Raw genomic sequence first — 57053 nt, forward strand, 5'->3', positions numbered from 1 at the left:
CATGTAGAGGCCGATCGCGACCGGCAGGGCGGCGAGCACCCACGCCGAGAGGCGTCCCTCTGCCGTCAGCACCCGGATCTGGCGGCGCATCATCGCGCGGTCCCGGAGCGTGTCGGCGACGTTGTCGAGGATCTCGGCCAGGTTGCCGCCGACCTCACGCTGGATGTTCACGGCGAGCACGGCCCACTTGAAGTCGGCGCTGCCAACCCGCATCGCCAGCGCCTCGAGCGCGTCGTCGGTCGCACGGCCGAGCCGGATCTCCGAGACGACCCGCTGGAACTCCGTGGCAGCCGGCTGCGGGATCTCGCGGGCGACCGCGTCCAGCGCCTGCATGAAGCTGTGGCCGGCTCGCAGGGAGCTGGCCATGATCGTCAGCACGTCGGGCAGCTGCTCACGCATCTTCTCGGTGCGCTTGCCGAGCGCCATGCGCAGGGCCACCGTCGGACCTGTGCCGCACGCGAGACCCGCGATCAGGGCCAGCAGCCCGGCGCGGAGCACCGCGGCGCCGACGACCGCCCCGACCACGAACGCGACCACCGAGAGCACGACGAACTCGCCCGAACGGACGCTGACGCCAGCAGATTCCAGCTCAGCATCGAGCCGGTCGCTGAAGCCTCGCGACTCCGCGAACCGCTTGCCGAACCTCGTCACCCGCTGCGGGATCCACCCCTGCGACGACTCGGTCGCGACGCCCACGGGCTGCGAGAGGTTCCCTGCGCCGCTGACGACCGCCATACGGGCCGCGATCTGCCGATCCTTCTTGGCCCGCGCAGCCGTGCCGAGCAGCAGCCAGCCGACGACGAACACGGTCGCGCCGACCAACCCGGCCAGCACCATCTGCGCTACCGGAGAGCTCCAGAACGAGGCAGCGATCAGGGCGCTCACGCGTCCCCCCTCGGCTCCAGGGCGAACGTCTCGGCGTCGAGGTACACACCGCGCTCGGCGAGCTTGTCGAGGAACTTCGGCCGCAGGCCGGTCGACTTCAGCCGCCCCTTGAACTTGCCGTCTTCGTCCATGCCGGCCGAGAAGTCGAACACGAAGATGTCCTGCAACGTGATCACGTCGCTCTCCATGCCCGCGACCTCGGTCACGTGCGTGATTCGGCGCGAACCGTCCTTCAGGCGGGACTGGTGCACGATCAGCTGGATCGCCGAGGAGATCTGCTCGCGCACCGAGCGCGAGCCGAGCTCCATGCCGGCCATCATCGTGATCGTCTCGAGCCGTGAGAGCGAGTCGCGGGGCGAGTTCGAGTGGATCGTCGAGATCGACCCGTCGTGGCCGGTGTTCATGGCCTGCAGCATGTCCAAGGCCTCCGGGCCGCGGACCTCCCCCACCACGATGCGGTCGGGACGCATACGCAAGGAGTTGCGCACGAGATCGCGGATCACGACGGCGCCCTTGCCCTCGATGTTCGGCGGGCGCGACTCGAGACGCACCACGTGCGGCTGCTGCAGCTTCAGCTCGGCCGCGTCCTCGATCGTGATGATGCGCTCGTCGTCGGGGATGAACGACGACAGCACGTTCAGGGTCGTCGTCTTCCCGGCCCCGGTCCCACCGGAGACCATGATGTTGGTGCGGCCCCGCACGCACGCCTCGAGGAACTTGGCGACGGCCGAGCTCATCGTGCCGAACTCCACGAGGTCGTCGGCCTGGTACGGGTCGGCGGCGAACTTCCTGATCGTGAGCGCCGGGCCGTCGAGGGCCAGCGGCGGGATCACGGCGTTCACACGCGAACCGTCGGGCAGGCGGGCGTCGACGTAGGGCGACGCCTCGTCCACGCGGCGGCCGACCTTGCCGACGATCTTGTCGATCGTGCGCCGCAGCTGCTGCTCGTCGTGGAACTTCGTGCCCGTCCAGAAGAGCTTGCCGGCGCGTTCCACGTAGATCGTGTCCCAGTTGTTCACCATGACCTCCGTGACCTCGGGGTCACGGATGTACGGCTCGAGCGGGCCCAGACCGAGCACGCTGTCGCCGATCTGGCGAACGACCAGCAGCTTCTCTTGGGCGGAGAGGCTGTTCTCTTCCTCGTCGAGCAGCTCGCGCAGGCGCTGGTGCACCAGGCCTTCCAGCTCGGTGTCGGACAGCGTCGAGTCGTAGAGCCGTGGGCCGAGGACCTCGACCAGGCGCTCTTGCACCCTGGTCCGGACCTCGGCGATCCGGTCCTTCTGCTGGGACTTGGCCAGCCTGTCTGCCAGCGACATCTGGGGTGCTCCTCTCCTCGTTCCCTGCCTAGGTTCGGGCGAAGCGCCGCTTCTTCTTGCGGCCTTCCCCGTTCGACGGTGCGACACTGTCGGTCGCGCCCACTCCGTCCACGAACTTGCCGGCCAGCTGCCTGACCGCAACGGCCACCTCGGACGATGGTTCGTCCAGCACGACCGGACGGCCCTTGTTCAGTGACGTCGGCACCAGCCGGCTCGAAGGGATCATCGCGTCCACCCGCACCTTCATGACCCGCTCGACATCGCTCGCGTCCAACCCCACCTTCGAGTCGGCCCGGTTCAGCACGACCCGGAACCGGTCGCGCGGGAGGCCGATCTGGAGCAGGGTGTCGAGCGCCTTGCCGAGGTGCTTCACACCCACGACGTCGAGGCTCGTGATCAAGCAGATCAGCTCCGACAGGTCGAAGCACACCAGCGCCGAGTCGGAGTAGTCCACCGAGGCGTCGACGATCACGTACGGGAAGTCGTTGCGCATCGCGCGCAGGAACTTCCCGATCGCCTCACCCGCCGGCGCCTCGGCCGTGGGATCCGCCGGGGCGCCGTACGCCCACAGGTGTTCGGTGAGCTGCAGGCCCACGGTGCGGATGCGCTCATGATCGGCACCCTCACCCAGGGCCATCAGGTCGGGGATGTTCGATGGCGGCTCGCTTCCGAAGTAGGTGAACACGTCGCCCATGTCGAAGTCGAGATCGACCACGGCGGTGTCCTGGCCCGTCACCTCGGCGATCGCACACGCGAGGTTGCTCGTCAGGAACGTCTTCCCCGCCCCGCCCTTCGACGAGAAGATCGAGACGATCTTGCCCCGCTGGCCGCCGTGGCTCTCCGACTGGACGACGGCGACCGAGCGGAGGTTCGAGGCCCACACCACGGCACGCTCGACGGCGTCCCGCAGCTCCTCGGTCCCCTGGGTCATGTCGACCACGTCGCGGATGCCGGCCCGCATCGCGGCGGGGAGCAGGCCGTTCCACGTGTGATCGCGGACCATGACGATCGCGGTGCCCGGGGCCTGGCGCCCGACGAACTCGGCGAGACCGAGCGCGTCGGGCTCCTTGACCTCCGGCGACAGCACCAGCACGTCGATCGGACCGAACGCGTGGATCAGGAGTTCCTCTGCCGCGGTCGCGGACTGGACCCAGCCCACCTCCTCCGGCTCGACCTCGATGGCCCGGGCCAGCTGCTGGCGGAAGGACTGCGGCGTCCCGACGGCGACGACGCTGGCCTCGGTCATGCCCCCTTCGCCCCCACGACGTCTTCGTAGGATGCGCCCAGGCTGGCCTCGACCCTGTAGCCGTCCTCGTTCTCCGGCGGCAGCAGACCGAGGTTCACCAGGTCGGCGTTGACGAGGGCGTAGGAGACCGCCTCCGCGTCCTCGGGCGACAGGTCCAAGGTGACCGGGATGTCGGTCTCACTGAAGTTGGTGCCCTCGACGGCGACGGGGTTCTGGATGTTCAGCACCCGGGCCGACGGCACCACCGCGACCGTGAACTGGAACGGGATCTGCACGATCGGACCGGCACTCCCCACGCTCTGGAGCACCCTCGCGAGCTGCGCCGGCGACAGGATCTGCCGCAGGGCGCCCTTCTGCACGAACTCGCCCTCCTTGAAGGTCGCGTACACGACGACGTTGTCGCCGCGCTGGATGTTGCCGTAGCCGGCGGGACCGCCCTCCAGCACCATCGGGAGTCCGACGTTGCCTTCGGAGATGCCGAGCGAGCCACCCTTGGGAGCCTCGCCGCTGGACAGACGCGCGATCGCGATCTGTTCGTTCGCCAGCACCGGGGCGGTCGTCGTCTGGCCGCGCAGCTCGGTGACGCTCGTGACGGCGCCACCGACGACCGCGTCGGTCGGCACCTTCAGCTCGCTGAACACGCCCTCGTCGATCAAGGGGTTGAGGTTCGTGTTCGCGGGGATGTCCTGCTTGGACACGACGACGACGGAGAGCGCGCCTCCGGTCACGGCGTCGCTCTTGACCCCGTTGGTGTAGAGGATGACCGCTGCCGCCGCCACGATGGCGAGGACCACGGCGATGGCGACCACCAGACCGCGTGACCTCATCTTCCTGCTCCTTTCATGGACATCTGCGATGTCTATCCATCGGCCGGAGATCTCCGGCCTTTACGGGTGATCTCCCGCGGATCCGAACCCGTGGATCTCTCGACCCACACGACTCCGCCGGTCCCTCGCTCGTTCGGGCTCGCCATCGCGGCTCCGGACGAGCGAGCGACCGGCGAACCGGTCACTCGTTCTTGTTGGGGGTCACGCGCCCTGGACCGCGCTGCCCACCTTGTCGAACTGCGAGTCGGCCGACGTGCCGATGAAGGTCACGGCCGCGATGATCACGACCGCGATCAACGCCACCATGAGGGCGTACTCGACCGCCGTTGCACCACCCTCCTCGGCGGCACGACCCTTGAGGTCGGCCCACCAGGTGGTGACTCCCGTGTAGAGACGAAGCATGTATTGCACCCCCTTCCTCCGGAACTCGAATCCCGTCCTGTCGAAGGGGTTTTCGACCCTTCGGCGCGAAAGCTTGAGCGCAACAACAAGGTAGGGCGACCCCTCTGACCAGGGAATTCCATGTTTCACTGACCTCGGTTACGTATTCCTACGTACGCTTCGCGATGGACTCCAGTTGAACGCGCAGGAAGTCGATGCATCCCACGGATGGCCACTTCGACCGAGACGACCGGGTACCCCCTGGGAAGGCAAGCGGACCTCGTCGATGATGGCCACAGGATCCATCGTCGACCGACGCTCGACGATGTCTGGACCACGCTGGCGGTGGTTGCCCCCGCCCTGCTCGCCTTGCTGGCGCGCCTGCCCACGATCGACCTTGCGTACCACCTGCGCATCGGTTCATTGATCCGAGCGCAACATGCGATCCCCAGGGTCGACGAGATGACGTTCGGCGCAGATGGGCGAGTGTGGGTCGATCAGCAATGGGGAGCGCAGGTGCTCCTGTCCGCCGTTCACGATGTCGGCGGATTCCCGGCACTCGTCGTGCTTCGGGGAGTCTGCGCTGCCGCTGTGGGACTCAGCATCTACGCGTCGTGCCGAAGCAAACGAGCATCAGCGCGGACGGCGTGTGCCGTCACTGTGATCGCGTACATCGTCGCCATGCCATACCTCGCGCTCCGTCCACAGATGCTCGGTGCGGTCTTGTTCGCCGCATGCGTCCTTGTTCTCGCCGTCCGGCAGAGGCATCCATGGGCGATGTGGGCCATCCCCTTCATCACTGCACTCTGGGTCAATCTGCATGGTTCATTCGTACTTGCCGTCGCCGTGGTCGCTTTCGCGATGCTCGAAGACGTCGTGCAACGACGCCCAACCTGGAAGACGACGATCGCGGTGGCGGGAGCGACGATCGCCGCGACCCTGCTCAGTCCGTTCGGTACGAACGTCTGGGCTTACGTCTCATCGCTCGCAACCGATCCGATCATCCGAAACGCCGTCGAGGAGTGGAGGCCCCCAACCATCGACACGCTTGGTGGGGCCCTCTTCATGAGTGCGATCGTTGCGCTTGGGGGGATCCTCGCTCGTCGTGGGCGGGTTCTGAGCTGGCTCGACCTTGCGTGGCTGGTCGGGTTCTCCTTACTCGCCCTCAGCGCGCAGCGAAATGTGCTGTGGTGGATCGTCGCGGTGATGCCGCTCGTGGCATCCATGATCCCCGGTCGTTCTTCGGCGTCAGAGACACCGCGCGGGGCACGGATAATGAACGGCGCCATCCTTTCGGTCCTTGGCGTGGCCCTAGTTGCGGCGCTCCCCTGGGTCGGGCCGAGACGCCCGATCGTGAGCGGCATGCCGCCTGCTCCGTTGGTCGCTGCCGCGGATCGCCAACTGCCGGCTGGCGCTAGGGTGTTCGTGTATCAACCCTGGGCCTCATGGGTGGAGTTCGCCTCACCCGACGTGCGCGTCTTCGTGGACTCTAGGATCGAGATCTTCCCTGAATCCGTTTGGCAGGAGTATCAGACTGCGGCCGCAGGAGGGCACGACTACCACAAGGTCCTCGACTCCTGGGGTGTGGACGCCGTCATGCTTCCCACCGACGGATCCTCGCTCGTCGGTGCCCTCGCCGAGGACCCGGCCTGGATCCTTGCCTACGAGGATGAGAGGGGCCTGCTCTTCATCCGCGATCTGGCGACTTCGACGAGCCCGGTGCCGGCGTAACCAGCGGGGGCTGGGACCGGACCTGCCGGACGAGTCCTACTCGGCCACTCCGACGGTGACGAGGCCGGCCCGAGCGGCGAGTCGGATCGCGGCGAGTCGGCTGCCGACGCCGAGCTTCCCGTAGATGCGCGCGAGGTGCGTCGTGACCGTTCGTTCTCGCACTCCGAGGCGGTCCGCGATCTCACGCGCGGTGAGCCCCTCGGCGGCGACGCTCAGCACCTGTCGCTCCCGCACGGTCAGCCGCACGTCGAGGTCACGCCGGCGCTCGATGCCTTCGGCGATCTGTCCGACCGCGACCGATCCCGGCCCGGCCAGCACCATCTCCCGGTCGGCGGCACGCCGCAGTGACTGCAGGAACTCGACGGGATCGATGTTCTTGTCGACGAACCCGTCGGCGCCCATGAAGAGCGCTCGCGAGATCGTCGTGGCATCGGCGTTGGCGCCGCACCCGAGGATCGCGTGCGCCGGGAAGCGCTCACGCAGCGTGCGGATCAGCCAGAACGCGTCATGGCCCCCCCCGAGGCCGAGCCCGACGAGGATGACGACGCGCGACCGTCGCACGCGGCTCACGATCTCCAAGCCCTCATCGGCCGTGCCTGTCTCGGCGATCACCTCCATGTCGGGGCGATCGTCGATCAGCATCGTGAGACCGGCTCGAACGACCGGCAACGGATCGACGACGACCACGCCGAGCCGGCGTGTGCGCGGTGGTGCGGTCGTGGTGGGGCGTGGACTCACGGTGCCTCCGGATGGACGCTGGGCCTTCGGCCCGTTCGAGGGCCGTCTCCCCTATCGGCAGCGATGAGTCAGCGGCTGAGCGTCAGGCGGACAGCCCGGCTACCTTCGCCGGGTCATCAAGGCTCGATCAGACCCAGCTCGACTGCCCGAGCGACCGCCTGCACGCGGGTGCGCACACCCAGCTTGCGATACAGCTTCGCCACGTGGGTCTCGACCGTGCGTGGCGAGATGCCGAGACGGCGAGCGACCTGCTGCGTCGTCATTCCCTGGCTCACCAGCATCAGGATCTCGTGCTCACGAGCCGTGAGCGTGGCCTGGACCTCGGACCCCTCCCGAGCCTGTCGCGCGAACCGCCCGAGGGCCATGACGGCCGCCTGTTCGAACTCCGGCTCGATCGCCCGACCGCCGTCGGCCACGGTCCGCACGGCGGTCCCGACCGCGGCGAGCCCGGCGGCCTTGCGCACGTACCCACGAGCGCCCAACCGGAGCGCGGACAGCACCGAGGCGCCGTCGGTGCGATCGGTCAGGACCACGGCGGCGACGGCCACGCCTTCCTCACGGAGCGAGCGGAGCGCAGGGAGCTCAGGGCCACCTCCGTCGAGGGCCTCGTCGAGCACGACGACATCGGGTCGAAGGGTGCGGCACGCCTCGAGCAGGGCCGCGCCGTCGCGGACCTCTCCCACGACGACCAGGCCCGGCTCGGCTGCGCACGCACGCCGCGCCACCTCGCCCACCACGCCGTGGCCGGCCGCGATCACGACCGAAACGGCCTGGGGATCCATGAGGAAGAACGCTACCCCGCACCCGTGACCGCGCCCGCGCGTGAGGGCGAGGTCGCGGCCAGGCCGTGCCGCCACGCGATGCGCACGGCCTCGACCTTCGAGTGGACACCGAGCTTGGCCAGGATGCTCTTCACGTGGCTCTGCACGGTGAGCGGACTGATGCCGAACGCCTCGGCCACGTCCGCGGTCGACGCACCGGCCGCGAGCGTCTGCAGGATCTCGCGCTCACGACGGGTGAGCCTCTCGAGGGCGTTGGCGCCACCCGGATCGTCGCGGACGGACGACGTGATCCGGTCGACCAGCAGGGACAGGTCCTCCGCCGGGAGGACCAGCTCTCCGGCGAGGGCACGCCGGAACAGCTCGACCAACGATCCGTCGCGGCCGGACGGCAGGACCCCGCATGCCCCGACGGACAGCGCATCGGCTGCGACCTCGGGGCCACCGCGTTCGCTCGCCGCGAGCACCCGCCCGACGCCGCCGGCACCGGCGATCGCCGCGATCACCTCGGTGCCGCGCCCGTCGGCGCGATCGAGATCCACGACCACGAGATCGGTCGAGCCGAGCGAGAGCGCGTCCACGGCGTCGACCGCGTCGGCGACGGGACCCGCCACCGACACCGGACCGCGTGTCGGGAGGTCCGTGACGAGTCGGCGCACCAGGCGGGGACCGGGGCCCACGACGAGGACGCGGATGCGGGCGTGCATACGCTTCCATCGGCATGAGCTCGGGACGCCTGAATCGAGCCCGCCGTGCTCATCGCTCCGGATGACACACTGGTCGGGCCATGACCGAGCGACCGCGTCCACGACCGAACCGCCTCGCGAGCGAGTCGAGTCCCTACCTGCTCCAGCACGCCCACAACCCCGTCGACTGGTACCCCTGGGGGGACGAAGCGCTCGAGAAGGCCGTCGCCGAAGGCAAGCCGATCTTCCTGTCCATCGGATACGCGGCTTGCCATTGGTGTCACGTGATGGAACGCGAGTCCTTCGAGGACGAGGCCACGGCGGCGCTCATGAACCAGCACTTCGTCTCGGTCAAGGTCGACCGCGAGGAGCGCCCCGACCTGGACGCGATCTACATGGACGCCGTCCAGGCCATGACGGGCCAGGGCGGCTGGCCGCTGTCCGCGTTCCTCACCCCCGAGGGCGAGCCGTTCTACGCGGGCACGTACTTCCCGCCCGAGCCTCGGCACGGCATGCCGGCGTTCCGGGACCTGCTGCGAGGCGTGGCGGAAGCGTGGCGCGAACGCCGTGCCGAGGTCGTCGGGCAGGGACAACGGGTCACACAGGCGATCGCGAAGGCGGCAGCGCCACCGGCGACCGGAGGGTCGCTCGACCGGACGCTGGCCGATGCGGCGGTCGCGGGCCTCCGACGCACCTTCGATGCGACGTGGGGTGGCTTCGGCGGCGCTCCCAAGTTCCCCCCACCGATGACGCTCGAATTCCTGCTGCGGCGGGCCGTGCGCGGCGTGGACGGCGTCCTCGACATGGTCACGACCACGCTCGACCGCATGGCCGGCGGTGGCATCTACGACCAACTCGGAGGCGGCTTCGCACGGTACTCGACCGACGAACGCTGGCACGTGCCCCACTTCGAGAAGATGCTCTACGATAACGCCCAGCTGCTGCAGCTCTACACGCGGGCCTGGCAGGTGACCGGCTCCTCGCGCTACCGAACGGTGGCGACCGAGACCGCTGAGTACTTGCTCCGGGAGATGCAGCACCCCGAGGGGGGCTTCTACTCCTCGCAGGACGCCGACTCCGAGGGGATCGAGGGGCGGTACTTCACGTGGTCGTGGGGCGAGCTCACGGAGCTCGTCGGCGAACCGGTCGCGAGGGCGTTCGGGGCCACGCCGGAGGGCAACTGGATCGGCGATCACGGGCCGACGAACGTGCTTCGGAACCCGGATGCGGGCGCGGGGAGATCGGCCACCGTGGATCTCGATCCGGTCGATCTCTCTGCCGAGATCGACGACTCGCGGCGGGTGTTGTTTGAGGTTCGTGAGGCGCGCGTGCGGCCCGCGACCGACGACAAGGTGCTCGCCGCCTGGAACGGCATGGCGATCGCCGCCCTCGCAGAGGCGGGTCGCGCGCTCGCCGAGCCCGCGTACACGACGGCGGCCGAGCGGGGAGCGACGTTCGTCCTCGAGCACCTTCGCGGGACGGACGGCCGCCTGCTCCGAGCCTGGCGCAACGGGGTTGCGGGAGGAACGGGCTTCGCCGACGACCATGCTCTCATGGCGTCGGCCTGCCTCACTCTGTACGAGACGACGTTCGAGCTCTCGTGGTTCGAACGCGCCAGGGAACTCGCCGATGACCTCCGACGCCTCTTCGCCGATCGCGAGCGGGGCGGCTTCTTCCAGACCGGGTCGGACGCGGAAGCCCTGGTCGTGCGCCCGAAGGATCTCTACGACAACGCGACGCCGAGCGGGAACTCGGCCGCAGCCGACCTGCTGCTGCGGCTCTCGGCGTTCACCGGCGAGGCAGATCTCGAGGCCGACGCCGTCTCAGCGCTCCGAGCCGTCGGCGACGCGTTCGAACGCGCACCCGGGGCCTTCGGACAAGCGCTCTGCGTCCTCGACCGGTTGATCGGCCCGCGCAGCCAGGTCGCGATCGTTGGCGACCCCGCGGGTCCCGACACGCTGTCGCTGGTGTCGGAGGCGAACCTTCGACGGTTCCGACCGAACCTGGTGCTCGCCGTCGGGCGGCCCGACGATGCCGCGGCCGAGCGGGCTGTCCCCCTGTTGCGGGGGCGCTCCTCGACCGACGGGACCGCGACGGCCTACGTCTGCGAAGGGTTCTCGTGTCGGCTGCCGGTGACCGATCCGACGGCCCTCACCGCCCAGCTCGACGCGCAGGACCGACGATGAGGACCGACCTCACCACGACACGGCGAACCGACGCCCGACGCTGATGCGCATCCTGGTGCTGCACAACCGCTATCGGTCCGGTGACACGTCCGGCGAGAACAGGGTCGTGCGGGACGAGATCGAGCTGCTCCGCTCGGCGGGTCACCTGGTCGTCTCGTGGGAGGCCGAGCCCGACGTCGCCTCCGTCGCCGGGCAGGCGCGTGCCGCGGTCGATGCGGTCTGGTCACGGCGGGCGTCGCGGAAGGTCCGGAACATCGTGGAGCAACGCGGCATCGAGGTCGTGCATGCGCACAACCTCTTCCCGTCACTGTCACCCGGGGTGCTGCGCGCGGCCCGAAGTCGGAACGCGGTCGTGGTCGTGACGCTCCACAACTACCGGTTCCTCTGCCTCCCCGCCACCTTGACGAGGGACGGCCGACCGTGTGAGGAGTGCGTCGGACACGTGCCCTGGCGCGGGATCGTGCATCGCTGCTATCGCGAATCGGTGGCCGGGAGCGCGACGATCGCCACCTCGTTGACGACGCACCGCGCGATCGGATCGTTCGACGCCGTCGACCGATACGCCGCGGTCAGCGGGTTCATCCGCGACACGTACGTCCGGGCGGGGTACCGGTCCGAGCGCGTCGTGGTGAAACCCAACTTCGCAGGGGTGGCGCCCCGGCGACGGGGCCCCGGTCGCGGATTCCTCTTCCTGGGTCGGCTCACCCCCGAGAAGGGTGTCGATACGCTGCTGGATGCATGGCGAGGGGCCCAGCCCTCCCAGCCCTCCCTCGAGCCCCTCACGATCGTGGGCAGCGGCCCCGCCGACGAGCCACTCCGGGTCGCGGCTCCGTCAGGGGTCCGATTCCTCGGTGATGTGCAGGGCCACGAGGTGGCAGGGGTGATCCGAGGGGCTCGAGCCGTCCTGATCCCCTCCCGCTGGGAAGAGGCGGCCGTCCCGCGGGTGGCGCTCGAGGCGTATGCCAGTGGCGTCCCGGTGATCGCGAGCGAGCGTGGCGCGCTCCCGGAAGGCGTGGTCCCCGAGGAGACCGGCCTGCTCGTGCCCGCCGAGGAACCGGGTGCCTGGCGGGAGGCCGTCCGCCGCCTCGAAGACGACGCGACCAGCACTCGGCTCGGGAACGGGGCGTTCGCCCTGTGGCGTGAGCGGTACGGGCCGGACGCGGGGCTCGCCGCGCTCCTCGCCCTCTACGAAGGCGTCACGAGGCGGTCGTGAACGCGCTTGGGCAACGTGTACGTCAGATGCCCCCACGGCCGGTACAGCCGATTCATGCGTAGGAACCGCTCGTACGCGCCGGCAAACCCCGGGTCGGCGGCGATCATCTCGTCCATGCGTTGGTTGGCCCAGCGGTAGAGCTCGATGTCGAACCTGTTCCGTTCCTTGATCAGGTCCAGCGCGTCGGGGTCGGGAGGCTGCCTCGATCCGGACGCGACGTTCACGGGGATGTAGTACGTGTTCGACCACCCGAACGTCCGCTGCAGCGTCACGAGCCCCTCGTCGAACCGCTCCACGAACCCGACCCAGCGGAACCGCTCCTCGATGTGATCCTTGGCCGCGTCGAGCATGGCCTCGTCGACCTCGCCGTAAGGCACGGAGTGATCGCCGGCGATCGCACGAACCTGGCTGTTGTCCGCCTCGAGCGAGACGCCGTTCCGGATGAACTCCTCGAGCGACAGGTCGGCCCCGGCCACCTCGTCGTAGATGCGATGGGCGGGCCTGCGCAGGATGAAGTGATAGAGGGAGATCACGAGCTTCACCGGATCGCGGAGCAGGGTCACGTAGGTCGACGGTCGGGGAACGTGTTCATGCAGTCCGTAGATCGTGTGCGCCATGATGAGCCGGGGTCGCGCCCGCTCGGCCTCGGGCAATGCTCCGAAGAGGTCCGGCATGCCCTCGCGGCGCAGCCGGTACTTGGGGTCGGGGATCTTCTGGGTCAGATCGAGCACCTGCCGCGACGGGAACTGGTGCTGCAGGATGCGTCGCATCGTGCTTCCGGCCGTCTTCCCGATGTGCAGGAAGATGACCGTGGGGTCATCCGACTCTGCTCTCGTCATGATTCGCCGCGGCTCCGGTCGGGGAAGTCGGGGAATGCTAACAGGCGACATCCCGCGACCCACGAAACCGCGGTGGGAAGGACCCTGCACCCATGAGCCCCAGGCGGGCTCCCCTATACTCCGGCCCGATGCCGACCCCTCCCTTGCCACGCGTGCTGTGCAGTTCGGTGATCCGCTCGGTGCACCAAGGCGAAAGCCACGGCGGGGTCTACCTCGTGGACCTGCAGGGCGAGTCGTTCGAGCAGGTCGTGGATTGGTCCGACGCGAACATCGACTGGGAAGGGCGTGGGGGGGACCGTGGCCTGCGGGGCATCGCCTTCCACGACGGCCTCGTCTACCTCGCCGCGAGCGACGAGGTGTTCGTCTACGACCGCGAGTTCCGGAGCCAAGGTTCGTTCCGCAACCGCTACCTGAAGCACTGCCACGAGATCAACGTCGCGGACGATCGCCTCTACCTGGCGTCGACCGGCTACGACTCCGTGCTCGAGTTCGATCTGCGCGCCGGGTCGTTCTCCCGCGCGTGGATGCTTCGGTACGGCTCCGCCGCCAAGGCCATGAAACGGGTGGGACTGCGACCCCGACCGCGATTCGAGCGCTACGATCCCAACGGTCCGGGGGGTCCGCACCCCGCGGACACGACGCATGTGAACAACGTCTGGCCACACGAGGGAGCGATCTTCACGTGCGGCACGCGGCTGGGCTCGCTCTGGCAGATCCGGGACGATCGTCTCGCCGCGTTCGCCACCGTGCCGTACGGCACGCACAACGCGCGGCCGTTCCGCGACGGGGTGCTCTTCAACCACACCGAGAGCGACCGCATCGTCTTCGCGGACCGCGAGGGCGACACCCGTGCGTCCCTGGCGCTGCCGAGCTACCCTACTGAGCTACTCGAGCACGCCGACCTCCCCGGCGATCTCGCCCGTCCGACGTTCGGCCGAGGACTCGCCGTGCTCGGTGGTTCGATCGTGATCGGGGGATCCTCACCCGCGACGCTCAGCGCGTACGATCTCGACGGCGGTGAGCGCATCGCGTCGGTCAACATCACGATGGACGTGCGCAACGCGATTCACGGGCTCGAGGTCTGGCCCTTCGACGGACCGGGATCCTGATCGTCGCCCCCACGCTCGGGGGGCCCATCGCCCCCCCGCTCGTCGGCCTCCGCGACCAGCACCTCGGCGACCGATTCCGCGGCATCCTCCGCCGCTTCGCCCCGACGCCCATGGGGTCGTAGGTACCGGTACAGCTTCCGGGGGTCCAGATGCAGCGGGGTCCAGATGCCGAGGCGACGCTTGACCATCGTCAGCTGCATCGTGTTCTGCAGGATCTGGGCGCCGGCAGTCACGCACGCGAGGCCCACCGCGCCGAACCTCGCCGTCGCCGCGATCCCTCCGCCCACGCTCACGGCTCCTGAGAACAAGGTGATCCTCATCATCGTCTTCTGGTGGCCGGTCATCATCAGCGTCACCCCCGCCGAGCCGGCCCACACGGCGAAGAGACGCCCGAGCGACAGGATCGCGAGGATCGGATACGCGTCGATGTACTCCTCGCCGAACACCGTCTCGAGGATCCACGGCCCGGCGACGAGGAACACCACCAGCACGGCGAGGGCCGGCAAGCCTGCGAGGGACGCCCCGGCTCGCAGCGCCTTCTCCAGCTGGCGCATCTTCCCTTGGGTGTGCAGCTCCGCGATGATCGGCGGGATCACCCCCGAGAAGATGACGAACGGGGTGACCACGAACACCACGAGGCGGGCGGCGACGCCGTACAGGGCGACTTCGTCCGATGATTCGAAGGCGTTGAGGATCAGCAGGTCGATGCCGCTGCCGAGCATCAGAATCGCCAGGTTCGTGACCCAGAGCGGCCGGGCCACCTCGAACATCTCGGAGCGGGTGAGCTCCCCTTCCCCCCGGAGCCCGCGCAAGATGCGCAGCATCAGGAACGCCGCGATCCCGACGGCGATCGCGACCCCCGAGGCGGTCAGGGCGGCCATCGCGGCCGGGCTCACGTCGGCTCGCACGACCCAGACGACCCCGAACGTGATCGACGACGCCGCGTTCGTGAAGACCTGGTCCAGCATCGTCGCGGCGCCGAAGCGCTGCAGGCCCCGGAAGGACTCGACGAACAGCCCCTGGAGGGCGAGGGTCACCACCCAGCCGGCGATGACCGGCATCATGGAGGCGAGCTGGGGTGAGTCGAACACCCGGTCCGCGATGAAGCGGCCGAACCCGAGCGCGATGACCGCCGCCACGACGAGGGCCCCGATCGTGCCGTAGCGCAACGCCATCCGGATCGCAGCGTGCGCGCGACCAGGTTGGCCGACGCCCATCGCGGAGGCCACGAAGCGGACGGTCGCCCGGTCCAGGCCGAGCTGCGCGATCGCGCCGCCGAGGAAGGCCATCGTCGCGGCCGACAGGTAGTCCCCGACCTGCGACTTGGAGAGGATGCGGGTGAGCAAGGCGCTGACCACGACGCCCAGCACCAGGGTGGCCACCCGCGCGCCGAAGACCCACGCCGACCCCTCGAGGAGCCGGCGCCGAACGGACCTCAGGGTGAACGCGGGGGTCTCGCTACCAGTCGCCATCGCTGTAGAACGCCCTCCACGTCGGCTCGGTCGCCTCTCGGACGCGGGCGATCTGGTCGGGATCGAGCCGACGCTTCCATGCGGTGGTCGCCTTCGCGCTGTCGCGTCGATGCGACGCGGCGTCAGCGGTCACCTCGGGGTTGCCGGCACCCGAATGCTCTCGTACCACGCGCTCGGTCTCGTCGGTCCAGGTGAGCGAGAAGCGGCGGTAGAGATCGCGGAACTCGGGGATCGCGTCGCGTGAGAGATCCTCGTGGCGCCGGAAGAGCCATTCTCCGTGCGCGTCGCGGAACCGCACGATCTGCTCATGGATCAGGTTCCAGAGCAGGATCGACTGCTCAAGGAGCGGTTGCTCGACCCCCGCGAAGCGCCTGATCTCATCGACGCGATCCGCGAACAGGTCTCGCATCATCAGCGGCTGAGCGAGGAAGTCCTCGAAGGGGTGCCGCCATCTCTTCGCCAACAGGCTCTGGGTGAACGCGGCCGGATGCCTGATCAACACGAGGACCCGCGCATCGAATCGTTCCGCGAGCCACGGCGCGGAGAAGATCGCGATCGGGTCCTTCAGGAGCGGGACCGGTTGCGTGCGCCGACGGCGACTCACGACAGACCAGTCCCGGACGAACCGCCCCACGTCTTTGGGCGATCTGATCGACCTGAGCTCGTGGTGGGGGTGGTACCGGTAGGCCAGCATGTCGCTGATCGGGCGCACGTAGGGCCCCTCGTTCTCGGCGGTCACGTAGGCGAACCACCGCTCGAACGGTGCCGGGCAGATGCCGGGACGGGCGACGGGGCTGAAGGGTTCCCAGATGTAGGCGAGCCGCGGATCCGGCGAGGCGGCGAGCATCTCGCCCACCCACCCCGTGCCCGAGCGATGGGAACCGGTCACCAGGATCGGGCGGCGATCGGCCATGCCGGGGAGGTTACCCGGGCGAGGGGCAGTCGAGGATTCGCGTTCCGCATGGGACGAGCCCGGCGCAGCCGGGCTCGTCCCATGCGGGGTGTCAGACCGGTTCAGCGACGGTTCCGCTTGCGGAAGGCGTCGTCGGCGCCCATCCTCGAGAACGCGTTGAGCGAGGCGTTCGAGGAGTCGATGAAGTAGTTGCAGTCGGTGCGCTCGTGGTTGTAGGAGAACCCCACGACCTCGGGCCACTTCTTGATCGTCCGATGTGCGTCGGCGATCCACTCCGCCTTGCGCTGGCCTCCGCTCTCCGTGCAGCCCACTTCGATCATGTAGAGCTTGTCGCCACGGCGCCGGGCGAAGTTCCTGGCCGAGGCGAAGGTCTGGTTGAACGTCTTCCAGGGCCCTGAGCACCCCGCACGGTTGTAGCCGTCGACCCCGAGCAGGTCGTATCGATTCGGCAGCCATTGCTGGGCCTCGCCCGCGTTGTAGGTGGCTGCCGTCAGCGTGACGATCCACTTCGTGTCCCTGACCCCCACGTTGTGGAAGATCCGCTGGATCCGGTCGAAGGCCGCTCGGAACTGGGCGGGTGTCCCCTCGCCCTCGGGCTCCTTGTGGAACGTGATGAACGTGCTCCAGTTCGCTCCTCGGAGCGAGCGAGCCTGCCGCGTGATCCAGCCGTCGTGGTTGCCGGCAGCGATCCCGCTCCAGATGTTCTCGCCGCCCTGCAGGTTGCCGTTCCAGGCGAGGATCGGCCTATGTCCCGTATTGACCCCCCACCGCGAGAAGCTGTTCACGAGATCGACCGTCCAGTAGAAGCGGTGATGGATCGTCCCGAATCGCCGATCGACCTTCCGTTCGAGAGCGCGAACGGCATCCCACTGGGTCTGCCCCCCCTGCGGTTCTGCCAACGCTCCCCACCAGCGGGCCGCCGGCCGCGCCGAGGCAGGGGTTTCACCGAGCCCGAGAACGGATAGGCCCATGGCGGCGGCACCGACCGTCGCCGATCGTTTGAGGAAGTCGCGCCGGTCGAGCGCGCGCCCGATGGCTTCTCCGTGTTCTCGTTCGCGATCGTGCATGGTCTCCTCCCGGTCCAGACCGCCACGGCTGTGGCGCCTCACCCTCCGCGGCCTGCATCGGCACGGATAGGGGATGTGCTTGAGGAACGGTCCGGCATACTTCGCCCGGATCCGCGTTCGAATGGAGGAGGGCCTACGTCGTCTGCGGTCGGACCCGCGGGGACGAGAGCAAGGTCCGAACCGTGGTTGCGCGGGCGGCTCGACGCCGCCGGGTGGGAGGTCGTGTGGTCTTCGTCTCGGCCCTGGCGGCTGCGGCGATGACGTGCATCTCCGAGGCCGTGCGGGGGACGAACAGGCGCGAGACGGCTCGCACTCGCCGGGCGAGGAAGGTCGCGATCCGGCGGTAGTTGCCTCTGGTCGGGTCTCTCGGAGAGACTTCGATCCCCATCCGGGACCCGAGATCCGCGCTGACGCGGGCGGGAATGAACATCAGAGGCAGGAGAAGGAAGCTGCTCAGTTGCCGTCGCATGGGACTGCACCTTTCCTGTCGTGGGACCGGCTCGAGACTCTCGCGATCGCACCCCCCTTCGTCGTTCCTCGATACGACAGAACCTCGTCGATGTACTCCCTATCACCGACGAGGTCGTCGCCGACTCTAGCAGACGTCTCCCCACGTGCAATCGCTTGGACGGAGGTCGGTCGAAGGTCCTACTTCAGAGGGCCTTCGGCCGATGAAGCGGCACGGACCCCGGTGGTAGCGTAGGCCGCCGAGCGTACAGTCCCCGTTCCATGGAGGATCGCGTGCAAGAGCCGTCCGTTCTGACCGTGTGTCGGATGCGCCCGCGATAGTCGATCGTTGCCAACCATGGATCCCGCGCCTTCCTCGACACGACGCTCGTCGATCGATCGGTCACCCACGACGTTCGGGATCGTGACCCCGACGCTCGATGCGGAGACGTACCTCGAGGCGACCATGGAATCGATCTGGAGCCAGGCCTCCGACGACATCCGGATCGACCACGTGCTGGTCGACGGTGGCTCGACGGACCGGACCGTCGAGATCGCGAGACGCTACCCCACGCGTGTCGTCGTCTCCACCGACGACGGCGGCATGTACGACGCGATCAACAGGGGACTCTCGCTGGTGCACGGCTCGATCCTCGGATACCTGAACGCCGACGACGAGCTCACCGAGGGAGCGCTCGCATCGGTCGCCCGCGCGTTCGGCGAGCACCCCGACGCGATGTGGCTGATGGGCCGCCGCGAGTACGTGAACGCGGAGGGCGCCCTGCTGGCCCCGTTGCAGCCCGTTCCGTTCACGCTCGCTGAGTACGTGGGCATGGGTTGGTCTCACGTACCACAAGAGTGCACGTGGCTCCGCCGGGAGCTCTTCGAGCGCGTGGGACCGTTCGACACGTCGTTCCGGAACACGGGTGACTACGACATGTTCGCTCGATGCCGGGCCGTCGCTGCGCCACTGATCGTCTCCGACACGCTGGGTCGATTCCGGCTCCACGGTGACCAGCTGTCGTACAAGCCCGACGTGATGGCGCGCGAGAGCGCGCGCGTGCGAGAGAAGAACGGGCCCGAGGACCGTTGGGCCTGGATACGGGGTCGTCTCCTGAGCCTGCGGGTGAACGCCCGGAACCCGCGGTTCCTGATCGCCAAGAAGACCGGCAAGATCTCCTTCACGCCGCATTGAGGACTCGCGCCAGATGAGCGACGTGACACCGCCGGCTCCTCACGAAGGCACCGGCACGACCGCAGCGGTACGGTCGATGCACGGAGGGAACCGACACGTGCAGCCGATCTTCCTGCTCTCGATGCCCCGTTCCGGTTCCACGCTCGCGCAGCGGGTGCTGGCATCGCATGCAGAGATCTCGACCGCCGCCGAGCCATGGGTGCTCCTGCCGCATGCCTACGCGACGCGGGAACGAGGCATCGCCGCCGAATACACGCAGCCGGTGGCCGCTCGCGCCATCCGCGAGTTCATCGATGGACTCCCGGGCGGCGAAGGTGACTACTGGCACGCTCTCAGAGGGTTCGCCCTCGAGCTGTACTCGGCTGCGGCCGATCCAAGCGCCCGGTACTTCCTCGACAAGACCCCTCGGTACCACTTCATCCTGCCCGAGCTCGATCTGATGTTCCCCGACGCGAAGCTCATCTTCCTGTGGCGCAATCCCCTCGCCGTGGTGGCCTCGATCTGCGAGACGTGGACGAAGGGCCGCTGGACGGTGGATCGCTGGAAGGGAGATCTCGACGGCATCATCGACTTGGTCGATGCGTACCTCGGATCACAGGAACGGGCCATCGCCGTGAACTTCGAGGCCCTCGTCGGCGACCCGCTGGCGACATGGCCGACCCTGTTCGCCTACCTCGACCTCGACTTCGACCCGTCCGTGCTGACGGCCTTCGCCGACGTCGACCTGCATGGGACGATGGGGGATCCGACGGGCGTGCACGACTACCGGGAACTCAGCACGCAGCCGCTGGAGAAGTGGAGGCGTCAGCTCGGCAGCCCGTGGCGGAAGCGATGGTGCCACGACTGGCTCGATCGCATCGGCGCGGAGCGGCTCGCGGTCATGGGGTACGACCGCGACGCACTGCTCGAGGGGCTCGATGCGCTGCCGTCGAGACCTCGCCTGCTCATCTCCGACGCGGTCCACGGCCTGTATTGGCGCTGGGCGCAGCGACGGAAGCGGGCCGCGTTCAAACGGATGGCGCCGCGGGTTCGCTGAGCTCCTCGACCTCAGGAACCTGCAGCGGCGCCCCGACAGACATCGCGATCGCGAACAGACCGAACAGCACCGCGGAGCGGGAAGCCCCCGACAGGACCGGGTTGAACGCCATCGCGACGAAGAACGCGTTGATGCCGACGAGGACCGCCCGCACCAGGCCCGCCCGGTCCTGATCGCCTGCCCGTCTGAACCGATGGACCCACCTGATGAGTGTGACCTCGGTCACGATGAGGAACGCGAGGAACAGACCGATCCCGAGCAATCCTCCGAGGGCGAGGAAGAGGACGAAGTCGTTGTGGAACGGCAGATCCTTCCCGTCACGGGATCGCTCCGCGACGACCTCACCTGAGAAGACGCTGCCGACGAGCGGCGACGCTTCGAAGCGATCGACGCCGGCCGACCAGAGATCGAGCCTCGTCGCGTTGGCGTTCGCCTTGTTCACCAGGTCGAAGTATCGGTCCGACATCCGGATGCCCGCCTGCAGGTTCGAGAGGGCGATCACGGCGAACGCGACGATGAGGCCCCCGAGCAGCACCGCCCGCAACGCCGACGCGCGCTCGGTCGTGACGTACAAGGTCAACGCAAGCACGAGCAGGGTCAGCACCATCGTCGCCGATGGGTAGGTGATGAACACCACCACGGAGAGCGCCACCTCGAGCAGGAGGCGGCGGCGCTGGCCGGCGGCGACGGCTGCCCCGAGGCCGAGCACGAGGAAGGCGACGCTCGCGTTGCGGTATTGCTGGTACTGAGCGAAGGGGAGGATCCCGATGTTCACCAGCGCGTTCATCACGATGTAGACCAACCCGATGTTGGAGAGCCACCGGACCATCGTCCGGACCTCGCGCTGCGTGGGCGGCTGGATCACCAGCACCGCGAGCAGGCCGAGGGACATGGGCAAGAAGACCGGACGCGAGGTGTGCTCCGTACCGAGGACGGCGATGCCGACCAGCGAGCCGACGAGACCGAGACCGAACAACGCGAAGAGCACCGCCTCGGCCGGCATCGGACGACGGATCACGAACGACGGCTGCTGCAGTCGGATCCACAGCGCGGCCGAGAGGGGGACAAGCAGGACGAGGTAGCGGATCGCACCCCCCGGCTGCGCCCCGGGCCGGAACGCCGCGAACCCGCGGTCGAGGACGTTGAAGACGTCGATCACGGTGATCGACATGATCACCAGGAAGGCGCGGGCAAGCCGGTACGAGTCGGTGTGGAGCTCCGGCGCGACCGCTTCCGATCGCCTCGTCGGAACACGTCCACGGGGGGAAGTCGTCTGGGCCAAGCTCATCGATGTCGGGTCCTCAGGCGATGGCAGACGTTCCGGACGAGGGTATCAGAGGCACCCGAGGGGACCGCGGATGCCCAGGGGTACGCTCTGCGGCGCCGTGACGTTCCAGTGGGTCCGTCGAAGGAAGCACCTCGGCCGTGTGACGGTCTGTGTCTCGATGTCGTTCGCGACGCTCGCGACTTGCACGACCGACGATCGAGTGCCGCCCCGCATCCCACAAGAGCAACATGTCGTCGCGGCGGTCGGCGACATCGCGTGCGGCAACCCATCCGACCATCCCGCCGACGCGGACGATGCGTGCCGTGACCACCTCGTCGCCGATCTGGTCCGCACGATCGATCCCGACCGGCTCCTCCTGCTCGGCGACATCCAGTATCCGTCGGACGACGATGTGGTGTCGTACGAACGACACTTCGACCGTTCCTTCGGGCGGCTCCGTTCGATCTCGTCCCCCACCCCGGGTGACGCGGAGTGGGACGGTCATACAGGCGAGTACTTCTCGTACTTCGGCGAAGTCGCGGGGCCCCCGCACGGCTACTACTCCTTCGAGCTCGGAGCATGGCACGTGCTCTCGCTGAACTCACCGGATTGCCTCGACGCCGACGGTTGCGGGGTGGGCACCCCGCAATTCGAATGGCTGCGCGCAGACCTCGAGGCACATCCGCCCGATCGCTATCCCTGCACGCTCGCGTTCTGGCACGATCCGCGGTTCCTGTGGGTCTCGTGGTGGCAGCGGGATGGCCGACCCAGAGGCCCGCAGCCCCACGTGCGACCGCTGTGGGACTTGCTCCAGGACTGGGACGCCGAGGTGGTGCTCGGCGGGAACGCCCACAACTACGAGCGATGGCTTCCGCAGGACGCCGCGGGCCTTCCCGACGCCGACGGACTCACACAATTCGTCGTCGGCACCGGCGGTCGGCGGTTGAACGAAGCCGGTCCCGAGCCTCGTCCGACACAGCTCGCGGCGTTCCAGGACGATGCCTTCGGAGCACTCCGGCTCACGCTCGGTCCGGGTGAGTACTCCTGGTCGTGGCGCTCTGCCGCCGGGGAACCGGCGTTCAAGGATGAGGGCACCGCCGCCTGTCACTGAGGCGGGTGAGCCGGTCGGTGCGGGGCTACCGCCTCCCGCGCGAACTCGATACCTCAGGCGTCGTGACCGTGGGCTTGCCGCCGTTCCCGGCGACGGCGGACTGGCCCGCGCCCGGGGGCGGGGGAACGGGCCGCTCGGATCCCTCGCCCTGTCCCCGGGCCGGGCGCGACGCGGCGGCGCTCTTCGCTCGATCGTCGGGTCCGTAGTACTGGTCGTAGCTCGCGTAGCCCAATCCGGTGCGCTGCAAAGAGGTGATGTTGTTGTACACCCCGCCGGCGATCTCAGCCCCCGCCGTGCGGAGCTGCCGCACGGCGTCCTCGAGGGCGGGACGATTCGAGATCGCGGGATCGTGCACGAAGAGCACGACGTCGGCGGCCTCGGCGAGGATCGACGCGTCGGCGACCGGCAGCGTCGGCGGAGCGTCACAGATCACGATGTCCGCGAGCCGCCGCATGTCGTGGAAGACCGAGGCGGCCTGGGGGCCGGCCAGCATCGACACCGGGTCGTTCGGCACCTGACCGCTCCGCACGATCGAGAGGTTCGGCACGGCGGTGGGCATCACGAGATCCTCGAGGGTTTCGGTTCCCTCGAGAGCCTCACGGAGCCCTGCCCCCTGCGGCACGCCGAGGAACCGTTCGGCCCGCGGGCGCCGGAGATCGGCGTCGACGAGCAGGGTGGGCAGGCCGGTCTCCGCCAGCACGACCGCGAGGTTCGCCGTGGTCGCGCTCTTCCCCTCGCCCGGCAGGGCGCTGGTGACGACGATGACACCGACCGGACGCTGGGAGCGGAGGAATCGGATGTTGGTCGCGAGCGTGCGGTACGCCTCGGCGGCGGGGGCCCCGGGTTGATCGCGCGAGACGAGCTCGGCCCGCTCACGACTCGACCACTCCTCGACGGCCGGGATCACACCCATCACCGGCGCGTCGATGTACTCGGCCAGCTCGTCCCGCCCGCCCACGCGGTTGGCGCGCAACCCCAGCACGATCGCGAGGCCCGCACCGAGGAGCGCTCCGACGAACGCGCCGAAGATCGCCGCGATCACCAGCCCCGGCCCCGACGGGGCCGACGGGGCGACGGCGAATTGCACGATCTGGCCCCCGCGCGTGCTCCCCGCGTTCGCCCGGATCTCGACGATCGCTGCGGAGTACTGCTCGATGTCCGACTCGATCCGGCGCTTGCGGGCCTCGAGCGTGCCGCGCTCGCCCGGATCGTTGGCGGCTTCGAGCTCCGCCTGGACCTCGCCCCAATCCGCCTCGAGCTGGGTGACCAGCGTCTCGAGGGGCTCGATCGCCGCGTCGACCTCGGCCTCGACCTGCGCCTTCCTGGCATCGAGGTACTGCTGGGCGAAGGCGTTCGCGATGGTCGCCGCCGTCTCGGGGCGGCTCGACGAGTAGCCGACGTACATGACCGCGCCGTCGCGGACCGGCTCGACCCGCACCGACTTGACGAGCTGCTCCGGAGGCGTCGCGAGACCGAGGTCCTCGCCCACCGAGCGGGCGATGTCGATCGATCGCACGATCTCCGCTTCCACCGCCATGTCGGGCTCGAACGCCGACGAGTTGCCCGAGGTGCCCGTGATGGCGGAGTTCACGATGGGCTCGACGATCACCTTGGCCTGGGCGAAGTACACGGGTGGCCGAAGAGCCACGTACGCCCCGGCGATCGCTGCGACGACGACCGCCATCGCGACGACGGTCCACATTCTGGCCCGCACCAGCTGCCAGTAGTCGCGGAGGTCGAGGATCCTGGTTGTGTCGGACAACCTGCGTACTCCTGGTCGTACGGCCCACGAGACCGAGTCGTCGGCCGGGAGGGGCTCCGTATGGGGTGGGAACGTCTGCATGATACCGGAGGTCATCTGGCCGCGCCTCCATGGTTCGATGTATTTCCGCAGAGACGCAACATCTCGGTTGCTCTAGGCCGAACGTCCACACCGGAAGCCCCGAAGGTCGGAACTCCGTGTCCCCTCGTTGACCTTCGTTCCGCGACTGTCGTACCGTCCGCAACGTCGGCCGACCCCCGACCCGGCGAGGCGCCGGCACGGCCACGAACCGCGTGGAGGTTCCCCCCGATGGCAACGACACCCGAGATGATGTCGGCGTCGGACGAAGAGCGCCCCGCGCCCGTCCGAACCGGCGTGTGTGAGCTGTACCTGATCCGTCACGGCACGACGACGCTGAACGTGCAGAACCGCTACCGAGGTCGTCGCGACGTGCCGCTCGACGCGCAGGGATGGGCGGACGCCGTCGAGGCCGCTCGGGCACTGTCGCCGATGGGCCTGGCCGCGGTGTACGCCGGCCCGCTGCGCCGGACGATCAACACGGCGCAGGTGATCGCCGACGAGTGCCGCATCCCCGACGTGCGCATCCTGCACGGCCTCGTGAACCTCGACTACGGCGAGTGGGAGGGCATGACGTCGGAGGAAGCCGCGATGTTCGACCCCGAGGCTTTCGTCCGATACAAGGAGGCACCCCAAGAAGCCGTGTGTCCGAACGGCGAGCGGCTGACCGACGCGCAGAAGCGCATGGTCGAGGCCATCACGCTGATCGGTGAGCGCCACGCCGGTGAGCGCATCGCCGCCGTGACGCATGCCGTGATGATCCGGCTCGTGGCCGCCACGATCCTCGATCTGCCCGGTGATCGCTGGCGTATCCCGGTCGGTCGCGGATCGCTCACAAGGTTCGAGGTGGAAGCCGGCGAGGTCCGACTCGTGGGCATGCCCGAGGGCGACGACGTCGACTGACCTCCCCTCTGCCTACGACCTTCGCAGCGACGCATGGCCCTTCGAGGGATGGTGACGTTCCCCCGGCCCGCGCTACCGTCGTTACCATCGGGCGGAGCTCCCCCTCACGCCCCCCGCCCCCGAACGGAGGACCTGACATGACTCGACGTTTCGCCCGAATGACGCTCGTGCTCGCGATCGCGGTGACCTCGATCGCCGGCTCGATCTCGCCTGCGTCGGCGGCGTTCAGCAACGATCCGGACACGACGTGGATGACGAACGGCATCGTGTACTCCGTCGCCACGGGCGGCGACAGGGTCTACCTGGGTGGCAAGTTCAAGTCGCTGCGCCGGTGCCCCACCGGCGTCACGTGCCCCGACGGCACGATCAAGACGGTCAACGTGGGTGCGCTGAACGCCACCACCGGCGAAGGCGTGCGGACGTTCAAGGTCACCGTGGCGGGCGACGGCGCCATCGTCTACGCCCTCGCCGTGTTGGACGGCAAGCTGTACATCGGTGGCAAGTTCACGTCGGTCAACGGGGAGCCTCGGACGAACCTCGCCGCCGTCGACGCCACGACGGGAGCCCTCGTCACGGACTTCTCACCCGAGGTCGGCAGCACGACCGACGACTACGTGCGCGGCATGCTCGCACACGACGGCATGCTCTACATCGCCGGCAAGTTCAAGACCGTCGACGGCTTCACGAGACAGCGGCTCGCCGCCTTCAACGGCGCCGGTGCGCTCAACAGCACGTGGCGGCCACGCACCAGCGGCCTCGCCCGCTCGTTCGCGACCACGTGCGACGGCAGCCAGATCATCGTCGGCGGCAGCTTCGAGAAGGCGGCCGGCACCGGAGCCTCCTTCCAGGATCGCAAGCTCGCCGCCATCTTCGACAAGACCACCGGGGCGCTGGACCCGTGGGCGACGGTCGGGAACATCTCGTCGGGGACGTCGGCCTACGACCTCGCCGCCACCTGTGACGCGCTGATCATGGGCAGCGGAGGCTCGAACCACCTGTTCCGGTACGACCTGAGCGACGACACCGGCAACCTCGTCTGGGATCTCCACACCGGAGGGAACGTGCAGACGGTGGCGCTGTACGGCGACGACCGGATCCTCTTCGGCGGGCACTTCGCCAACACCCCCGCGAACCCGGACTCGAGCCAGAAGGTGTCACGCACCCGCTTCGCCACGGCCGACCTCGACGGTTTCGCGTATAGCGACTGGACGCCTTCCTTCGACGGCAAGTTCTTCGGGCCGTGGGACATCCTCGTGCGAGGCGAACAGGTGTGGGTCGGTGGTCAGTTCACCCAGGTGTCGGGGAACGCACAGTTCTTCATCGCGAGGTTCACCGACCTCCCGTAGTCCTGCGGCTCCGGGAACATCGTCGGCGGCCCGAACATCGGGCCGCCGACGTGCATCCGAGGCACGAGAGCGACGGCACGAGAGGCGATCATGGAGACGTTGGGCAGCCTGGAACTCGCGAGGCTCCTGCTCGCGCTCACCGCGCTGCTCATCGCCGCCCACGCCCTCGGGTACCTGGCGAACCGCATCGGCCAGCCACGGGTGATCGGCGAGATCGTCGGGGGGCTGCTGCTTGGGCCGACCGTGCTCGGCGCGATCGCGCCCGGTCTGCACGAACAGGTGTTCCCCGACTCGGGCCCGGTGCCGATCGTGCTCGATGCGATGTACCAGCTCGGCCTGCTCCTCCTGATGTTCAGCGCGGGGTCGGAGATCCGATCGTCGTTCCAGGCCGACGAGCGACGCACGGTGGCCGCGGTCACGGTCACCGGCATGGTCATTCCCTTCCTGGTCGGCCTCGCCTTCGTGGCGCTGCTCCCCGACGGCGCGCACGTCGGTCCCGCTGGCGATCGCACGGCGTTCGTGCTGGTCTTCGCGCTCGCGATCGCCGTCACCAGCATCCCCGTGATCTCGCGCATCATGTTCGACCTGGGCATCCTGGAGACGGCGTTCGCCCGCATCGTGCTCGCCGTGGCGGTGTTGGAGGACGTCGCGATCTACGTGCTGCTCGCGATCGCACTCGGGTTGGTCGCCGGCAGCGCCGGCGCGGGCGTCGGCCTGCCCGCCGTCCTCGACCTCGAGCCCGGCTCGGCGGTCACGATCGGGTTCCACGTCGTCGCGACGATCGCGTTCCTCGGGCTCGCGCTGTGGATCGGCCCGCCCGTCTATCGGGCGATCCTCCGCTTCCGGTTCAACGTCGTGAAGCGCGGCAGCGCGATCGCGTTCCAGATCGTGTTCATGCTGGCCGTCACGATGATCGCGGTCGCGCTCGACGTGGTGCCGCTCTTCGGCGCGTTCGTCGCGGGCATCGTGGTCGGTTCGGCGGAGGACACCTCGGGCGCCGAGGCGGCCCGCGAGACGATCCGCAGCTTCTCGTTCGCGTTCTTCATCCCCCTGTACTTCGCGATCGTCGGGCTGCGCCTCGACCTGCTCCACGGGTTCGAGCCGCTGTTCTTCCTGCTCTTCCTCGCCGTGGCGTGTGCCGCGAAGTACGCGAGCGTGTGGCTCGGCGCGCGGTGGGCGGGCGAATCTGCGGCCGGAGCCCGCAACCTGGGCGTGGCGCTGAACGCGCGCGGGGGCCCCGGCATCGTGCTCGCCTCGGTGGCCTTCGACGCCGGCATCGTCGACGGCGGCTTCTACGCGGTGCTCGTGATGCTCGCGATCGTGACGTCGCTCGTCGCGGGAGGCTGGCTCGGACGCGTCGTGCGTTCCGGGGCCGCGCTTCGGTAGGACGTGCCGCTAGAGGGTCCGCTCGGCACGCCCGTTCGCGGCGAGCACCTTCACCGCGATCGACCGCAGCGCCTCGGCGTCGCGCTTCGTGATCGCGTCGAGGAACCGCGCCCGAACGCCCGCGAGGTGCACGGGCGCCGCGGCGTGGAACCGCCTCCGCCCGGCGGCGGTGAGCGAGACGAACGTCGCGCGTCCGTCGTTCGGGTCGGGGACCCGTCGAACGAAGCCGTCGCGCTCCAGGCGGTCGACCGCCCGTGTCGTGCCGCTCGCGGTCAGCAGCACGCTCGCAGCGAGATCGGCCAAGTGCAATCTCGAGCCCGCGGCCCGGTCGAGGTGCAGGAGCACCTCGTAGTCGGAGAGCGTCAGCCCCGCTCGCTCGCGCAGCTCGGCGTCCAACGACCCGGTCGCCGCGTCGTGGGCCTGCAGGAACGTGAACCACGCTTGGAGCTTCGCGTCCGATGCCATGCATCCAGCGTACGCGCACGATAGTTGCGCACGCAACTATCGTGCCGTCGGTAGACTGGAGGTTCTCCCTTCGAACCCCGAGTCCGAACCCCGAGTCCGAACCCTGAGGAGGAGCCGCTCTCATGTCCACCGCCACGTTCGTCACGAGCGAAGGCTCGTTCACCGTGCAGCTGATGCCCGAGCACGCGCCGGAGACGGTCGCGAACTTCGTGGGGCTCGCCACGGGCGCCAAGGGATGGACCGACCCTCGCGACGGAGAGACGAAGACCGACGCCCTGTATCCCGGCACGATCTTCCACCGGGTGATCGACGGCTTCATGATCCAGGGCGGCGACCCCACCGGCACCGGCATGGGCGGGCCCGGGTACACGTTCGGCGACGAGTGCCCGCCCGACGGACCGTCGTTCGACCGGCCAGGACTGCTCGCGATGGCCAACGCCGGACCCGGCACGAACGGATGCCAGTTCTTCCTGACCGTAGCGCCGACCGACTGGCTCACGGGCCGACACACGATCTTCGGCGAGGTCACCGAGGGATACGACGTGGTCGAGCGCATCTCGAAGGCCCCGACCGGCGCACAGGATCGTCCGACCGACGACATCGTGATCGAACGCATCGACATCGCCGGGTGACCCCGGCCGACCGATCACGCCCGTGACCGCGGTCTGCTGCTACGGCGACTCGAACACCTGGGGGCTCGAGGCCTCGACCGAGGAACGCCTGCAGCGCTGGCGACGCTGGCCGGGGGTGATGCAACGCGAGCTCGGCGAGGACGTCCACGTGATCGAGGAAGGTTTGAGCGGCCGAACGACGGTCTTCGAAGACCCGTTCGAACCCGGGCGCAACGGCAGGACACACCTTCCGGTCGTGCTGAACTCACACGCCCCGCTCGACCTCGTGATCATCTGGCTCGGCACGAACGACCTGTTCGTGCCGGGCGGGCTCACTGCCCAGGATGTGGCGCGGGGCGCGATCACGCTCGCAGAGTTGGTGCGCGCCAGCGACGCCGGCCCCGACGAGGAGCCCCCCGAGGTGCTCGTGCTCATCTCGCCGCCGTTCGGGCCGCTGGGGGTCTGGGCATACGACTCCCCTCACGGGGAGCTCGAGTCGAGAGGCTTCGCCGACGCGTACCGAAGGCTCGCGGAGGAGGCGCAGGTGCCGCTGCTCGACCTGGCACCGTTCGCGGAGTCGAGCCCGATCGACGGCATCCACTTCGAGGCCGCCGACCACGAGGTGATCGGTCGCGCGGTGGCCGCTGCGGTCCGCGACCTGCTCGACCTGCACTGAGGGATCGACCGCCCACGGAGGGCCCGGCATGCACGGAGACACACAGCTCATCGCGACGATCGCGATCAGCTTGGCGGCCGCGTTCGCCGGCGGACTGGTCGCGGCGAGGCTCGGCCTGCCCACGATCGTGGGCTACCTGCTCGCCGGAGTCGCGGTCGGCCCGTTCACGCCCGGGTTCGACGCCGACGCAGAACTCGCAACGCAGCTCGCCGAGATCGGCGTGATCCTGCTGATGTTCGGGGTCGGCATGCACTTCTCGGTCGACGACCTGCTGAGCGTCCGCGGGATCGCCGTCCCCGGCGCCCTCGGGCAGATCACCGTGGCGACCCTGCTGGGTATGGGCGTCGCGTGGGTCTGGGGATGGCCGCCCGGCGAGGGGTTCGTCTTCGGCTCGCGCTCTCCGTCGCCAGCACGGTCGTGCTGCTGCGGGCCCTGGAGGAGCGCGGAGGGGTCGCGACCGAGGAAGGCCGCGTCGCGGTCGGCTGGCTCCTGGTCGAGGACGTCGTGATGGTCGTCGCCCTCGTGGTGCTGCCGGGGCTCGCCGGTGCGCTCGGTGGGTCGGCCGAGGCCGGCAACGACGGCTCCCTCGTGCTCGACCTCGTGCTCACGCTCGCCAAGCTGATCGCCTTCATCGCGCTGATGCTGGTCGTGGGACGACGGGTCGTGCCCATCCTGCTCGGCTGGGCGGAGCGGCTCGGCGAACGACCTGTTCGTGCTCGCGGTGCTCGCGACCGCGCTCGGCTCGCATACGGAGCGGCGAAGATCTTCGGCGTCTCGGTAGCGCTGGGCGCCTTCCTCGCCGGCGTCGCGGTGAACGGGTCGGACCTCAGCCACCGCGCCGCTGAGCACGCGATCCCGCTGCAGGAGGCGTTCGCGGTGCTCTTCTTCGTCTCCGTCGGCATGCTGATCGACCCGGCGACCCTCGTCGATCGGTGGCAGGCGATCGTGGTCGTGGCCCTCGTCGTGGTGATCGGCAAGGCCATAGCGGCGTTCGCGATCGTGGTCGTCGCGGGGCGTCCCGCGCGCACCGGCCTCACGGTGGCGGCGGGGCTGAGTCAGATCGGGGAGTTCTCGTTCATCCTCGCGGAGCTGGGCCGCTCACTCGGGCTGATGAGTCTGGAGGCCGAGTCGCTCGTGCTCGCCGGTGCGCTCGTCTCGATCACGCTGAACCCGCTGATGATGCGGACGATCGACCCAGTGGTGGCGAGGATCGAGCGTCGACCCGCGCTCGAGCGCCTCGCGCGCGGACGCCGACCCACGCCCATCGGCTGATCAAGCCCGGGTCGGCCCCTACGACGGGCGATCGAGCCGGTAGACGAGGTGGCCCCAGCCGGCCCTGATCGTGCCGCGCCACACGTCGAACCCCAGCTTCTCGGCGACGCGCCTCGAGGGCACGTTCTCGGGGCGGATCAACGAGATCAGGAACAGCTCGTCGAGCACGGCGAAGGCCGCATCGCGGCACGCGCGCCCGGCCTCGGTGGCGATGCCCTGGCGCTGTCGCGAGGCGAGCACGTGCCACCCGAGCTCGACGTAGGGCTCGCCGTCAGCCTCCTGGACCGTCGGGCCGCAGTCGCCGATCACCTCGCCCGTCGAGCGGTCCTCGATCGCGAGCAGCCCGAAGCCGTCGTGTTCGTAGCGCTCGAGCTGGCGTTCGATCCACGCGCGGGCACCATCGCGATCGAACGGCGCGGGGTAGTACCGCATCGACTCGGCATCGCCCAGCACGGCGTGCAGTGCCTCGACGTCCGAGCGGTCGGCGCGGAAGGCGCGCAGGCGCAGTCGGTCGGTCTCGATCGGCGTGGAGATCAGCAACGAGGTCGCAGCCTAGCCGCGACGATCGCCGGCGGCGCGGGCTATCGGACCGCGACGCCGACACGGCATACTGCGAAGCTTCCCGCCGGACGCGTGGCCGGCGCGGCCGACGACACGGAGGAAAAGCGATGACCGACCGACCGAACGTGCTGGTGACCCGTCCGATCATGGAGGCGCCCCGAGCCCGTCTGCAGGAACGATGCGACGTGACGGTGCACGAGAACGAGTTCGGCATCCCTCGCGAGGAACTGCTGCAGGTGATCGCCGGACACGACGCGATCGTGACGATGCTGACCGAGAAGGTCGACGCGGAGTTCCTCGCGGCCGCCGGGCCGCAGTTGAAGATCGTGGCCAACCATGCGGTGGGATTCGACAACGTCGACGTGGCCGCGTGCACCGAGGCCGGCGTGCTCGCGACGAACACGCCCGACGTGCTCACCGAGACCACGGCCGACACGGCGTTCGCGCTGCTGATGGCGGCCGCGCGCCGGGTCGGCGAGGGTGAGCGGTTCCTGCGGGCCGGCACCCCGTGGATCTGGGGACCGCTGATGATGCTCGGCCAGGACGTGCACCACAAGACCATCGGCATCGTCGGGTTCGGGCGTATCGGGCAGGCGGTCGCGCGCCGCGCGAAGGGCTTCGGCATGCGCGTCGTCTACAGCGACGCCGTGCCGCTGCCGGCCGAGGTCGAGGCCGAGACGGGTGCCGAACGGTTGGAGTTCACCGAGCTGCTCGGCCAAGCCGACTTCGTCTCGATCCACACCAACCTCACACCCGAGACGCGCCACCTGTTCGACGCCGAGGCGTTCCGGGCGATGAAGCCCACCGCGGTCGTCGTGAACACCTCGCGAGGCCCCGTGATCGACGAGTCGGCGCTCGCCGACGCGCTCGGGTCCGGCGAGATCTTCGCGGCCGGGCTGGACGTTTTCGAGCGCGAGCCCGAGGTGGAACCGCGCCTACTGACGCTCGAGAACGTCGTCGTGATCCCGCATCTCGGCAGCGCGACGGTCGACACCCGCAACGCGATGGGCGACCTGGTCGTCGACAACGTGTTCGCGGCGATCGACGGCACGCGGCCGCCGACCTTGCTGAACCCCGACGCGTTCGGGGGATGACGTCGGTGCCCGCCCGGTCGGCCGCCGCCCGGGCCCGTGGCGGGGCCCGTCCGATGCCGCCCGAGCTGCGGCGCGACGTCAGGCTGCTCACGACGACGCTCGGGGACGCGATCGCCGAGAGCGGAGGGCCGGAGCTCCTCGGTGACGTCGAGGCGCTCCGTCGAGCCACGATCGCGTTGCGCGGCCGTGCGACCGAGGCCCGGCGACGACGCGTGGTCGAGCTCGTCGGGTCGCTCGACAGCTCGCGCGCGGAGCAGGTGATCAGGGCGTTCACCTGCTACTTCCAGCTCGTGAACCTGGCCGAGGAGCGGCATCGTATCCGGGACCTGCGGGCCCGCACACACGGCCAGCGTCCCGTCGAGGGGTCGATCGCGGCCCTCGGCGCGCGCACCTCGCCGGGAGCGTTCGGCGACCTGCGCATCCGACCCGTGCTGACCGCGCATCCGACCGAGGCGAAGCGCCGCGCCGTCGTGGAACACGTGTGGCGCGTCGGCGACCTGCTCGACCGCCTCGACGACTCGCGCCTCGGCGAGCCCGAGTCGACCGAAGCGATGCGCCGCCTGCGGGAGGAGATCGCCGGCCTGTGGCGGACCGACCCGGTGCGTCACCACCGACCCGAGCCGCTCGACGAGGTCCGCGCGATGCTCGCGCTGTTCGACCAGACGATCTTCACGACGCTTCCGCTCGTCTATCGCGAGGTCGACCGCGCGCTCGACCCCGAGAGCAGCGGCTCACGGGCACCGTCGTTCCCGGCGTTCCTTCGGTGGGGCACGTGGGTCGGCGGCGACCGCGACGGGAACCCATCGGTCACGGCCGAGACCACCGGGGCGGCGTCGGCGATCGCCACCGACCACGTGCTCCGCGGCCTGGAGGCCGCGACCCGTCGCATCGCGCGCACCCTGTCGGTGAGCGATCGCGACGTGCCGCCGTCGACGGCGCTGCGGCTCGCCCTCGTGCGCGACGAGCGCGCGCTCCCTGGTCCGGCCCGCGAACTCGCCCGCAAGCTTCCCGACGCCCCGCATCGGCGTTCGCTCGGGCTCGCCGCACACCGGCTCGCCGCCACCCGCGCGCGCGGGCGGGGAGCGTACGCCGACCCCGGCGAGTTCATCGCGGACCTCGACGTGCTGCAGCGGTCGCTCGACGCGGGCGGGGCGCCGGCGCTGGCGTGGGGCGAGCTGCAACACCTGCGGTGGCAGGCCGAGACCTTCGGCTTCCACCTGGCCGAGATGGAGGTGCGTCAGCACGCCCAGGTGTTCGACGAGGCGCTGCGCGAGCTCGCGCCGCGGGCAGCCGGGAACGCGCGCTCGCTCGACCGGCTGGCCCGCGTGACGGAGCCGTCGCCCCGGGGGGCGAGGACCCCGGCCACCCGCGAGGTGTTGGCCACGTTCCGGGCGATCCGCGACGTGCAGGATCGGCTCGGGCACGAGGCCTGCGAGCGGGTGATCGTGAGCTTCACGCGATCGGCGAGCGACCTCTCCGGCGTGTTCGCCCTCGCGCGCCTCGCGAACCCATCGCGGCCGGCCGAGGTGCAGCCCGTGCCCCTGCTCGAATCGAGGCACGAGCTTGCAACCGCCACGGACATCCTCGCCGCATGGGTCGCGCTCCCCGGCACCAGGCAGCTGCTGCGCCGGCGAGAGCGCGAGCTGCAGGTGATGGTCGGCTACTCCGATTCCGCGAAGGAAACCGGCGTGCTCGCCGCGAACCTGGAGCTGTACCGCGCCCAACGAGCGATGGCGGCCTGGGCGCGCGCGAACGCCCTGCGGCTCACGATCTTCCACGGACGAGGTGGCGCGCTCGGGCGCGGTGGCGGGCCCGCGAGCCGCGCGATCCTCGGACAGCCACCCGGTTCGGTCGACGGAAGGTTCACCGTGACCGAGCAGGGTGAGATGGCGTTCGCGCGCTACGGGGAGCCGGTGCTCGCCCGCCGGCACCTCGAGCAACTCACGTCGGCGGTGGTGCGCGCGAGCGCCGCGCCGTCCGGCCCCGATCCCGCCGACCGGTTCGAGCGGGAGATCGCGCTCATGGCGAACCGCTCGCGCGAGGCCTACGAGACCCTCGTGCGCGCCCCGGGGTTCGTGCGGTTCTTCCGGCGGGTCACCCCGATCGCGCAGATCTCGACGCTGCCGATCGCCTCGCGGCCGGTGGCCCGCGGCATCGGCGAGGCGGACGAGCTCGACGACCTGCGCGCGATCCCGTGGGTGTTCGCGTGGGGACAGAGCCGCGTCAACCTGCCCGGCTGGTACGGCCTGGGGGCCGGCCTCGACGCCGTGACCGGCGAGCGGGGCGGGCTCGCGACGCTCCGCGCGATGTTCCGCGACTGGCCGTTCTTCACGGCGCTGATCGAGAACGCGGAGCTTTCGCTCGCCAAGGCCGACCCGGCGATCGCCGAGCTGTACCTCGCCCGTGGCGAGCGCGACGACCTGACCGCCGCCATCCGCGACGAGATGGCCCGCGCGACCGAGCTCGTGCTCGAGGTGGCGGGTCACCCAGAGCTGCTCGACTGCCGCCCTGAGCTGCAGCGGGCGGTGGAGCTGCGCAACCCCTACGTCGACGCGCTCTCGTTCCTGCAGCTGCGGTTCCTCGACGGACGGGGTCGGGCGGAACGACTCGTGCAGGCCACCGTGAACGGGGTCGCGGCGGGGCTGCGCAACACGGGGTAGCCTGCGGCTGATGGAACGGGAGCTCTTGATCCTCGAACCGATCGCCGAGGCGCCCGAGGTGGGGCGCTGGCTGTCGGCGCTCGACGACGGCCGCCACGACACGATCCGCGAGCTCGACGACGTCACCGACGAGATGCTCGACGAGCGGCCGGCGGGGGCGCCGAACAGCATCGGCACGCTGCTGTACCACATCGCCCTCATCGAGCTTGACTGGCTGCTCGTCGACCTGCTCATCGAGGCGTCGGGCGTGCCCTGGCCAGAGGACCTGGTGCCCTATGCCGACCGAGAGGGCGAGGGCACGCTCACCGTCGTGCGGGGCGAGACGCTCGCGACCCATCTGGAACGCCTCGCCGCGGTCCGGGCGATCGTGCACGAGCACATCGAGCCGATGTCGGTCGAGGACTTCCACGCACCGCGCGCCGGCGAGTCCCTCGACGTGAGCCCGGCCTGGGTGATCCATCACCTGTTGCAGCACGAGGCGGAACACCGCGCCCACATCGCGTTGGTCCGCGACGCGCTGCTGGGGCGGCTCGGCGCGCCCAGCTGACCGCGGGTCGCGAACCCGTGGCCAGGCGCGCCGACTACCGGACGGGATCGTCGCTGTGCCATACTCGAGTCGTCTTTGAACCGTCGTTCAAGACGCGATACGGACCGCGGCTGCCCGCGGGAGGGAGGCTTCCACGATGACCGACCCGACGATCCCGGCGCTGGATCCGGGCGAGCGGCTGCTCTGCGGCCCCGGCCCGTCGAACGTGCATCCGAAGGTGCTCGAGGCGATGCAGCTGCCGATGAACGGGCACCTCGACCCCGACTTCTGGGACATCCTGCTGGACCTCGTGACCGGCATGCGCGCGCTCTGGCGCCGGCCCGAGGGTGGCCTCACGATCGCGCTCAGCTCGTCGGGCACGAGCGCGATGGAAGCGGGCTTCCTGAACCTGGCCGACCCCGGCAACACCGTGATCAGCTGCCACTGGGGATTCTTCGGCTCCCGCCTCAACGACTTCGCCCACAGCGTGGGCGGGAACGTGATCGAGCTGACCGCTGACTTCGGTCAGATCGTGAGCGTCGACCGCATCATGGAGGCGCTCGCGGCGAACCCCGACGCGAAGATCGTGAGCGTGGTGCACGCCGAGACCTCGACGGGCGCGGAGTTCCCGCTGGAGGCGCTCGCCGAGGCGATGCGTGCGGCCGGCAGCGACGCGCTGCTGTACGCCGACTGCGTGACCTCGCTCGGCGGCCAGCAGGTCGAGGCCGAGGCATGGGGCATCGACTACGGCTACTCGTGCTCGCAGAAGGCGCTCGGCTGCCCTCCCGGCATCGCGCCGGTGACGATCAGCGAACGGGCCGTGGCCGCGATGCAGCGGCACCAAGGCCCCGTGCCGTACTACTACGACTTCGAGGAGCTCTCGAAGTACTGGATCGACCGGCCGATCACCTACCACCACACGATGCCGATCCTGCAGTACTACGCGCTGTACACGGGCATCCGTCTGGCCCTCGAAGAGGGCCTCGAGGCGCGATGGGCGCGCAACGCCGACGCAGGGCGGTACTTCCAGGACGAGATCCGCTCGCGCGGCTACGAGCTGCTCGCCGACCCGAACCACCAGCTCGTGGAGCTCTCCGCGGTCAAGGTGCCCGAAGGCGTCGACGGCAAGGAGATCCAGACGCGCATCCTGCGCGAGCACGGAATCGAGGTCGGCGGCGGACTCGGGCCGAAGGCACCGCCGATCTGGCGGGTGGGCCTCATGGGCGTCAACGCGAACCGCGAGACCGCCGACCGCGTGCTCGCCGCGTTCGACGCAGTGCTGCCTCGTTGAGGCGCTCCGTGGCGGGGCGGCGACGATGAACCGGGGGCGGCTACATCGCAGCGAGCTCGCCGTGCCCGGCACGAACCTGCGGGCGATGGAGAAGGCGCCCACGCTCGGGGCCGACGTGGTGTTCCTCGACCTCGAGGACGCTGTCGCACCCGACGACAAGGAGCAGGCGCGCACGAACGTGATCGAGGCGCTCGGCGCACATGACTGGACCCGCTGCGCGATCAGCGTGAGGATCAACGGCCTCGACACGCACTGGTGCTACCGCGACGTGATCGAGGTCGTCGAGGCACGCGGCGACATGCTCGACACCGTGCTCGTGCCCAAGGTGGGATCGCCGAGCGACGTCGAGTTCGTCGCGACGTTGCTCGACCAGATCGAGCAGCGCAACGGATGGGAACCGGGGCGGATCGGCATCCACATCCTGATCGAGACCGCGGCCGGCATGGCCAACGTCGAGGCGATCTCGCGCGCCCGGCCCGACCGTCTCGAGGCGATGGTGTTCGGGGTCGCCGACTACGCGGCCAGCGTGCAGGCGCGCACGACGAACATCGGCGGCGCGAATCCCGACTACTCCGTGCTCACCGATCCCGGGCCACAGACGGGAGCACGGGAGATCCATTGGGGCGACCAGTGGCACTTCGGCATCTCGCGCATGGTCGCGGCGTGTCGCGCGCAGGGGCTGCGCCCGATCGACGGTCCTTTCGGGGACCACTCGGACGCCGACGGGTATCGCAGCGCTGCCCGCCGTGCCGGGGCACTGGGGTGCGAGGGGAAGTGGGCGATCCACCCGTCGCAGGTCGAGCTCGCGAACGAGGTCTTCACGCCGGCCGAGGCCGAGATCGAGCGGGCCGAGCGCATCCTGCAGGCGATGGAGGAAGGCGCGAAGGAAGGCAAGGGGGCGGTCTCGCTCGACGGCCGCCTGATCGATGCGGCGTCGATCCGCATGGCCGAGAACCTGATGCGCAAGGTCGAGCAGATGCGCGTGCGGGGAGGGGACGCGACGTGAACATCCATGAGTACCAGGCGAAATCGCTGCTGCGGCACTATCGTGTGACGACGCCGCGCGGCGAGGTCGTCTACACGTCGAAGGCCGCGGCGCGCGTCGCCGAGGAGCTCGGCGGCCAGCGGTGGGTCGTGAAGGCCCAGATCCACGCCGGCGGCCGCGGCAAGGCCGGCGGCGTCAAGGTCGGCAACACCCCCGAGCGCGTGGCCGAGCTCGCCGACCAGATGCTCGGCTCGACGCTCGTCACCCAGCAGACCGGACCCGAGGGCCAGCGCGTGAGCCGCGTGCTCGTCGAACGTGCCTCTCGCATCGAGCGCGAGTTTTATCTCTCGCTCGTCGTCGATCGCGACTCCCAGCGCATCGTCGTGATCGCGAGCGCCGAGGGTGGCGTCGACATCGAGGATGTCGCTGCGTCGAACCCCGACGCGATCCACACCGAGTACATCGACCCCGGCGTCGGGCTGCTCGACTTCCAGGCTCGGAAGGTGGCGACCGCGATCGGCTTGGGCAAGAAGACGACGTCGTTCACCCGGCTGCTCAAGCGCATGTACCGGCTCTTCCGCGATCGAGATTGCCTGATGCTCGAGGTGAACCCGTTCATCGAGACCGAGGACGGGGAGCTCGTCGCGCTCGACGCGAAGATGAGCTTCGACGATAACGCGCTGTTCCGCCAGGGCGACGTCGTGGAGCTGCGCGACTTCGACGAGGAGGACCCGAAGGAGGTCGAGGCCTCGGGCCACGGCCTGAACTACATCGCGCTCGACGGCTCGGTCGGCTGCATCGTGAACGGTGCCGGGCTCGCGATGGGCACGATGGACGCGATCGCGCACCACGGCGGACGCCCGGCCAACTTCCTCGACGTGGGCGGCGGCGCGAGCCCCGAGAAGATCGCGAACGCGTTCCGCATCGTGCTGCAGGACCCGAACGTTCGGGCGATCCTCGTCAACATCTTCGCGGGCATCAACCGGTGCGACTGGATCGCCCAGGGCGTCGTGCAGGCCGCACGGGACCAGGAGATCGGCGTGCCGGTGATCGTGCGCCTCGCCGGCACGAACGTCCAGGAAGGCCGTCGCATCCTCGACGAGAGCGGCCTCGAGCTGATCCAGGCACAGGACCTGGACGACGCCGCCGCGAAGGCCGTGCTCGCGGCCGAGGGGGTTCCCGCATGAGCGTCTTCGTCGACAAGGACTCGAAGGTCATCATCCAGGGGTTCACGGGCCAGCATGCGACCTTCCACGCTGAAGAGGCGATGAACACCGGCACCACGATCGTCGGCGGCGTCACACCCGGCAAGGGCGGCGCGACGCACCTCGGCCTGCCCGTCTTCAACAGCGTCGCGGAGGCGGTCAAGGAGACGGGCGCCGACGTGAGCGGCATCTTCGTGCCGCCCGCGGTCGCGACCGACTCGCTGCTCGAGGCTGTCGATGCCGGCGTCGACGTCGCAGTGATCATCGCCGACGGCGTGCCCGTGCAGGACATGGTACGCACGAAGCGCTACCTCGCCGGACGCTCGACCCGCATCATCGGCCCCAACTCCCCGGGAATCATCACGCCCGGCGAGTGCAAGGTCGGGATCATGCCCAGCCACATCTACATGAAGGGTCGGGTCGGCGTGGTCTCGCGCTCGGGCACGCTGAACTACGAGGCCGTCTCGCAGATGACCACGCTCGGCCTCGGCCAATCGACGTGCGTCGGCATCGGCGGCGATCCGGTCAACGGCACCGACTTCAAGACCGTGCTCCAGGCCTTCGAGGGCGACGACGACACCGACGTGGTCGTGATGATCGGCGAGATCGGCGGCCAGCAGGAGGTCGAAGCCGCATCGTGGGCCTCGCAGTACATGTCGAAGCCGCTCGTCGCGTTCATCGCGGGGGTCTCCGCGCCGCGCGGCCGCCGCATGGGGCACGCGGGTGCGGTGATCGCCGGCGAGTCCGACACCGCGACCGCGAAGCTCGACGCGATCGAGGCGCTCGGGCACCGCGTGGTACGCAACCCCGCCGACATCGGGGACACGGTGCTGCGTGCCGTCAAGGAGACGGGGGAACGAGCGGGTACCGGCGCGTCGTAGAAGGTCAGCCCATCGGCATCGGCGTCGCCCCGGGCTCGCTTCAGCCGCGACCGCGGATCACGCCGAGCATGGCCAAGAATGCGGAGAGGACGACCGTGACGGAGCCGACGAAGAACCGGTTCGGCCCCTCGCCGCACTCCGGGGTGGGGAGCAGGTCACAATCGCCCCAAGGAAGCCGGAACGTCACGACCAGCCCAACCACGAGCACCGCGATCGCGAGCACGAACCAGCGGTTCACTGAGCGATCGTACCCTGAGCTGTTTCGTTCCCTTGCCTCCGCGACGGTGGCTGCCTAGCCTGAGCCCGCCCGCACGAGGGTGGTGAGCGACGGGTGTCCATCGCGGCTTCGGTGCGATCGATCGTCATGGCGATCTGCTGCGTGATCGCGATGACGATGCTCGCGCCCTCCGACGCCTCGGCCGCGGCGCCGGCCCGTGCTCGATGGCTCGAGACCTTTACCCGTCCGACCTCGCCGATGTCGGCATCCGCGCTGGCGGTGGATGCGACCGGCAGACGCGTGTACGTCCTGATGTCCGACCTGCACAGTGGCCCGTCGACGATCGTGGCCTATGCGGCGCGGACCGGCGAGCAGCTGTGGAGATGGTCGAACCGGAAGATGGTGGTCAACGACATCACGGCCGACCCGTCGCGTGCTCTCCTCTACGTCACCGGTGGGAACCGGTGGAGCGGCGGACAGCTCTTCCTCACCGCCGCGCTGCACGGGCGTACGGGCGAACGGCTGTGGCGGTCACGCCTCGACCCCCCCGGAGCCGGCAGCTCGCACCACGTCGCGGTCGCACCCGACGGTGGGCAGGTCTACATCGCAGGCTCGGTGCGTACCGAGAACGCGAAGGGGCACTGGCTCGTGGTCGCCTATGGAGCATCGTCCGGCGCCCGCACATGGACGGGTCACCTGGGTCGCGCCTACCGACGCGGGTCCCCCAGCGAGCTCGCCGTGACGTCCGACGGCTCGATCGTCCTCGGCGGCACGGTCGACGTCGGGGGTGACTGCAACGCGGCCGCCGCCGCTCTCTCGCCCACGGACGGGGCCCGGTCGTGGTTCCATGTTCTCGGTCCGACCCAAGACTGCGGGTTCGAGCTCCTCGCAGCCGGCCCGACGTCGCTCTTCGTCGCCTGGGAAGACCGAGTCCCGAGCCTCGCTGCACTCGACCCCTCGGATGGGACCGTCATCTGGTCGCGCGACCTTCATCGACTCCGGCTCGTGTCCACCTTGGCGGCTACGCCCTCGCTGCTGGTCGTCGAGGGCGGTATCGGGCGTCGAGGCACGGTGGCCGCGTTCGACTCGGACGACGGCACCCGGGCATGGTCGACGGAGCTGCGACGCGTCGACGCCTACGGGATCTACGCCCTGCACGCGCCGCCCGGCGGCGACATCGTCTACGCCGCCGGCGCCCGACGGCACGGGGAGGCGTTCGTGACGGCGCTCGCCCTCGGGAACGGAGGCCGGCGCGGGACGACGACCTACGACGGCATCTGGTCGTCCACGCAGTGGGTCGCGCTCGCCGGAAGCGCGCGCCGTGTCTACGCGACCGGCGGATCGATCGAAGGCACGAACGGGCTCACCGAAGGAGAAGCCGCAACGGCCTCCTACCGGGCATGGGCGTGACCGCGACCGGGGTACGGTTCACGCCATGGCCACGCCGTCGATCACGATCTCGATGCAGGGGCGGGACATCAAGGTCACGAGCCCCGACAAGGTCTACTTCCCCGACGCAAAGGGGGGGCCGATCACGAAGCTCGAGGTCGTGGAGTACTGGGCGACCGTGGCTGAGGCCGCCCTCAACGGGTGCCACGACCGCCCGGCGATCCTGCACCGCTTCCCCGGCGGGGTGACCGGCGAGGACACCGAGCCCTTCTATCAGAAGCGCATCCCGAAGGGGGCTCCCGACTGGGTGCGCACCGCGACGGTGAAGTTCCCGAGCGGGCGCACCGCGTCGATGCCCGTGATGCACGACGAGGCCGCGCTCGTGTGGGCGGCCACGCTGGGCTGCCTCGAGTGCAACCCGTGGCCCGTACGCGCCGACGACGTCGACCACCCCGACGAGCTGCGCGTCGATCTCGACCCGACCGACGGCGTGCCGTGGGACGACGTGCGCCGCGTCGCCCTGATGGCTCGCGACGTGCTCGCCGAGCACGGGCTGATCGGCTTCCCGAAGACGAGCGGGAAGCGCGGCATCCACGTGAACACCCGCGTCGAGCGCGGGAACGGCTTCACGAACACGCGTCGGGCGGCCCTCGCGTTCGCGCGGGAGGTCGAGCGGCGCATGCCAGGCGTGGCCACGACCGCATGGTGGAAGGAGGAGCGCACCGGCGTCTTCCTCGACTACAACCAGAACGCCCGCGATCGCACGGTCGCGAGCGCATACTCGATCCGGCCGATGCCCGACGCCCGCGTCTCCACACCCCTGCACTGGGACGAGGTCGCCGACGTCGAGCCCGAGCGGTTCACGCTGCGCACCGTGCCCGACCGACTGCGCGAGATCGGCGATCCCGGCGCCGACATCGACGACCACGTCGGCACGCTCGACTCCCTGCTCGAGCTCGCGGCGAAGGACGCCGAGGGCGGGCTCGGCGACGCGCCGTGGCCCCCCCACTTCCCGAAGGGCGACGACGAGCCGCTTCGCGTGAACCCGTCTCGTGCGAAGAAGGTCGCCGAATGGGAGGCCTCGAAGCAGGAGCGGAAAGGGAAGCCCCGAGGGGACCCGGGGTGAGGAGGATCAGCAGTCGCCTCGAGCTCGGTCGGCGACCTCACCACTCGTCTCGACGAACCGCGCGAGCCAGGAGTCCTCGAGCAAGCCGAGCTCGAGGACTCCGAGCTCCTCGAGACGCACGGCAGAGGTCGGGAGCGGATCGCCGAACGGATACACGTGCGTGTTGCCACCCGTGCCGACCACGATCTCCACGATGCCGCCGGGCGACGGACTCCCGGTGGCGTCTTGGGGTACGAATCGCTCGTAGTGATGCTCGTGACCGTTCAGCACGAGATCGGCGCCCGCGTGCTCGAGCAACGTCCACAATTCCGCGACGGCCTCATCGGATCCGTGCTCGCTGCCCGAGGAGAATCGGGGCTGATGCCAGAATGCGACGATGCACCGGTCCGATCGCTGCTCGAGCTGCGCCGCGAGCCACTCGTACTGCGGGTCGCCGACCGCGCACCCACCGTTCTCGTCGCAGGTGCCGTCCAAGGCATAGAACCGCCAGTCGCCCAGGACGAACGTGTACCAATACGGTCGTCCGAAGTAGTCGAGGTACCCCTTCGCATCCTCGGTGTTCCACTCATGATTGCCCGCGACGGGGTACGTGATGTCGAGGAACGCCCCCCACGTGGCGCCGTAGCTCGATCGGTACTGATCGATCGTCCCGTCCGGATACTGGTTGTCGCCGAGCGCCAGGACCGCGTCTGGGTCGAGACCGTCGATGAGCGTCGCGGTCCGCCGGCACGATCCGGGCTGCGGGAGACAGATGTCGCCGGCAGCAACCACCGCGAGCGCTTCCGGCGGCAGCGGTTCGATCGGCGTCGCGACCCCGCCGGTCCGCGCCGGCGGGTGATCGTCCGAGGCCGTCACGGCGAGCACGATGCCGGCGCCGACGAGGACCGACGCGACCGCCGCTACGATGAGGCCCGCCGAGGGGATCCGTGCCCGTCGCCCCGAGCGGGTCATCGCGTCAGCTCCGAACGTCCATGACTCTCCCGATGCTCGGGAGCGTCCGCGGCGGTGTCAAGGGCCCTCACGGTCGGTACCGTGCTGGGACGCGAGGGAGGAAGTGCCATCAGAGCGACACGAGGAGGGTCGGTGACACGGTCTCGACGGTTCATCGCGCTGGTCGCGGCGATCGCGCTGTGGCCGCTCGCCGCGACGCAGCCCGCGCTCGCGCGGGCTCCGGTCATCGTCGCTGCGGGAGATATCGCGTGCGGCGGCGACCCGTGCACACCGGAGCGGAGGACCGCTCGATTGGTCCGCTCGATCGGGCCGCGCGCCGTGCTGGCGCTGGGCGACCTGCAGTACCCGGACGGCTCGCTCGAGGACTTCCGGTCCTCCTACGATCGCACCTGGGGTCGGTTCAAGGGACGGACGTTCCCCACACCTGGGAACCACGAGTACCAGACGCCCCACGCCGACGGGTACTTCAGGTACTTCGGTGGCCGGGCGCACCGTGCACCGCACGACGGCTCCTACGCGTTCGACCTCGGTCGGTGGCACCTGCTATCGATCAACACAGGCGATGGGCGGCCCAACGATTCGCTCCTCCGGTGGGTTCGCCGGGACCTGCGCCGCGACCGCTCTCGGTGCGAGCTGGCCTACTGGCATCACCCGCTTCACTCGTCCGGCCACGAGCACGGCGGCGACGAACGCGCCCGGGAGCTCTGGGGCGTGCTCTTCCGTGCTGGGGTCGACGTGGTGCTGAACTCGCACGAGCACAACTACGAACGGTTCGCGCTCCTCGGTCCGACCGGCGCGCCGCGACGGGACGGGATCAGGCAGTTCGTCGTCGGCACCGGCGGCGGCCCCCTCTACGGGCTTCCGTCGGACGGCGATCGTGGGTCACAGCGCCGGATCGATCACCGACACGGCGTACTCCGGATGGATCTGCACCGAAGCGGGTACGAGTGGCGGTTCCTCGCCGTCGGACGAACGACGTTGGACCGGGGCACGCAGCGGTGCCATCGCTGAGTCCGACGGAACGACCCTTTACGCGCGATGCTCCGCTACGATACGGTCGGTCGGCACCGTCTGGTGCGATCGACGTAGGTCCGGCGTCCCGTGACGCCGGCTGGAGGCTTCGGTCAATGAAGTGTTCCCCCCGTGCAACCGCTTTCGTGCTGGCGACGATCGTCGTGACGAGTACGCTCGCCGCGACGGCGCCCGCATCGGCCGCAGATCTGCTCAACGACGGCTTCGAGTCCGGGACCTTGGCCAGCTGGGGCCCCACCCAGAACTTCACCGCCCAGCAGGCGATCGTCCGGTCGGGATCCTGGGCCGGACGCGCGACGGCGTCCGCACAACCGGCCTACGCGCAGGCGGACCTGGCCAGCCCGGTCGCCGACGTGTACGTGCGGAGCTTCGTCGACGTCGTGAGCCATTCCGCGTCGATGCCGGTGCTGCGCGCGCTGAGCCCGACCGGCGGGCTGCTCGCGACCCTGAACGTCTCCGCGGGTGATGAGCTCGTGCTCAACAACAAGGTCTCCGGAGCGAGCAAGCGCAGCGGCGTCCTGGTGCCGCAGGGAACCTTCTTCGAGCTGCAACTGCGCATCTTCGTCAACGGGGCGTCCGGTGCGGCGGAGGTCTGGTACAACGGCGCGAGGATCGACCCGCTCAGCGGCACGCAGAACTTCGGCACGGCCAACGTCGCGAGCGTCCTGCTGGGCCGCGACGACTCCACGAGCTCGAGCATGGACGCCGTCTTCGACGACGTCGTGATCTCGACGACGTTCGTGACCGGCGGGCCTCCCACCGAGCCTCCGACCGATCCGCCGGCGACGCCGACCGGACTCCAGACGACGTCGGTCTCGGCGAGCCAGGTCGCTCTGGCGTGGGATGCCGTCACGGGAGCCGACAGCTACACGGTCTTCCGAGACGGCGTCTTCCTCGCGAACACGGGAGCGCCGACGCACACCGACGGCACCGTGGACCCGGAGACCTCGTATTCGTACACCGTGAGTGCGACCAACTCGATCGGCTCTTCCGCACCGTCTTCGCCGCTCATCGTGGTAACGCCCGCCACGCCGCCGCCGACGGACGAGACAGTCGTCATGGCGGCGGGCGACATCGCGTGCGACCCGGCCGACACGAACTTCAAGAGCGGGAACGGCACGTCGACGCGGTGCCGCCAGAAGTACACGGCGGCGCTTCTCTCCGGGGCGGACCACGTCCTGACGCTGGGCGACCAGCAGTACGAGTGCGGCGGCCTGACGGCGTTCCAGCAGAGCTACGACAAGAGCTGGGGGGCGTACAAGTCGATCACCCACCCGATCCTCGCCGACGAGGAGTATGCGAAGAGCGGCACGGGCTGCGGATCGTCGGGCCCGGACGGGTACCTCTCGTACTTCCAGAACCAGCTGGCTCCGTACGGATCGTCGGCGCTGGATCCGAGCCGGGGGTACTACAGCTTCGACATCGGGTCATGGCACGTCGTCGCGTTGAACGCCGAGTGCACCAGCATCCCCGGAGGCTGCGGCGAGGGCAGCCCCCAGAACAACTGGCTCGAGAGCGATCTCGCTGCATCGAACGCGTCCTGCACGATGGCGCTGCTGCACGAGCCGAGGTTCCGGTCGAAGCGGAACAAGCCCGACGTGAGCGCCGCCATGCTTCCGTTCTGGGAAGACCTGTACGCGGCCGGCGCCGAGATGGTCCTGAGCGGCGACTCTCACTTCTACGAGCGGTTCGCGCCACAGAACCCCCAGGGCAACGCGCGGTCCGACGGCGTCGTGCAGTTCGTGGTGGGCACGGGCGGGAAGAGCCACGGCGGCATCGACTCGGCCGGCTCGAGGCACCCCAACAGCGTCGCCGGCATCGGCTCGACCTTCGGGGTGCTGAAGCTCACCCTCCGATCCACCGGTTACGACTGGCGATTCCTCGTCGAGGGCGGATCGAGCTTCAGTGACTCGGGCACCGCCTCCTGCCACTGACGGTCGCCCGAGAGGACACCGCCCCCCGACCGCGGCACGGGTTTGCGAGCCGCCGATCGGGGAACCCCTTCCGTGCGATCCGGCGCATCAGGCGCGGGCCGAGCACGAGGGGATTCGATATGGACGCCGTGAAGCTGCTGAAGCAGGACCACGACGAGGTCAAGAAGATGCTCACCGACCTCGAGAACACGACTGAGCGCGCGGAGAAGACGCGTACCGAGGGCCTCGCGACCCTGAAGCGCGAGCTCGAGATCCACGAGGCGATCGAGGAAGAGGTCTTCTACCCGGCGCTGAAGGAGCACCCGAAGACGAAGGAGCTCGCGCTCGAGGGATACGAAGAGCACCACGTCGTCGACATGGTGATGACCGAGATCGAGGGTGTCGAGCCCAGCGACGAGACCTGGATGGCGAAGTTCACCGTGATGAAGGAGAACCTCGAGCACCACATCGAGGAAGAGGAAGGCGAGATGTTCCCGCAGGCCGAGAAGGTCTTCGACGACTCGGAGCTCGACGATCTCGGCGACCGGATGCAAGCCCGCAAGGAGGAGCTGAAAGCGCAGTCGGCCTAGCTCGTCCAGGCCAGACTACTTCAGCGCACCGGGGTCGGGCCACTCGGGTGGCTCGACGCCGAGCTGCTCGAACCGCACGCTCGTCGGATCACGATCGTCACGCCAGCGCACGAACGTCGCCGCGTGCCGGAACCGTCCGTACTGCATGCGGTCGATCGTCACCTCTGCCACGAGCACCGGGTCGATCGCGACCCACTCGAGGTCGCGGCCTCCGGTCCAGCGGCTCGGGCCGCCCGGCGCGCGTCCTCCCACGAAGCTCGGGCCCTCCAGCGTCCGCAGCTCGGCGAGCATCTCACGCCGCTCGGCCGCCTTGAACGACGAGGTGTGCCCGACGTAGTGGAGCGTGCCCGCATCGTCGTACAGCCCGAGCAGCAGGGCGCCGACGCCGTCGCGCGACTTCGACAGGCGGTACCCGCCGATCACCACGTCCAGCGTGCGCCGGTGCTTCACCTTCACCCAGCCGCGTTCCCCCGCGAGGTACGGCTGATCGTCTCGCTTCGCGAGCACCCCGTCCTGGCCGAGCCCGTCGTCGTCGTCGAACCAGGCCTGCGCCGCGTCGATGTCGGCGGTCCAGGGCGCCACCAGAACGGCCGGAGCCGGCGGCATCGACGGCAGATCGCCCGACGCTTCGAGCCAGCCGAGCTCTTTGGCGAGCGACGCGAGATGCGCGCGACGCCTCGCGAGTGGGAGTCCGGCGAGGTCTTCCGTTCGCTCGCGGATCAGGTCGAAGAGCACGAGCGTCGCCGGGATCTCGCCGGCGAGCTTGCGCACGCGCGACTCCGCCGGATGCAGCCGCAGCTGGAGCTCGTCGAACTCCATCGAGCCGTCGGTGACGCGGACGATCTCACCGTCGGCCACGAAGGAACCCTCTCCCGCCGCCTCGACGGCGGCGACGACCTCTGGGAAGTACCGGCCGAGCGGCCGACCGTCGCGGCTCGCGAGCCGCACGGTGCCGTCGTCGCCCACCGCCACGATCGTGCGGAACCCGTCCCATTTCGGCTCGTAGGTCCAGCCCTCTCCGGTCGGCATCTCGGGTTGGAGCTTGGCGAGCATCGGCGCCGGTAGGTCCCCGGCGATCGTGCGCTTCGGCATACGACGGACCCTATCTCGGGGCGATCGAAGCGCCATCGGGAAGCAGGAGCCTTCGCGCGATGCGCCGCCGGTATCGGGTCGTTCGGCCACCGCCTGATCGGGCGGGCTCGCCACCATTGAGGTGCAGACGGTATCCGGAGGAGGAGAGATGGACCCGATCGTGCGCTTCTACGCGAAGCACCCCGTGCTCTACGTCGTCAGCATCGTGGGCGCCGCGACGTTCGGCCTGTTCGCGCTCGTGCGCGTGTTCCGTGAGGAGACCCGACTCGCGCGGGCCCGCGACATCGGGCTCGCTGCCGTGGCGGCCGGCGAGGTCGGCGGCCTGATCGCGATGCGCGACAAGCTGTGTGACACGGAAGCCGGGCTCGACGAGGCGGAGGGCACCTTGGTCGCCGTCTGACCGGCGAGAGGTCGACGGTATCCGATTCGTTCAGGGGGAAGTCCTCCGGGCCTCGTCCCGCTTGATCAGCGACCGTTTGAGCAGCGCCGCGCCGATCACGGTCACCGCCAGCGCACCTCCGACCAGCATCCCCGTCGTGGCGTCGCTGAGCTCGGGCGACAGCCACCGAACGAGCCCGACGAACGCGGCCAACACGATCGCCTGGAGTCCGAGCCAGAGGACCGGGATGTCATACCACCGCGGCATCGGTGCCCCAGCACCCATGCACTCGATGCTAGGTCATCGCCGGTCGCGACGCGAGACCAAGAGCTACGTCTCCATCTCGCTCTTCCCCTTCACCGGCACTGGGCCGCGCGGCTCGCACACGTACGCGTCGCGGATCAGCTCGTCGGTGGCGGCCGTGATCTGGATCGCGCCCGGCACGCCCGACGATTCCATGCGGCTCGCCGTGTTCACCGTGTCGCCCCACAGGTCGTAGGAGAACGTGCGGGTGCCGATCACACCGGCGGTCACCGGCCCGGAGTTGATGCCGATCCGGAAGCGCAGCCGGCTTCCGTCGACGGGGTTCACGGCGTCGTGGTCCCGGATACGCACGGCGAGATCGGAAATCGCGAGGGCGTGGTCGGGACGCGGCCGCGGCACGCCCGCGGCGGCCATGTAGGCATCGCCAACCGTCTTGATCTTCTCGAAGCCGAGCTCCGCCACGAAGGCGTCGAAGCACGAGAACACCGTGTCGAGCAGCTCGACGAGCTGCGCCGGTGAGAGCGCGGCCGACATCGGCGTGAAGTCGACCACGTCGGCGAAGAGCACCGACGCCTCGGCGAGATCGTCGGCGATCGTGCCCGCTCCGTCCTTCAGCCGCGGCACGATCTCGTCGGGCAGGATGGCGTGCAACAAGTCGTCGGATCGCCGCTGATACTGGTCGCGTTGTCCGACGAAGTACGCCAAGCCGGCCAACACGAGGATCGACGTCGCCACGAGGTTGAACGCGGCGTCGGCCGCGGGGTCCGCGAGCTCGTAGATCGGATCGACCCAGTCGGGGATCACGACCGCGTAGACCACCGACGCGGCGAAGGCGACGGTCCACCAGATCGCTGCTCGCAGGCTGATCGCGATCAGGCCGCGAGCCCGAGAGCCAGACCGAAGATCACCACCAACCCCGACGGGAAGAGGCCACCGAACATCGCCGTCTCGGCGAGCTGGGTGACGAAGATCAACACGAACATGCCGTTCACCAGTGCGGCGAATCGATGCGGCCAGATCTTCATCGCGACCAGGAACGGCAACGTCAGCGACACAGACGCCAAGTTCATCACACCGACCACTGTGGAGCCGGCGACGATGTCCATCACGGCCTGCGGGATCGTGAACACGGTTGCGATGACGAAGGCGACGAGGAAGACCCTGCGCCCGCTCCGACGGATCTCAGGCTCGCCGGCATACTCACCGATCGTGAGCACCGGCTCGAAGAGGCGCCGCGAGCGGGAGGCGTCAGCCATGTCGCGGACCCTATCCCCGTTCGTGCCCGATCCCTCGAGCCCTATCCAAGCTTCGGACGGCCCCGGCGAGCGGCCTTCTGCCGCTCGTTCTGGTCGAGCAGCACCTTCCGCAGACGGACGTTCTTCGGGGTGACCTCGACGCATTCGTCCTCGCGCAGGAACTCGAGCGCCTGCTCGAGCGAGAGCTGCGTCTTCGGGATCAGCCGCACGAGCTCCTCCGCCGTGGACTGGCGGATGTTCGTGAGCTTCTTCTCCTTCGTCGGGTTCACGTCCATGTCCTCGGGTCGCGCGTTCTCGCCGACGATCATGCCCTCGTAGACGTCCTCGCCGGGCCCGACGAACAACGACCCACGCTCCTGCAGGTTCAGCAGCGCGAACTGGGTCGTCGAGCCGCGTCGGTCGGCCACGAGCGAGCCGCTCGGCCGGGTGCGCAGATCGCCGTGCCACGGCTCGTACCCCTCGAACACGTGGTGCAGCTGCCCGGTGCCCCGCGTCTCGGTCATGAACTCGGTGCGGAAGCCGATCAACCCGCGGGCCGGTACGAGGTACTCCATGCGGATCCACCCGGTGCCGTGGTTCACCATCTGCTCCATGCGACCCTTCCGCAGGGCGAGCAGCTGACTGATCACGCCGAGGAACTCCTCGGGCGCGTCGACGGCGACGCGCTCCATCGGCTCGAGGAGGTTCCCGTCGACCGTGCGCGTCACGACCTGGGGCTTGCCGACCGTGAGCTCGAAACCCTCGCGGCGCATCATCTCCACGAGGATCGCGAGCTGCAGCTCGCCGCGTCCCTGCACCTCCCACATCTCGGGTCGTTCGGAATCGAGCACGCGGATCGAGACGTTGCCCACGACCTCCTGGTCGAGCCGCGACTTCAGCAGGCGTGCCGTGATCTTGTCGCCATCCTGGCCGCTCAGCGGTGACGTGTTGATCGCGACGGTCATCGAGAGCGACGGCTCGTCGACGCGCGTGACCGGCAGCGGCCGCGGGTCGTCGGGGTCGGCGAGCGTCTCGCCGATCGTGATCTCGGCGATGCCGGCGATCGCGATGATCTCGCCGGGACCGGCCTCGTCGGCGTCGACGCGGTTGAGCGCGTCGGTCACGTACAGCTCGCTCAGCTTCTGTTGCTCGATCGTGCCGTCGGCCCGGCACCACGCCACCGGCTGCCCCTTGCGCACGATCCCGTTGAAGACCCGGCAGAGCGCGAGTCGCCCGACGTAGGGCGACGCATCGAGGTTCGTCACGAGCGCCTGCATCGGGTGACCGTCCTCGTACTGGGGTGCCGGAATATGCGCGAGCAGCGACTCGAACAGCGGCTTCAGGTCGTCGGCGAGCCCGTCGGGAGCCTCGCCCGCCTTCCCCTCCCGAGACACGGCGTACAGGATCGGGAACGAGATCTGGTGCTCGTCGGCGTCGAGGTCGAGGAAGAGTTCCTCGACCTCGTGCACGACTTCGTCGGGGCGCGCGTCGGCGCGGTCGACCTTGTTCACGACCAGGATCACCGGCAGCCGTGACTCCAGCGCCTTGCGCAAGACGAACCGGGTCTGCGGCAGCGGACCCTCGCTCGCATCGACGAGCAACAGCACGCCGTCCACCATCGTGAGCGCTCGCTCGACCTCGCCGCCGAAGTCGGCGTGGCCCGGCGTGTCGACGATGTTGATCTTCACGTCGCCGTACCGGACCGCCGTGTTCTTCGCGAGGATCGTGATGCCCTTCTCTCGCTCGAGGTCCATCGAGTCCATCACGCGCTCGGCGACGTCCTGGTTGTCGCGGAACGCCCCGGACTGCCACAGCATCGCATCGACGAGCGTGGTCTTGCCGTGGTCGACATGGGCCACGATCGCCACGTTGCGGATGTCGTCTCTGGTGGACACGCCGAACTCCGGTGGTCTGGATGCGGGTTACGGTCCGGTCGCGCGGACGCACGACGCGGTGAGTCTACAGGCGGACCCAACGTGACTCGTGGTCGTGGCGAACTCGGCAGCATCCAGCAAGGACAGGTCCGATGGGATAGAACACCGTTAGTCACAGACACGATCATCGGGAGGCGCGAGTGTCACATCCGAAGGACCGTTACCGACCGATCCATCGACGGGAGTTCATCCAGCGCGCGGCGGCCGCCGGTGTCGCTCTCCCGAGCCTCGCGGCGATCCTCGCGGCCTGCGGTTCATCGGAGCCGAGCTCGACCGGCGGTTCAGCCAGCGCCGAAGGACTCCAGCTCGCGCGACCCGACACACCGGTCACGTTGCCCATCACAGATGACAACCCGCCGATCGCGGATGGGCTGAGTCCGGAGTCGGGCCCGCTGAAGATCTTCGGCTACGCCGACTACATCTGGAAGAAGGTGCGCAACCAGTTCGGGGACAGCTTCGGCGGCGTCGACATCGAGTACACCGTGTTCGAAACGCCCGACGAGATGGTGTCGAAGATGCAATCGAACGCATCGGACTTCGACCTGATCGTCACGGTGACGCTCGAGAACATCGGCAAGCTCGCTCAGGGCGGCCTGATCCAGCCCCTGAACTACACGTACCTCCCGAACGTGGAAGGCAACCTCGCCACCGGCATCCCCGACTTCTACGACGTGGGACGGCAGTACTCGGTCCCGTACGTGATCTTCACCACCGGCGTCGCGTGGCGGAACGACCTGATCACCGACGACATCCTGAACATGGACAACCCCTACGACATCTACTGGGACACGGCGTACGAGGGTGAGACCCACCTCCTGAACGGCTCACGCGACATGCTCGCGGTCGGCCTGCTCCGCAAGGGGTACGACCCCAACGAGAGTGACCCGGCGATCCTGGACGAGGTCAAGCAGGACATGCTCGAGGGCGCCGATGCGATGGGCTGGAAGTACGACCACGTGGACTACACCGAACTCAGCGCGAACCAGTGGAAGGTGCACAACACGTGGTCCGGACAGATGGCCTACTACCAGTACTACCTGCCGAAGGGCCTCGATATCACCGCCCTCTCATATGCCTGGCCGCCCCAAGGGTCCGGCGGGAGAGACGGCCTGCTCTCACACGACCTGTTCGCGATCTCGAAGGGCGCCACGAGCCCGGTGCTCGCCCACGAGATGATCAACTTCCTCTACGAACCGACGAACGCGATCACGAACTACTCGTACGAGGGTTACCAGCCGACCGTCGAGTCGTTCGACGAGGAGAGCGCCGTGAAGGATGGGTACCTCCCCGAGAGCCTGACCTACACGATCGTCACCGCCGACATGATCCCGATGGGGGTCACCGAGCTCGAGCTCGAGCCCGCTGTGAACCAGCTCTATCAGCAGATCTACCAAGAAGTCACCGGCGGTGCGTGAGAGGAACACGGACGGAGGGAGCTGGTTCCCCCGCTGGTTCTGGCCGTCGTTCGCCGCACCCGCGACGACCTGGCTGCTGCTGTTCTTCGTGCTGCCGTTCTACGTCGTGCTCTCGGTCGCCTTCGGCACGCTCGACCCGATCTTCCTGACCGCGAAGCCCGTCTACAACCCGGTGCAGTGGGACGTGACGGCCTTCCGCGGCGTGGTCGGGAACCTGTTCACGAGTGGATCGATCGAACAGCAGACATTGGGACGAACGATGGTGTACGTGGGGATCGCGACGATCGCGTGCCTGCTGATCGGGTATCCGGTCGCGTACTTCATCGCTCGGCACGCGAGACGCACGAAGGTCTTCTTCCTGATCGCGTTCATCGCTCCGTTCTGGATCAGCTACATGATGCGGATGTTCGCCTGGGTGAACCTGCTCCAACCCGACGGTTACGTGAACCGCATCCTCGAGTCCTTCGGGATCATCAGTGAACCCAGGCTCTGGTTGAACGGGAAACCGTCGACCGTGATCTTCGGACTCATCTACGGGTACGTGCCGTTCATGATCCTGCCTCTGTTCGGGACCCTCGACAGGATCGAACGATCGACGATCGAGGCCGCACGCGACTTAGGCGCAGGTCAGTTCCGGGCCTTCACGCGGGTCACGTTGCCGCTCTCCAAGCAGGGCATCCTGGCCGGCTGCATCATCGTGGCGCTCCCGATGTTCGGTGACTACTTCACACAGACCCTGCTCGCGAGTACTCGGCAGACCGCGATGTTCGGCAACCTGATCGTCGCGTCGATCGAGAGCTCCCTCGTGAACGCAGGTGCCTCACTGGTGGTCCTGCTGTTGCTGCTGTTACTGATCCCCATGCTCTACTACCTTCGGAGCACGAACGTGGCTGTCGAGTTGGCAGAGCGATGAGCGCCCAGATGACGGTCGACCGACCGAGCGCCACGAGGCGGTTCGGCGCGTGGGTCTTGAACCCGTGGTCGCAGGCACGGTTCCTGTGGATCGCCGCGATCGGCTACGTCGTGTGGACGATCGTGCCCGTCGCGATCGCGGTCGCGTTCTCGTTCAACGCCGGCAAGGCACAGACCACGTGGCAGGGATTCTCGATCAACCGCTGGTACACGCGCGATGTGAACGCCGTATTCCAAGACCCCGCACTGCGCGCGGCTCTGATGCAGAGCCTGAAGCTGTCCACGCTCACGGTCCTGATCGCGGTGCCACTCGGCATCGCATTCGCGATCGCCCTCGACCGCTGGCGAAGCCGATCGGCTCGAACCACGGATTTCGTGATGCTCTTCTCGTTCATCACACCGGAGATCGCGATCGGGGTCGGGCTCTTCCTCATGATGACCCAGCTCCTCACCTCCGTCGGTCTCGGGTTCAGAGCGCAGGTCCTCGGGCTCTCGATGTACGAGATGGCGTACACCGTGATCATCGTGCGAGCGCGCCTCCTGTCGATCGGGCGAGGTTACGAGGAGGCCGCCATGGATCTCGGGGCCTCGCCGATGCGCGCGATCCAGCGCGTCCTGCTCCCGCTGCTGACCCCGGCGATCATGGCGAGCGTGGCCATCGTGTTCGCATCGTCGATCGACAACTTCGTGATCTCGCAGCGACTGTGTGCCTCGGCCAGCTGTCAGACGATCCCGATCGTCATCTACAGCTCGGCCCGACGCTCGCCGCTGCCCTCGCTGAACGCCCTCGCGTCCATCACGCTCGCCGCCTCGACGGTCATCATCACCCTCGCCTTCGTCGTGTACCGCCGCTTGACAGCTCGGGAACGGGGGGAATCCGCGAGATGACTCGACAGCCCGCGATCACCGACCTGCTGCGACCCGACGGTGAGGGGGCGATCCTGCCCGGCATCGACCCGCGCTCGACGCCGGGCGTCGACGACCGCGGGGCCGCCGAGGCCGAGCTGCCGGCGCTCGCCGATCGTCTCGACGAGCTGCAGGAGCGGCTCTGGGTCGAGAGCTCGCGCTCGCTCCTCGTGGTGCTCCAGGGGATGGACACGAGCGGGAAGGGCGGCACGGTGCGCCACGTCTTCTCGTCGATGAACCCGGCCGGCGTGGAGGTCGCATCGTTCAAGAAGCCGACCGAGGAGGAGCTCGCCCACCACTTTCTGTGGCGCATCGAGCAGCGGCTGCCGCTGCCCGGCGAGGTGACCGTCTTCGACCGCTCCCATTACGAGGACGTGCTCGTGGTCCGCGTGCGCTCGCTCGTCCCCGAGGACGTCTGGCGAGCCCGCTACCGGGAGATCGTCGCGTTCGAGGAACGGGTCGCCGCCGCCGGTACGACGATCGTGAAGTGCATGCTGCACATCTCCTACGACGAGCAACGGGAACGACTGCTCGCCCGCCTCGACGACCCTTCGAAGCACTGGAAGTTCCACGAGGCCGACATCGAGGAACGGACCCGCTGGCAGGACTACCAAGCAGCGTACGAAGCCGCGATCCGGGAGTGCTCGACCGAGACCGCCCCCTGGTTCGTGATCCCGGCCGACCGCAAGTGGTACCGGAACTGGGCGATCTCGAAGCTGATGGTCGAGACGCTCGAAGCCATGGATCCGCAGCTGCCTCGGCCCGACCTCGACGTCGAGGCCCTGAAGGCGAGGCTGCAACCACCGAACTGACGGAACCGATGCACCGGGCCTGACCGGATCCATCCGTCAAAATCGACGCGTACCATCGTCTGATGCGCGCCAACACGGTTCGGACGTTCGCCACACTCGCGCTGCTCGGCCTCGTGCTCGCGTCGTGCTCGAGCCCAGAGGGAAGTGAGGCGGGCCCGGCGCCATCACGGTCCGCCGAGGACTCGGCCGCCGACGCCACGCCCGGACCCACGGGCAGCGTTGAGGGAGGCGGCGAAGGCGGAGGAAGGGTGCCCGAGGTCTTGCGCTTCTCCGCCCCGCGACTCGGCGGTGGCACGGTCGAGGGCGAAGACTTCTCCGGCGAAGACGTCGCGCTCTGGTTCTGGGCGCCGTGGTGAACGACGTGCCAGGGGGCCGCCCCTGAAGTCGCGCGGGTCGCGCGAGCCTACGAGGACGAGGTGGCCTTCGTCGGGGTGCCGGGCAACGACGATGCCGAGAACATGCAGGCGTTCGTCGACGAGTTCGGGCTCGGGTTCCCACAGGCCGTGACCGAGGACGGTTCCCTCTGGGCGCGGTTCGACGTCGCGTATCAGCCTGCGTGGGTGTTCGTCGACGACTCGGGCGAGACCACCCTGGTGCCCTACGAGTTGCCCCGGGCCGAGCTCGAACGCGTGCTCGACGACCTGATCGCGACCTGACCGGCTCGGGACGGCATCAGCCCTCGAGCTCGTCGGGCACGTCGACGAGTGACCACCCGAACAGCCCTCCGACCACGAACCCGA

The 57053-nt window shown here is 69.0% G+C and carries 55 protein-coding genes and 1 pseudogene (1 of these 56 running past the window's edge); 32 read left to right on the forward strand and 24 right to left on the reverse strand.

Annotation, left to right across the window (positions count from 1 at the left end; translation table 11 throughout):
- The 5 genes from VFI59_07790 to VFI59_07810 all read right to left on the reverse strand — a co-directional run.
- Nucleotides 1–885: type II secretion system F family protein (locus VFI59_07790; protein ID HET6713595.1), on the reverse strand; the 885-nt coding region annotated here is incomplete at its 3' end.
- Nucleotides 882–2201, reverse strand: coding sequence for a CpaF family protein (locus VFI59_07795; GenBank protein ID HET6713596.1), 1320 nt, complete (start codon nt 2199–2201; stop codon nt 882–884). The genes VFI59_07795 and VFI59_07790, both read right to left, overlap by 4 nt.
- 28 nt (nt 2202–2229) lie before the next feature.
- Nucleotides 2230–3447, reverse strand: a complete 1218-nt coding sequence (locus VFI59_07800; protein ID HET6713597.1) for a hypothetical protein — start codon at nt 3445–3447, stop codon at nt 2230–2232.
- Entirely contained in the window at nt 3444–4274 is an 831-nt protein-coding gene (locus VFI59_07805; GenBank protein ID HET6713598.1) for an SAF domain-containing protein, read from the reverse strand. The genes VFI59_07800 and VFI59_07805 overlap by 4 nt, the downstream gene beginning before the upstream one ends.
- A 201-nt stretch (nt 4275–4475) precedes the next feature.
- Nucleotides 4476–4676, reverse strand: a complete 201-nt coding sequence (locus tag VFI59_07810) for a Flp family type IVb pilin (protein HET6713599.1) — start codon at nt 4674–4676, stop codon at nt 4476–4478.
- Nucleotides 4677–5171: 495 nt separating this feature from the next.
- On the opposite strand from VFI59_07810, the gene VFI59_07815 reads away from it, so the two are divergent.
- Nucleotides 5172–6386, forward strand: coding sequence for a hypothetical protein (locus tag VFI59_07815; protein ID HET6713600.1), 1215 nt, complete (start codon nt 5172–5174; stop codon nt 6384–6386).
- A 36-nt stretch (nt 6387–6422) separates the two neighbouring features.
- Here the strand turns inward: VFI59_07815 and VFI59_07820 are convergent, their stop codons facing one another.
- The 3 genes from VFI59_07820 to VFI59_07830 form a co-directional block, all read right to left on the reverse strand.
- Nucleotides 6423–7124 carry a response regulator transcription factor gene (locus VFI59_07820; GenBank protein ID HET6713601.1) on the reverse strand — a complete coding sequence of 234 codons (702 nt, stop codon included), beginning with the start codon at nt 7122–7124 and terminating at the stop codon, nt 6423–6425.
- 116 nt (nt 7125–7240) lie between these two features.
- The gene (locus VFI59_07825; protein ID HET6713602.1) at nt 7241–7906 is read right to left on the reverse strand and encodes a response regulator transcription factor; all 666 of its coding nucleotides are present in this window, start codon (nt 7904–7906) and stop codon (nt 7241–7243) included.
- A gap of 11 nt (nt 7907–7917) precedes the next feature.
- On the reverse strand, nt 7918–8610 hold the full coding sequence (locus tag VFI59_07830) for a response regulator transcription factor (protein HET6713603.1): 693 nt from the start codon (nt 8608–8610) through the stop codon (nt 7918–7920).
- Nucleotides 8611–8690: 80 nt separating this feature from the next.
- Between VFI59_07830 and VFI59_07835 the strand changes: the two genes are divergently transcribed.
- Together VFI59_07835 and VFI59_07840 are read left to right on the forward strand one after the other, a co-directional pair.
- The gene (locus VFI59_07835; protein ID HET6713604.1) at nt 8691–10775 is read left to right on the forward strand and encodes a thioredoxin domain-containing protein; all 2085 of its coding nucleotides are present in this window, start codon (nt 8691–8693) and stop codon (nt 10773–10775) included.
- 43 nt (nt 10776–10818) lie between these two features.
- Nucleotides 10819–11988, forward strand: a complete 1170-nt coding sequence (locus VFI59_07840) for a glycosyltransferase (GenBank protein HET6713605.1) — start codon at nt 10819–10821, stop codon at nt 11986–11988.
- On the opposite strand, the gene VFI59_07845 is transcribed toward VFI59_07840, so the two are convergent.
- Nucleotides 11961–12827, reverse strand: coding sequence for a hypothetical protein (locus VFI59_07845; GenBank protein ID HET6713606.1), 867 nt, complete (start codon nt 12825–12827; stop codon nt 11961–11963). The two genes, VFI59_07840 and VFI59_07845, sit on opposite strands and share 28 nt — an antisense overlap.
- Before the next feature lie 128 nt (nt 12828–12955).
- Here VFI59_07845 and VFI59_07850 point away from each other — a divergent pair, with 128 nt between their 5' ends.
- Nucleotides 12956–13936, forward strand: a complete 981-nt coding sequence (locus tag VFI59_07850) for a hypothetical protein (GenBank protein HET6713607.1) — start codon at nt 12956–12958, stop codon at nt 13934–13936.
- Here VFI59_07850 and VFI59_07855 read toward each other — a convergent pair.
- The 3 genes from VFI59_07855 to VFI59_07865 form a co-directional block, all read right to left on the reverse strand.
- Nucleotides 13894–15408: a flippase gene (locus VFI59_07855; protein ID HET6713608.1), complete on the reverse strand. Its 1515-nt coding sequence runs from the start codon at nt 15406–15408 to the stop codon at nt 13894–13896. The genes VFI59_07850 and VFI59_07855 overlap by 43 nt on opposite strands.
- The gene (locus VFI59_07860) at nt 15395–16321 is read right to left on the reverse strand and encodes a sulfotransferase (GenBank protein ID HET6713609.1); all 927 of its coding nucleotides are present in this window, start codon (nt 16319–16321) and stop codon (nt 15395–15397) included. The genes VFI59_07855 and VFI59_07860 overlap by 14 nt, the downstream gene beginning before the upstream one ends.
- Nucleotides 16322–16422: 101 nt before the next feature.
- The gene (locus tag VFI59_07865) at nt 16423–17388 is read right to left on the reverse strand and encodes a twin-arginine translocation signal domain-containing protein (protein HET6713610.1); all 966 of its coding nucleotides are present in this window, start codon (nt 17386–17388) and stop codon (nt 16423–16425) included.
- Nucleotides 17389–18193: 805 nt separating this feature from the next.
- On the opposite strand from VFI59_07865, the gene VFI59_07870 reads away from it, so the two are divergent.
- Both VFI59_07870 and VFI59_07875 read left to right on the forward strand, forming a co-directional pair.
- Nucleotides 18194–19030, forward strand: coding sequence for a glycosyltransferase family 2 protein (locus VFI59_07870; GenBank protein HET6713611.1), 837 nt, complete (start codon nt 18194–18196; stop codon nt 19028–19030).
- Between the two features lie 13 nt (nt 19031–19043).
- Nucleotides 19044–20066, forward strand: a complete 1023-nt coding sequence (locus VFI59_07875; GenBank protein ID HET6713612.1) for a sulfotransferase — start codon at nt 19044–19046, stop codon at nt 20064–20066.
- Here VFI59_07875 and VFI59_07880 read toward each other — a convergent pair.
- Nucleotides 20038–21354 (reverse strand): O-antigen ligase family protein, encoded by a 1317-nt coding sequence (locus VFI59_07880; protein ID HET6713613.1) that lies wholly within the window; start codon nt 21352–21354, stop codon nt 20038–20040. The two genes, VFI59_07875 and VFI59_07880, sit on opposite strands and share 29 nt — an antisense overlap.
- Before the next feature lie 70 nt (nt 21355–21424).
- Between VFI59_07880 and VFI59_07885 the strand changes: the two genes are divergently transcribed.
- The gene (locus VFI59_07885) at nt 21425–22444 is read left to right on the forward strand and encodes a hypothetical protein (GenBank protein HET6713614.1); all 1020 of its coding nucleotides are present in this window, start codon (nt 21425–21427) and stop codon (nt 22442–22444) included.
- A gap of 25 nt (nt 22445–22469) precedes the next feature.
- On the opposite strand, the gene VFI59_07890 is transcribed toward VFI59_07885, so the two are convergent.
- Nucleotides 22470–24206, reverse strand: coding sequence for a polysaccharide biosynthesis tyrosine autokinase (locus tag VFI59_07890; GenBank protein ID HET6713615.1), 1737 nt, complete (start codon nt 24204–24206; stop codon nt 22470–22472).
- Between the two features lie 309 nt (nt 24207–24515).
- On the opposite strand from VFI59_07890, the gene VFI59_07895 reads away from it, so the two are divergent.
- From VFI59_07895 to VFI59_07905, 3 genes are all read left to right on the forward strand, one after another.
- Nucleotides 24516–25187, forward strand: coding sequence for a histidine phosphatase family protein (locus tag VFI59_07895; GenBank protein HET6713616.1), 672 nt, complete (start codon nt 24516–24518; stop codon nt 25185–25187).
- A 137-nt stretch (nt 25188–25324) separates the two neighbouring features.
- Nucleotides 25325–26533, forward strand: coding sequence for a hypothetical protein (locus VFI59_07900; GenBank protein HET6713617.1), 1209 nt, complete (start codon nt 25325–25327; stop codon nt 26531–26533).
- A 90-nt stretch (nt 26534–26623) separates the two neighbouring features.
- Nucleotides 26624–27919 (forward strand): cation:proton antiporter, encoded by a 1296-nt coding sequence (locus VFI59_07905; GenBank protein ID HET6713618.1) that lies wholly within the window; start codon nt 26624–26626, stop codon nt 27917–27919.
- A 9-nt stretch (nt 27920–27928) separates the two neighbouring features.
- Here VFI59_07905 and VFI59_07910 read toward each other — a convergent pair whose 3' ends face one another.
- Nucleotides 27929–28384 carry a MarR family transcriptional regulator gene (locus VFI59_07910; protein HET6713619.1) on the reverse strand — a complete coding sequence of 152 codons (456 nt, stop codon included), beginning with the start codon at nt 28382–28384 and terminating at the stop codon, nt 27929–27931.
- 122 nt (nt 28385–28506) lie between these two features.
- Between VFI59_07910 and VFI59_07915 the strand changes: the two genes are divergently transcribed.
- From VFI59_07915 to VFI59_07925, 3 genes and pseudogenes are all read left to right on the forward strand, one after another.
- Nucleotides 28507–29016, forward strand: coding sequence for a peptidylprolyl isomerase (locus VFI59_07915; GenBank protein ID HET6713620.1), 510 nt, complete (start codon nt 28507–28509; stop codon nt 29014–29016).
- A 22-nt stretch (nt 29017–29038) separates the two neighbouring features.
- Nucleotides 29039–29671 (forward strand): SGNH/GDSL hydrolase family protein, encoded by a 633-nt coding sequence (locus tag VFI59_07920; GenBank protein ID HET6713621.1) that lies wholly within the window; start codon nt 29039–29041, stop codon nt 29669–29671.
- Between the two features lie 28 nt (nt 29672–29699).
- Nucleotides 29700–30943: pseudogene (locus VFI59_07925) on the forward strand (cation:proton antiporter).
- A gap of 18 nt (nt 30944–30961) precedes the next feature.
- Here the strand turns inward: VFI59_07925 and VFI59_07930 are convergent.
- Nucleotides 30962–31483 (reverse strand): GNAT family N-acetyltransferase, encoded by a 522-nt coding sequence (locus tag VFI59_07930; GenBank protein HET6713622.1) that lies wholly within the window; start codon nt 31481–31483, stop codon nt 30962–30964.
- Between the two features lie 128 nt (nt 31484–31611).
- Here VFI59_07930 and VFI59_07935 point away from each other — a divergent pair, with 128 nt between their 5' ends.
- From VFI59_07935 to sucD, 7 genes are all read left to right on the forward strand, one after another.
- Nucleotides 31612–32598, forward strand: a complete 987-nt coding sequence (locus VFI59_07935; protein HET6713623.1) for a D-glycerate dehydrogenase — start codon at nt 31612–31614, stop codon at nt 32596–32598.
- Entirely contained in the window at nt 32595–35258 is a 2664-nt protein-coding gene (locus tag VFI59_07940) for a phosphoenolpyruvate carboxylase (protein ID HET6713624.1), read from the forward strand. Before VFI59_07935 ends, VFI59_07940 begins: the two co-directional genes overlap by 4 nt.
- A 10-nt stretch (nt 35259–35268) precedes the next feature.
- Entirely contained in the window at nt 35269–35805 is a 537-nt protein-coding gene (locus VFI59_07945; protein HET6713625.1) for a DinB family protein, read from the forward strand.
- A gap of 136 nt (nt 35806–35941) precedes the next feature.
- Nucleotides 35942–37075, forward strand: coding sequence for an aminotransferase class V-fold PLP-dependent enzyme (locus VFI59_07950; GenBank protein HET6713626.1), 1134 nt, complete (start codon nt 35942–35944; stop codon nt 37073–37075).
- A 25-nt stretch (nt 37076–37100) separates the two neighbouring features.
- Nucleotides 37101–38081, forward strand: coding sequence for a CoA ester lyase (locus VFI59_07955; protein HET6713627.1), 981 nt, complete (start codon nt 37101–37103; stop codon nt 38079–38081).
- Nucleotides 38078–39247, forward strand: coding sequence for an ADP-forming succinate--CoA ligase subunit beta (gene sucC / locus VFI59_07960; protein HET6713628.1), 1170 nt, complete (start codon nt 38078–38080; stop codon nt 39245–39247). The genes VFI59_07955 and sucC overlap by 4 nt, the downstream gene beginning before the upstream one ends.
- On the forward strand, nt 39244–40146 hold the full coding sequence (gene sucD / locus VFI59_07965) for a succinate--CoA ligase subunit alpha (protein ID HET6713629.1): 903 nt from the start codon (nt 39244–39246) through the stop codon (nt 40144–40146). Before sucC ends, sucD begins: the two co-directional genes overlap by 4 nt.
- A 40-nt stretch (nt 40147–40186) precedes the next feature.
- Here sucD and VFI59_07970 read toward each other — a convergent pair whose 3' ends face one another.
- A complete protein-coding gene (locus VFI59_07970) occupies nt 40187–40384 on the reverse strand; it encodes a hypothetical protein (GenBank protein ID HET6713630.1) in 198 nt (65 codons plus the stop codon).
- Nucleotides 40385–40477: 93 nt separating this feature from the next.
- Here VFI59_07970 and VFI59_07975 point away from each other — a divergent pair, with 93 nt between their 5' ends.
- Together VFI59_07975 and VFI59_07980 are read left to right on the forward strand one after the other, a co-directional pair.
- Nucleotides 40478–41773: a PQQ-binding-like beta-propeller repeat protein gene (locus tag VFI59_07975; protein ID HET6713631.1), complete on the forward strand. Its 1296-nt coding sequence runs from the start codon at nt 40478–40480 to the stop codon at nt 41771–41773.
- Nucleotides 41774–41798: 25 nt separating this feature from the next.
- Complete coding sequence (locus VFI59_07980) at nt 41799–42878, forward strand: DNA primase small subunit domain-containing protein (protein ID HET6713632.1); 1080 nt, start codon at nt 41799–41801, stop codon at nt 42876–42878.
- A gap of 6 nt (nt 42879–42884) precedes the next feature.
- On the opposite strand, the gene VFI59_07985 is transcribed toward VFI59_07980, so the two are convergent.
- Nucleotides 42885–43829: a metallophosphoesterase gene (locus VFI59_07985; GenBank protein HET6713633.1), complete on the reverse strand. Its 945-nt coding sequence runs from the start codon at nt 43827–43829 to the stop codon at nt 42885–42887.
- 132 nt (nt 43830–43961) lie between these two features.
- Here VFI59_07985 and VFI59_07990 point away from each other — a divergent pair, with 132 nt between their 5' ends.
- The 3 genes from VFI59_07990 to VFI59_08000 all read left to right on the forward strand — a co-directional run bounded on the left by VFI59_07990 (nt 43962) and on the right by VFI59_08000 (nt 47364).
- The gene (locus VFI59_07990; protein ID HET6713634.1) at nt 43962–44840 is read left to right on the forward strand and encodes a metallophosphoesterase; all 879 of its coding nucleotides are present in this window, start codon (nt 43962–43964) and stop codon (nt 44838–44840) included.
- Between the two features lie 116 nt (nt 44841–44956).
- Nucleotides 44957–46795 (forward strand): hypothetical protein, encoded by a 1839-nt coding sequence (locus tag VFI59_07995; protein ID HET6713635.1) that lies wholly within the window; start codon nt 44957–44959, stop codon nt 46793–46795.
- Nucleotides 46796–46914: 119 nt separating this feature from the next.
- Complete coding sequence (locus VFI59_08000; GenBank protein ID HET6713636.1) at nt 46915–47364, forward strand: hemerythrin domain-containing protein; 450 nt, start codon at nt 46915–46917, stop codon at nt 47362–47364.
- Between the two features lie 15 nt (nt 47365–47379).
- Here the strand turns inward: VFI59_08000 and VFI59_08005 are convergent, their stop codons facing one another.
- A complete protein-coding gene (locus VFI59_08005; protein ID HET6713637.1) occupies nt 47380–48456 on the reverse strand; it encodes an ATP-dependent DNA ligase in 1077 nt (358 codons plus the stop codon).
- Between the two features lie 148 nt (nt 48457–48604).
- Between VFI59_08005 and VFI59_08010 the strand changes: the two genes are divergently transcribed.
- Entirely contained in the window at nt 48605–48856 is a 252-nt protein-coding gene (locus VFI59_08010) for a hypothetical protein (protein ID HET6713638.1), read from the forward strand.
- A 30-nt stretch (nt 48857–48886) separates the two neighbouring features.
- Here VFI59_08010 and VFI59_08015 read toward each other — a convergent pair whose 3' ends face one another.
- From VFI59_08015 to typA, 4 genes are read right to left on the reverse strand one after another with little or no spacing between them, the layout of a single operon-like run.
- Nucleotides 48887–49120, reverse strand: coding sequence for a hypothetical protein (locus VFI59_08015; protein HET6713639.1), 234 nt, complete (start codon nt 49118–49120; stop codon nt 48887–48889).
- 45 nt (nt 49121–49165) lie between these two features.
- The gene (locus tag VFI59_08020; GenBank protein HET6713640.1) at nt 49166–49918 is read right to left on the reverse strand and encodes an adenylate/guanylate cyclase domain-containing protein; all 753 of its coding nucleotides are present in this window, start codon (nt 49916–49918) and stop codon (nt 49166–49168) included.
- Between the two features lie 53 nt (nt 49919–49971).
- Complete coding sequence (locus tag VFI59_08025) at nt 49972–50355, reverse strand: hypothetical protein (protein ID HET6713641.1); 384 nt, start codon at nt 50353–50355, stop codon at nt 49972–49974.
- A gap of 41 nt (nt 50356–50396) precedes the next feature.
- Nucleotides 50397–52229, reverse strand: a complete 1833-nt coding sequence (gene typA, locus VFI59_08030) for a translational GTPase TypA (GenBank protein ID HET6713642.1) — start codon at nt 52227–52229, stop codon at nt 50397–50399.
- A gap of 371 nt (nt 52230–52600) precedes the next feature.
- On the opposite strand from typA, the gene VFI59_08035 reads away from it, so the two are divergent.
- The 6 genes from VFI59_08035 to VFI59_08060 all read left to right on the forward strand — a co-directional run bounded on the left by VFI59_08035 (nt 52601) and on the right by VFI59_08060 (nt 56969).
- Complete coding sequence (locus tag VFI59_08035) at nt 52601–53683, forward strand: extracellular solute-binding protein (GenBank protein HET6713643.1); 1083 nt, start codon at nt 52601–52603, stop codon at nt 53681–53683.
- Nucleotides 53676–54596: an ABC transporter permease gene (locus VFI59_08040; protein HET6713644.1), complete on the forward strand. Its 921-nt coding sequence runs from the start codon at nt 53676–53678 to the stop codon at nt 54594–54596. The genes VFI59_08035 and VFI59_08040 overlap by 8 nt, the downstream gene beginning before the upstream one ends.
- 8 nt (nt 54597–54604) lie before the next feature.
- Nucleotides 54605–55483 carry an ABC transporter permease gene (locus VFI59_08045; protein HET6713645.1) on the forward strand — a complete coding sequence of 293 codons (879 nt, stop codon included), beginning with the start codon at nt 54605–54607 and terminating at the stop codon, nt 55481–55483.
- The gene (locus VFI59_08050) at nt 55480–56313 is read left to right on the forward strand and encodes a PPK2 family polyphosphate kinase (GenBank protein HET6713646.1); all 834 of its coding nucleotides are present in this window, start codon (nt 55480–55482) and stop codon (nt 56311–56313) included. The genes VFI59_08045 and VFI59_08050 overlap by 4 nt, the downstream gene beginning before the upstream one ends.
- A 62-nt stretch (nt 56314–56375) precedes the next feature.
- A complete protein-coding gene (locus tag VFI59_08055) occupies nt 56376–56669 on the forward strand; it encodes a hypothetical protein (protein ID HET6713647.1) in 294 nt (97 codons plus the stop codon).
- 60 nt (nt 56670–56729) lie between these two features.
- Nucleotides 56730–56969 (forward strand): hypothetical protein, encoded by a 240-nt coding sequence (locus VFI59_08060; protein ID HET6713648.1) that lies wholly within the window; start codon nt 56730–56732, stop codon nt 56967–56969.
- Nucleotides 56970–56985: 16 nt separating this feature from the next.
- On the opposite strand, the gene VFI59_08065 is transcribed toward VFI59_08060, so the two are convergent.
- On the reverse strand, nt 56986–57053 hold the 3' portion of the coding sequence (locus VFI59_08065; GenBank protein HET6713649.1) for a YndJ family transporter. 898 nt of this gene lie beyond the right edge of the window; the window shows 68 of its 966 coding nt (coding positions 899–966); the start codon falls outside the window, past its right edge — the gene reads right to left on this strand; it ends in the stop codon at nt 56986–56988.

Source organism: Actinomycetota bacterium, from assembly GCA_035697485.1.
Taxonomy (GTDB): domain Bacteria; phylum Actinomycetota; class UBA4738; order UBA4738; family HRBIN12; genus JAOUEA01.

Bases quoted from the DNA above. Each gene is read 5' to 3' on its own strand.
- VFI59_07795 (HET6713596.1), bottom strand. From the start codon at position 2,201: ATGTCGCTGGCAGACAGGCTGGCCAAGTCCCAGCAGAAGGACCGGATC.
- VFI59_07800 (HET6713597.1), bottom strand. From the start codon at position 3,447: ATGACCGAGGCCAGCGTCGTCGCCGTCGGGACGCCGCAGTCCTTCCGC.
- VFI59_07805 (HET6713598.1), bottom strand. From the start codon at position 4,274: ATGAGGTCACGCGGTCTGGTGGTCGCCATCGCCGTGGTCCTCGCCATC.
- VFI59_07810 (HET6713599.1), bottom strand. From the start codon at position 4,676: ATGCTTCGTCTCTACACGGGAGTCACCACCTGGTGGGCCGACCTCAAG.
- VFI59_07825 (HET6713602.1), bottom strand. From the start codon at position 7,906: ATGGATCCCCAGGCCGTTTCGGTCGTGATCGCGGCCGGCCACGGCGTG.
- VFI59_07830 (HET6713603.1), bottom strand. From the start codon at position 8,610: ATGCACGCCCGCATCCGCGTCCTCGTCGTGGGCCCCGGTCCCCGCCTG.
- VFI59_07835 (HET6713604.1), top strand. From the start codon at position 8,691: ATGACCGAGCGACCGCGTCCACGACCGAACCGCCTCGCGAGCGAGTCG.
- VFI59_07840 (HET6713605.1), top strand. From the start codon at position 10,819: ATGCGCATCCTGGTGCTGCACAACCGCTATCGGTCCGGTGACACGTCC.
- VFI59_07845 (HET6713606.1), bottom strand. From the start codon at position 12,827: ATGACGAGAGCAGAGTCGGATGACCCCACGGTCATCTTCCTGCACATC.
- VFI59_07850 (HET6713607.1), top strand. From the start codon at position 12,956: ATGCCGACCCCTCCCTTGCCACGCGTGCTGTGCAGTTCGGTGATCCGC.
- VFI59_07855 (HET6713608.1), bottom strand. From the start codon at position 15,408: ATGGCGACTGGTAGCGAGACCCCCGCGTTCACCCTGAGGTCCGTTCGG.
- VFI59_07860 (HET6713609.1), bottom strand. From the start codon at position 16,321: ATGGCCGATCGCCGCCCGATCCTGGTGACCGGTTCCCATCGCTCGGGC.
- VFI59_07865 (HET6713610.1), bottom strand. From the start codon at position 17,388: ATGCACGATCGCGAACGAGAACACGGAGAAGCCATCGGGCGCGCGCTC.
- VFI59_07870 (HET6713611.1), top strand. From the start codon at position 18,194: ATGGATCCCGCGCCTTCCTCGACACGACGCTCGTCGATCGATCGGTCA.
- VFI59_07875 (HET6713612.1), top strand. From the start codon at position 19,044: ATGAGCGACGTGACACCGCCGGCTCCTCACGAAGGCACCGGCACGACC.
- VFI59_07880 (HET6713613.1), bottom strand. From the start codon at position 21,354: ATGAGCTTGGCCCAGACGACTTCCCCCCGTGGACGTGTTCCGACGAGG.
- VFI59_07885 (HET6713614.1), top strand. From the start codon at position 21,425: ATGCCCAGGGGTACGCTCTGCGGCGCCGTGACGTTCCAGTGGGTCCGT.
- VFI59_07895 (HET6713616.1), top strand. From the start codon at position 24,516: ATGGCAACGACACCCGAGATGATGTCGGCGTCGGACGAAGAGCGCCCC.
- VFI59_07900 (HET6713617.1), top strand. From the start codon at position 25,325: ATGACTCGACGTTTCGCCCGAATGACGCTCGTGCTCGCGATCGCGGTG.
- VFI59_07905 (HET6713618.1), top strand. From the start codon at position 26,624: ATGGAGACGTTGGGCAGCCTGGAACTCGCGAGGCTCCTGCTCGCGCTC.
- VFI59_07910 (HET6713619.1), bottom strand. From the start codon at position 28,384: ATGGCATCGGACGCGAAGCTCCAAGCGTGGTTCACGTTCCTGCAGGCC.
- VFI59_07915 (HET6713620.1), top strand. From the start codon at position 28,507: ATGTCCACCGCCACGTTCGTCACGAGCGAAGGCTCGTTCACCGTGCAG.
- VFI59_07935 (HET6713623.1), top strand. From the start codon at position 31,612: ATGACCGACCGACCGAACGTGCTGGTGACCCGTCCGATCATGGAGGCG.
- VFI59_07940 (HET6713624.1), top strand. From the start codon at position 32,595: ATGACGTCGGTGCCCGCCCGGTCGGCCGCCGCCCGGGCCCGTGGCGGG.
- VFI59_07945 (HET6713625.1), top strand. From the start codon at position 35,269: ATGGAACGGGAGCTCTTGATCCTCGAACCGATCGCCGAGGCGCCCGAG.
- VFI59_07950 (HET6713626.1), top strand. From the start codon at position 35,942: ATGACCGACCCGACGATCCCGGCGCTGGATCCGGGCGAGCGGCTGCTC.
- VFI59_07955 (HET6713627.1), top strand. From the start codon at position 37,101: ATGAACCGGGGGCGGCTACATCGCAGCGAGCTCGCCGTGCCCGGCACG.
- sucD (HET6713629.1), top strand. From the start codon at position 39,244: ATGAGCGTCTTCGTCGACAAGGACTCGAAGGTCATCATCCAGGGGTTC.
- VFI59_07980 (HET6713632.1), top strand. From the start codon at position 41,799: ATGGCCACGCCGTCGATCACGATCTCGATGCAGGGGCGGGACATCAAG.
- VFI59_07985 (HET6713633.1), bottom strand. From the start codon at position 43,829: ATGACCCGCTCGGGGCGACGGGCACGGATCCCCTCGGCGGGCCTCATC.
- VFI59_07995 (HET6713635.1), top strand. From the start codon at position 44,957: ATGAAGTGTTCCCCCCGTGCAACCGCTTTCGTGCTGGCGACGATCGTC.
- VFI59_08000 (HET6713636.1), top strand. From the start codon at position 46,915: ATGGACGCCGTGAAGCTGCTGAAGCAGGACCACGACGAGGTCAAGAAG.
- VFI59_08005 (HET6713637.1), bottom strand. From the start codon at position 48,456: ATGCCGAAGCGCACGATCGCCGGGGACCTACCGGCGCCGATGCTCGCC.
- VFI59_08010 (HET6713638.1), top strand. From the start codon at position 48,605: ATGGACCCGATCGTGCGCTTCTACGCGAAGCACCCCGTGCTCTACGTC.
- VFI59_08015 (HET6713639.1), bottom strand. From the start codon at position 49,120: ATGGGTGCTGGGGCACCGATGCCGCGGTGGTATGACATCCCGGTCCTC.
- VFI59_08025 (HET6713641.1), bottom strand. From the start codon at position 50,355: ATGGCTGACGCCTCCCGCTCGCGGCGCCTCTTCGAGCCGGTGCTCACG.
- VFI59_08045 (HET6713645.1), top strand. From the start codon at position 54,605: ATGACGGTCGACCGACCGAGCGCCACGAGGCGGTTCGGCGCGTGGGTC.
- VFI59_08050 (HET6713646.1), top strand. From the start codon at position 55,480: ATGACTCGACAGCCCGCGATCACCGACCTGCTGCGACCCGACGGTGAG.
- VFI59_08055 (HET6713647.1), top strand. From the start codon at position 56,376: ATGCGCGCCAACACGGTTCGGACGTTCGCCACACTCGCGCTGCTCGGC.